53 protein-coding genes, 3 tRNA genes and 1 pseudogene (1 of these 57 only partly in view) are annotated in these 56,994 nt (G+C 59.1%); 27 read left to right on the top strand and 30 right to left on the bottom strand.

Translation table 11 applies throughout. The features are described from left to right. Positions 1–700, top strand: partial view of a tRNA preQ1(34) S-adenosylmethionine ribosyltransferase-isomerase QueA gene (queA, locus tag AX760_RS04590; protein ID WP_071831807.1) — the 3' portion only. It extends 407 nt beyond the left edge of the window; only the last 700 of its 1,107 coding nucleotides appear in the window; its start codon lies off the left edge, out of view; its stop codon occupies positions 698–700. Then, complete coding sequence (tgt, locus tag AX760_RS04585) at positions 697–1,827, top strand: tRNA guanosine(34) transglycosylase Tgt (protein WP_071831806.1); 1,131 nt, start codon at positions 697–699, stop codon at positions 1,825–1,827. The genes queA and tgt overlap by 4 nt, the downstream gene beginning before the upstream one ends. A 1-nt stretch (position 1,828) precedes the next feature. Here the strand turns inward: tgt and AX760_RS04580 are convergent, their stop codons facing one another. Then, on the bottom strand, positions 1,829–2,248 hold the full coding sequence (locus AX760_RS04580; RefSeq protein WP_071831805.1) for a DUF4864 domain-containing protein: 420 nt from the start codon (positions 2,246–2,248) through the stop codon (positions 1,829–1,831). A gap of 209 nt (positions 2,249–2,457) precedes the next feature. Beyond that, positions 2,458–3,747 (bottom strand): NAD(P)/FAD-dependent oxidoreductase, encoded by a 1,290-nt coding sequence (locus tag AX760_RS04575; protein ID WP_071831804.1) that lies wholly within the window; start codon positions 3,745–3,747, stop codon positions 2,458–2,460. 286 nt (positions 3,748–4,033) lie between these two features. Here AX760_RS04575 and AX760_RS04570 point away from each other — a divergent pair, with 286 nt between their 5' ends. Next, positions 4,034–4,969: a phosphoribosylaminoimidazolesuccinocarboxamide synthase gene (locus tag AX760_RS04570; protein WP_071831862.1), complete on the top strand. Its 936-nt coding sequence runs from the start codon at positions 4,034–4,036 to the stop codon at positions 4,967–4,969. 18 nt (positions 4,970–4,987) lie between these two features. On the opposite strand, the gene AX760_RS04565 is transcribed toward AX760_RS04570, so the two are convergent. The 7 genes from AX760_RS04565 to AX760_RS04535 all read right to left on the bottom strand — a co-directional run bounded on the left by AX760_RS04565 (position 4,988) and on the right by AX760_RS04535 (position 12,358). Continuing rightward, positions 4,988–5,803 (bottom strand): MBL fold metallo-hydrolase, encoded by an 816-nt coding sequence (locus AX760_RS04565; RefSeq protein ID WP_087149164.1) that lies wholly within the window; start codon positions 5,801–5,803, stop codon positions 4,988–4,990. A gap of 2 nt (positions 5,804–5,805) precedes the next feature. Then, the gene (locus tag AX760_RS04560; RefSeq protein WP_071831802.1) at positions 5,806–6,585 is read right to left on the bottom strand and encodes a TatD family hydrolase; all 780 of its coding nucleotides are present in this window, start codon (positions 6,583–6,585) and stop codon (positions 5,806–5,808) included. Between the two features lie 10 nt (positions 6,586–6,595). Continuing rightward, positions 6,596–8,146 (bottom strand): methionine--tRNA ligase, encoded by a 1,551-nt coding sequence (gene metG, locus AX760_RS04555; RefSeq protein ID WP_071831801.1) that lies wholly within the window; start codon positions 8,144–8,146, stop codon positions 6,596–6,598. Positions 8,147–8,245: 99 nt separating this feature from the next. After that, positions 8,246–9,283 carry a DNA polymerase III subunit delta' gene (locus tag AX760_RS04550; RefSeq protein ID WP_071831800.1) on the bottom strand — a complete coding sequence of 346 codons (1,038 nt, stop codon included), beginning with the start codon at positions 9,281–9,283 and terminating at the stop codon, positions 8,246–8,248. Further along, the gene (gene tmk / locus AX760_RS04545) at positions 9,280–10,002 is read right to left on the bottom strand and encodes a dTMP kinase (protein ID WP_071831799.1); all 723 of its coding nucleotides are present in this window, start codon (positions 10,000–10,002) and stop codon (positions 9,280–9,282) included. The genes AX760_RS04550 and tmk overlap by 4 nt, the downstream gene beginning before the upstream one ends. An 81-nt stretch (positions 10,003–10,083) precedes the next feature. After that, on the bottom strand, positions 10,084–11,238 hold the full coding sequence (locus AX760_RS04540) for a D-alanyl-D-alanine carboxypeptidase family protein (RefSeq protein WP_071831798.1): 1,155 nt from the start codon (positions 11,236–11,238) through the stop codon (positions 10,084–10,086). A gap of 73 nt (positions 11,239–11,311) precedes the next feature. Continuing rightward, positions 11,312–12,358, bottom strand: coding sequence for a septal ring lytic transglycosylase RlpA family protein (locus AX760_RS04535; RefSeq protein WP_071831861.1), 1,047 nt, complete (start codon positions 12,356–12,358; stop codon positions 11,312–11,314). A 301-nt stretch (positions 12,359–12,659) separates the two neighbouring features. Between AX760_RS04535 and AX760_RS04530 the strand changes: the two genes are divergently transcribed. Continuing rightward, positions 12,660–12,749 (top strand) — tRNA-Ser (locus AX760_RS04530). Between the two features lie 134 nt (positions 12,750–12,883). Further along, positions 12,884–13,129, top strand: a complete 246-nt coding sequence (locus AX760_RS04525; protein ID WP_071831797.1) for a hypothetical protein — start codon at positions 12,884–12,886, stop codon at positions 13,127–13,129. 7 nt (positions 13,130–13,136) lie between these two features. Here the strand turns inward: AX760_RS04525 and AX760_RS04520 are convergent, their stop codons facing one another. Further along, on the bottom strand, positions 13,137–13,886 hold the full coding sequence (locus tag AX760_RS04520; RefSeq protein ID WP_071831796.1) for a thermonuclease family protein: 750 nt from the start codon (positions 13,884–13,886) through the stop codon (positions 13,137–13,139). A gap of 271 nt (positions 13,887–14,157) precedes the next feature. On the opposite strand from AX760_RS04520, the gene AX760_RS04515 reads away from it, so the two are divergent. Then, complete coding sequence (locus AX760_RS04515) at positions 14,158–14,400, top strand: DUF982 domain-containing protein (RefSeq protein WP_071831795.1); 243 nt, start codon at positions 14,158–14,160, stop codon at positions 14,398–14,400. A 370-nt stretch (positions 14,401–14,770) separates the two neighbouring features. On the opposite strand, the gene AX760_RS04510 is transcribed toward AX760_RS04515, so the two are convergent. Both AX760_RS04510 and AX760_RS04505 read right to left on the bottom strand, forming a co-directional pair. After that, the gene (locus tag AX760_RS04510; protein ID WP_071831794.1) at positions 14,771–15,118 is read right to left on the bottom strand and encodes a hypothetical protein; all 348 of its coding nucleotides are present in this window, start codon (positions 15,116–15,118) and stop codon (positions 14,771–14,773) included. Further along, complete coding sequence (locus AX760_RS04505) at positions 15,115–15,462, bottom strand: hypothetical protein (RefSeq protein ID WP_071831793.1); 348 nt, start codon at positions 15,460–15,462, stop codon at positions 15,115–15,117. Before AX760_RS04505 ends, AX760_RS04510 begins: the two co-directional genes overlap by 4 nt. A 325-nt stretch (positions 15,463–15,787) precedes the next feature. Here AX760_RS04505 and AX760_RS04500 point away from each other — a divergent pair, with 325 nt between their 5' ends. Both AX760_RS04500 and AX760_RS04495 read left to right on the top strand, forming a co-directional pair. After that, positions 15,788–16,780 (top strand): DUF2806 domain-containing protein, encoded by a 993-nt coding sequence (locus AX760_RS04500; RefSeq protein WP_071831792.1) that lies wholly within the window; start codon positions 15,788–15,790, stop codon positions 16,778–16,780. A gap of 52 nt (positions 16,781–16,832) precedes the next feature. After that, positions 16,833–17,573: an HNH endonuclease gene (locus AX760_RS04495; protein ID WP_071831791.1), complete on the top strand. Its 741-nt coding sequence runs from the start codon at positions 16,833–16,835 to the stop codon at positions 17,571–17,573. 485 nt (positions 17,574–18,058) lie between these two features. Here the strand turns inward: AX760_RS04495 and AX760_RS04485 are convergent, their stop codons facing one another. The 4 genes from AX760_RS04485 to AX760_RS04470 form a co-directional block, all read right to left on the bottom strand. Next, the gene (locus AX760_RS04485; RefSeq protein ID WP_175552014.1) at positions 18,059–18,493 is read right to left on the bottom strand and encodes a regulatory protein GemA; all 435 of its coding nucleotides are present in this window, start codon (positions 18,491–18,493) and stop codon (positions 18,059–18,061) included. Between the two features lies 1 nt (position 18,494). Next, entirely contained in the window at positions 18,495–19,289 is a 795-nt protein-coding gene (locus AX760_RS27055; protein WP_071831789.1) for a hypothetical protein, read from the bottom strand. Positions 19,290–19,382: 93 nt separating this feature from the next. Beyond that, a complete protein-coding gene (locus AX760_RS04475) occupies positions 19,383–20,186 on the bottom strand; it encodes an AAA family ATPase (RefSeq protein ID WP_083531064.1) in 804 nt (267 codons plus the stop codon). Next, positions 20,186–22,207, bottom strand: coding sequence for a helix-turn-helix domain-containing protein (locus AX760_RS04470; protein ID WP_071831788.1), 2,022 nt, complete (start codon positions 22,205–22,207; stop codon positions 20,186–20,188). The genes AX760_RS04475 and AX760_RS04470 overlap by 1 nt, the downstream gene beginning before the upstream one ends. A 315-nt stretch (positions 22,208–22,522) precedes the next feature. On the opposite strand from AX760_RS04470, the gene AX760_RS04465 reads away from it, so the two are divergent. Together AX760_RS04465 and lexA are read left to right on the top strand one after the other, a co-directional pair. Beyond that, entirely contained in the window at positions 22,523–23,113 is a 591-nt protein-coding gene (locus AX760_RS04465; RefSeq protein ID WP_071831787.1) for a helix-turn-helix domain-containing protein, read from the top strand. A 330-nt stretch (positions 23,114–23,443) separates the two neighbouring features. After that, positions 23,444–24,181: a transcriptional repressor LexA gene (gene lexA, locus AX760_RS04460; RefSeq protein ID WP_071831786.1), complete on the top strand. Its 738-nt coding sequence runs from the start codon at positions 23,444–23,446 to the stop codon at positions 24,179–24,181. 64 nt (positions 24,182–24,245) lie between these two features. Here the strand turns inward: lexA and AX760_RS04455 are convergent, their stop codons facing one another. Both AX760_RS04455 and AX760_RS04450 read right to left on the bottom strand, forming a co-directional pair. Continuing rightward, the gene (locus AX760_RS04455) at positions 24,246–24,500 is read right to left on the bottom strand and encodes a hypothetical protein (protein ID WP_071831785.1); all 255 of its coding nucleotides are present in this window, start codon (positions 24,498–24,500) and stop codon (positions 24,246–24,248) included. A gap of 200 nt (positions 24,501–24,700) precedes the next feature. Beyond that, complete coding sequence (locus AX760_RS04450) at positions 24,701–26,536, bottom strand: diguanylate cyclase (RefSeq protein WP_245294928.1); 1,836 nt, start codon at positions 26,534–26,536, stop codon at positions 24,701–24,703. Positions 26,537–27,154: 618 nt separating this feature from the next. Between AX760_RS04450 and AX760_RS04445 the strand changes: the two genes are divergently transcribed. After that, positions 27,155–28,711 (top strand): putative bifunctional diguanylate cyclase/phosphodiesterase, encoded by a 1,557-nt coding sequence (locus AX760_RS04445; protein WP_071831783.1) that lies wholly within the window; start codon positions 27,155–27,157, stop codon positions 28,709–28,711. 57 nt (positions 28,712–28,768) lie between these two features. Here the strand turns inward: AX760_RS04445 and AX760_RS04440 are convergent, their stop codons facing one another. Both AX760_RS04440 and AX760_RS04435 read right to left on the bottom strand, forming a co-directional pair. Further along, positions 28,769–30,817 carry a hybrid sensor histidine kinase/response regulator gene (locus tag AX760_RS04440; RefSeq protein WP_071831858.1) on the bottom strand — a complete coding sequence of 683 codons (2,049 nt, stop codon included), beginning with the start codon at positions 30,815–30,817 and terminating at the stop codon, positions 28,769–28,771. Continuing rightward, positions 30,810–32,302: pseudogene (locus tag AX760_RS04435) on the bottom strand (ATPase domain-containing protein). The gene AX760_RS04440 and the pseudogene AX760_RS04435 overlap by 8 nt, the downstream one beginning before the upstream one ends. 317 nt (positions 32,303–32,619) lie before the next feature. Between AX760_RS04435 and AX760_RS04430 the strand changes: the two are divergent. Beyond that, positions 32,620–32,693 (top strand) — tRNA-Cys (locus AX760_RS04430). Between the two features lie 158 nt (positions 32,694–32,851). On the opposite strand, the gene AX760_RS04425 is transcribed toward AX760_RS04430, so the two are convergent. Next, positions 32,852–33,370: an acyl-CoA thioesterase gene (locus AX760_RS04425; protein ID WP_071831782.1), complete on the bottom strand. Its 519-nt coding sequence runs from the start codon at positions 33,368–33,370 to the stop codon at positions 32,852–32,854. 245 nt (positions 33,371–33,615) lie between these two features. Here AX760_RS04425 and AX760_RS04420 point away from each other — a divergent pair, with 245 nt between their 5' ends. After that, positions 33,616–35,799: a putative bifunctional diguanylate cyclase/phosphodiesterase gene (locus tag AX760_RS04420; protein WP_245294925.1), complete on the top strand. Its 2,184-nt coding sequence runs from the start codon at positions 33,616–33,618 to the stop codon at positions 35,797–35,799. Positions 35,800–35,818: 19 nt separating this feature from the next. Here AX760_RS04420 and AX760_RS04415 read toward each other — a convergent pair whose 3' ends face one another. Then, complete coding sequence (locus tag AX760_RS04415) at positions 35,819–36,094, bottom strand: hypothetical protein (RefSeq protein ID WP_071831781.1); 276 nt, start codon at positions 36,092–36,094, stop codon at positions 35,819–35,821. A gap of 148 nt (positions 36,095–36,242) precedes the next feature. On the opposite strand from AX760_RS04415, the gene AX760_RS04410 reads away from it, so the two are divergent. From AX760_RS04410 to AX760_RS04385, 6 genes are all read left to right on the top strand, one after another. After that, a tRNA-Asn gene (locus AX760_RS04410) sits at positions 36,243–36,317 on the top strand. Between the two features lie 163 nt (positions 36,318–36,480). Beyond that, entirely contained in the window at positions 36,481–37,938 is a 1,458-nt protein-coding gene (locus AX760_RS04405) for a cryptochrome/photolyase family protein (RefSeq protein WP_071831856.1), read from the top strand. Next, positions 37,935–39,281 (top strand): NAD(P)/FAD-dependent oxidoreductase, encoded by a 1,347-nt coding sequence (locus AX760_RS04400; RefSeq protein ID WP_071831780.1) that lies wholly within the window; start codon positions 37,935–37,937, stop codon positions 39,279–39,281. Before AX760_RS04405 ends, AX760_RS04400 begins: the two co-directional genes overlap by 4 nt. After that, complete coding sequence (locus AX760_RS04395; protein ID WP_071831779.1) at positions 39,282–40,223, top strand: DUF1365 domain-containing protein; 942 nt, start codon at positions 39,282–39,284, stop codon at positions 40,221–40,223. A gap of 42 nt (positions 40,224–40,265) precedes the next feature. Further along, complete coding sequence (locus AX760_RS04390) at positions 40,266–41,519, top strand: SAM-dependent methyltransferase (protein WP_071831778.1); 1,254 nt, start codon at positions 40,266–40,268, stop codon at positions 41,517–41,519. After that, positions 41,512–42,858, top strand: coding sequence for an MFS transporter (locus AX760_RS04385; RefSeq protein ID WP_071831777.1), 1,347 nt, complete (start codon positions 41,512–41,514; stop codon positions 42,856–42,858). The genes AX760_RS04390 and AX760_RS04385 overlap by 8 nt, the downstream gene beginning before the upstream one ends. Here AX760_RS04385 and AX760_RS04380 read toward each other — a convergent pair. Then, positions 42,843–43,706 carry an SDR family NAD(P)-dependent oxidoreductase gene (locus tag AX760_RS04380; protein ID WP_071831776.1) on the bottom strand — a complete coding sequence of 288 codons (864 nt, stop codon included), beginning with the start codon at positions 43,704–43,706 and terminating at the stop codon, positions 42,843–42,845. The genes AX760_RS04385 and AX760_RS04380 overlap by 16 nt on opposite strands. 67 nt (positions 43,707–43,773) lie before the next feature. Beyond that, positions 43,774–44,424, bottom strand: coding sequence for a ChrR family anti-sigma-E factor (locus AX760_RS04375; RefSeq protein ID WP_071831775.1), 651 nt, complete (start codon positions 44,422–44,424; stop codon positions 43,774–43,776). Positions 44,425–44,744: 320 nt separating this feature from the next. On the opposite strand from AX760_RS04375, the gene AX760_RS04370 reads away from it, so the two are divergent. The 4 genes from AX760_RS04370 to AX760_RS27045 are packed head-to-tail and all read left to right on the top strand — an operon-like array spanning position 44,745 to position 47,981. After that, positions 44,745–45,785 carry a cysteine synthase A gene (locus tag AX760_RS04370; protein WP_071831774.1) on the top strand — a complete coding sequence of 347 codons (1,041 nt, stop codon included), beginning with the start codon at positions 44,745–44,747 and terminating at the stop codon, positions 45,783–45,785. Between the two features lie 7 nt (positions 45,786–45,792). Next, entirely contained in the window at positions 45,793–46,539 is a 747-nt protein-coding gene (locus AX760_RS04365; protein WP_087149167.1) for an alanyl-tRNA editing protein, read from the top strand. Positions 46,540–46,554: 15 nt separating this feature from the next. Continuing rightward, positions 46,555–47,409 (top strand): 3-mercaptopyruvate sulfurtransferase, encoded by an 855-nt coding sequence (gene sseA, locus AX760_RS27050; RefSeq protein WP_071831773.1) that lies wholly within the window; start codon positions 46,555–46,557, stop codon positions 47,407–47,409. A gap of 11 nt (positions 47,410–47,420) precedes the next feature. Beyond that, positions 47,421–47,981, top strand: a complete 561-nt coding sequence (locus AX760_RS27045) for a GNAT family N-acetyltransferase (RefSeq protein ID WP_071831854.1) — start codon at positions 47,421–47,423, stop codon at positions 47,979–47,981. A gap of 97 nt (positions 47,982–48,078) precedes the next feature. Here AX760_RS27045 and ald read toward each other — a convergent pair whose 3' ends face one another. After that, entirely contained in the window at positions 48,079–49,197 is a 1,119-nt protein-coding gene (gene ald / locus AX760_RS04350) for an alanine dehydrogenase (protein ID WP_071831772.1), read from the bottom strand. Between the two features lie 154 nt (positions 49,198–49,351). Here ald and AX760_RS04345 point away from each other — a divergent pair, with 154 nt between their 5' ends. Next, entirely contained in the window at positions 49,352–49,810 is a 459-nt protein-coding gene (locus tag AX760_RS04345; protein ID WP_071831771.1) for an Lrp/AsnC family transcriptional regulator, read from the top strand. 21 nt (positions 49,811–49,831) lie between these two features. Here AX760_RS04345 and AX760_RS04340 read toward each other — a convergent pair whose 3' ends face one another. The 4 genes from AX760_RS04340 to ilvA form a co-directional block, all read right to left on the bottom strand. Then, entirely contained in the window at positions 49,832–51,079 is a 1,248-nt protein-coding gene (locus AX760_RS04340; RefSeq protein ID WP_071831770.1) for a GGDEF domain-containing protein, read from the bottom strand. A gap of 298 nt (positions 51,080–51,377) precedes the next feature. Beyond that, the gene (locus AX760_RS04335) at positions 51,378–51,686 is read right to left on the bottom strand and encodes a hypothetical protein (protein WP_071831769.1); all 309 of its coding nucleotides are present in this window, start codon (positions 51,684–51,686) and stop codon (positions 51,378–51,380) included. A gap of 70 nt (positions 51,687–51,756) precedes the next feature. Continuing rightward, positions 51,757–52,074: an HlyU family transcriptional regulator gene (locus AX760_RS04330; RefSeq protein WP_071831768.1), complete on the bottom strand. Its 318-nt coding sequence runs from the start codon at positions 52,072–52,074 to the stop codon at positions 51,757–51,759. Positions 52,075–52,280: 206 nt separating this feature from the next. Further along, positions 52,281–53,531 carry a threonine ammonia-lyase gene (gene ilvA / locus AX760_RS04325; RefSeq protein ID WP_071831767.1) on the bottom strand — a complete coding sequence of 417 codons (1,251 nt, stop codon included), beginning with the start codon at positions 53,529–53,531 and terminating at the stop codon, positions 52,281–52,283. A gap of 199 nt (positions 53,532–53,730) precedes the next feature. Between ilvA and AX760_RS04320 the strand changes: the two genes are divergently transcribed. Next, a complete protein-coding gene (locus AX760_RS04320; protein ID WP_139276205.1) occupies positions 53,731–54,330 on the top strand; it encodes a hypothetical protein in 600 nt (199 codons plus the stop codon). A gap of 119 nt (positions 54,331–54,449) precedes the next feature. Here the strand turns inward: AX760_RS04320 and AX760_RS04315 are convergent, their stop codons facing one another. Then, positions 54,450–55,220, bottom strand: a complete 771-nt coding sequence (locus tag AX760_RS04315; RefSeq protein ID WP_071831766.1) for a competence/damage-inducible protein A — start codon at positions 55,218–55,220, stop codon at positions 54,450–54,452. Between the two features lie 166 nt (positions 55,221–55,386). Between AX760_RS04315 and wrbA the strand changes: the two genes are divergently transcribed. After that, positions 55,387–55,986, top strand: a complete 600-nt coding sequence (wrbA, locus tag AX760_RS04310; protein WP_071831765.1) for an NAD(P)H:quinone oxidoreductase type IV — start codon at positions 55,387–55,389, stop codon at positions 55,984–55,986. A gap of 260 nt (positions 55,987–56,246) precedes the next feature. Then, the gene (locus AX760_RS04305; RefSeq protein ID WP_071831764.1) at positions 56,247–56,489 is read left to right on the top strand and encodes a DUF2188 domain-containing protein; all 243 of its coding nucleotides are present in this window, start codon (positions 56,247–56,249) and stop codon (positions 56,487–56,489) included. Positions 56,490–56,994 lie beyond the last annotated feature (505 nt).

Below are 56,994 nucleotides of genomic sequence, written 5' to 3'. Positions count from 1 at the left end.
CGAGGCGGGCGAGGTGACCCTGCGCTTTGATCTCTCGGGCCCTGCGCTGGATGAAGCCATTCTTGCCGTCGGCCATATTCCACTGCCGCCCTACATCGCCTCCAAGCGTGCCGAGGACGACAAGGACCGCACGGACTACCAAACGGTCTATGCGCGCCAGTCCGGTGCGGTCGCAGCACCCACGGCCGGCCTTCACTTTACCGAGCGGCTGCTGTCAGCTCTGGAGGCGGTCGGCGTCGAACGGCATTTCGTAACGCTGCATGTCGGCGCCGGCACCTTCCTGCCGATGAAGGCCGACGATACCGACGACCACGTGATGCATGAGGAGATCGGTCATGTCAGCCCGGCAACGGCGCAGGCGCTCAACGCCGTGAAGGCGCGCGGCGGGCGCATCGTCTGTGTCGGCACAACCTCGCTGCGCCTGATCGAAAGTGCGGCCGGGGAGGACGGAACGATCCAGCCCTGGTCCGGCCCGACCGGCATCTTCATCACGCCCGGCTACCGCTTTCGCGCTGTCGACCTGCTGATGACCAATTTCCACCTGCCGAAATCGACGTTGTTCATGCTGGTCTCTGCCTTTAGCGGCCTTGAGACCATGCGCGCCGCCTATGCCCATGCCATTGAAAACGGCTACCGCTTCTATTCTTACGGCGATTCCAGCCTGCTTTTCCGGGATAGTCCCAGGATCGAGATATCATGACCGACACGTTTCAATTCAATCTTCTGGCGACCGACGGCAAGGCCCGGCGCGGCACGGTCTCGATGCCGCGTGGCGAGATCCGCACGCCGGCCTTCATGCCGGTCGGAACCGTCGGCACGGTCAAGGCCATGTATCTCGATCAGGTCCGCGATCTCGGCGCCGACATCATCCTCGGCAACACCTATCATTTGATGCTGCGGCCAGGCCCGGAACGGGTCGCGCGTCTCGGTGGCCTGCACGAACTGATCCGCTGGCCCTATCCGATCCTGACCGATAGCGGCGGTTTCCAGGTCATGTCGCTGTCCGGCCTGCGCAAGCTCGACGAGCAGGGCGTCACCTTCAAGTCGCATATTGACGGTTCCTCGCATTACATGTCGCCAGAACGATCGATCGAGATCCAGGGTCTGCTCGACAGCGATATCCAGATGCAGCTCGACGAGTGCGTGCGCCTGCCGGCGACGCCAGACGAGATCGAGCGCGCCATGGAAATGTCGCTGCGCTGGGCCGATCGCTGCAAGACCGCATTTGGCGACCAGCCGGGCAAGGCCATGTTCGGCATCGTCCAGGGCGGCGACGTGCCGGCCTTGCGCGTGCGTTCGGCCGAAGCGCTGGCCGGTCTCAATCTCAAGGGGTACGCGGTTGGCGGCCTTGCTGTCGGCGAGCCGCAGGCGGTGATGCTGGACATGCTCGACATCACGCTACCGGCGCTGCCGCACGACAAGCCGCGTTACCTGATGGGCGTCGGCACGCCGGATGATATGCTGAAATCGGTGGCACGGGGTATCGACATGTTCGACTGCGTCATGCCGACCCGCGCCGGTCGCCATGGCCTGGCCTTTACCCGCCGTGGCCGCGTCAACCTCAAAAATGCCCGCCATGCCGAGGATCGTCGCCCGCTCGACGACCAGTCATCCTGCCCGGCCGCACGCGATTATTCCCGCGCCTATCTGCATCACCTGATCCGCGCCGACGAATCGCTCGGCGGCATGCTGCTGACGTGGAACAATCTTTCCTACTATCAGGACCTGATGAAGGGGATCCGGAACGCGATAGAGCAGGGGCGGTTCCAGTCCTTCATGGAGGAAACCCAGGAGGAATGGGCGAGGGGCGATCTCCAGCCGGTCTGACTCAGATTTCCGGTCCGGGCGCCTGCTGCAGCATCTGTACGCCATTGATCTTGTAGGAACCATCCGGCTGCCGGACGACAGAATAGAGCGCCGTCCAGTCCTTGCCGTCCGGTCCCGAAATGAGCACTTCCTGCACGACCGTATCGCCATCCACCTTGCTGCGACCGAAGGCGAAGTTGCCCGGCCGGTAGACCGGCGTATAACCGCGCTTGACCATCTCGAAAAAGATGTCCTGATCCGGAAACTTGCCCCGGATCTGCGGTGAGGCGAAGGAATAGGCAGCGGCTGCGTCGTCGTTGAGGAAGGCGGCGATCTGATCCTGGATGATCGTCTGCGCCGTATCGACCGGCTCTGCGGCGACAGACATGCCGGCGCCAAGAAGAAAAACTGCAAAGGCTGAGGTAAGCACTGCACGTTTCATCGCACGCTCTCCCGTTTCGCATAGCTGACAACGTATAGCACCTCGAAAAACGCTCACCCGTTGTCTGCTCGATTTGCGTTGAAGTAAAATTTATCTATAGTAATCAATGTATTGCGCCCTCTATTTGAATACGCTCGCGCAACGTCAGTTATCTCCGTATGTTAAATCGGTACGGCAGGAACCGGCATTTGGATCACCCTCTGTTGGGATCACCATCCCATCGCATCGCGCAGTCGTCCCCAGAGCATGGCGGTGTGCACCCCCATCGGCCAGAAGGCGTGAAAACGCATTGGCGTAATCGGACTGATCGGCAGGTCGAACGCCGCATCCTTGCCCTGAACCAGCCGGCTGGCAAGCTGCTGGCCCATGGTCGTCGCCAGTGCCACCCCTCGACCATTGCAGCCGAGATAGAGGAGGACATCCGGTGACGGTTCGTGAACATGCGGCAGATGATCCGGCGTGACGGCCAGTTGCCCGTTCCAGGCATGGCTCCAGCGGATGTCCTTCATTTCGGGCCAGAGCCGCTCGGCATGGCGGATCAGGTAGGACACAGGCGCGGTGTCGCCGGCAAAACTGCGCTGCGGCCCGCGTCCGCCCATCAAGAGCCGGTTCTGGCGATCCAACCGGTAATAGACGGTGATATGGCTGCTTTCATAGAGCACCGGGCGCTGCGGCAGAATCCGGGCCGCCAGCGTATCGGGCAGGGGTTCGCTGGCAACAATGGCGCTATAGACAGGCACGACAGATTGTTTCAGCCCGGGCCAGAGACCGTCGGCATAGGCATTGACGGCAACCAGCAGCTTGTCGGCGGCCAGGCTCGCCCTTGATGTCTTCAGAAGCCATCCGCCTGTATTGCGGGAAACCGACAGGACGCGACTGCCGCTGTGGATCCGGACACCGGCAGCCATGGCAGCGGCGGCAAGCCCGCGGGCATATTTCAGCGGATGCAGGTCGCCGCCACGCGGATCGAAGAGCGCGCCCCTATAATGTGCGGTTCCGGTTGCGGCTTGAATGGCATCCCGGTCAAGCAGGCGCGTCGGCATGAGATGGGCGTGGCACTGGCGGGCGGTCTCGCAGACGGCATCCAGCGCCTTTCCATGGGTCGCAGCACGCAACGTTCCGTTCTGGCGTGCCTCGCAGTCAATGCCCAGACGGCGGATGAGTTCGAAGGTGAAATCGGGTCCGCCATAGGCACGCGTAATCATCCGGGCGCCAAGATCGCCACCGAACAGGGACAGCAACGCGTCCGGATTGAATTTCAGTCCCGGATTGACCTGACCGCCATTGCGCCCCGACGCACCCCAGCCGGGCTCGTTGGCTTCGAGCACCGTCACATCGACGCCCATCTCGGCCAGATGCAATGCCGCCGACAGACCCGCAAAACCGGCGCCAATGATGGCAATAGAGGTCCGCGCATCCGCATCGAAAACCGGCGTCTCGGGCGCCGCCATGGCGGTCTCCGCGTAAAGGCTGTCGGGCAGTGGCTGGGCAGTCCGCATGCGCGTTAATCCAGGATGAGCATTGCTGTCAGTCTGCACAGGAATTGCCATGGGACAAAAGACTTTTTCCCGGTTGAAAGGGAATGGGGTACAGGTTCTGCACTTGGAAATAGAATGTACCTAGCTACAAACAAAGATCACATAAGATAGATTATGGAACAAAATGCTGTCGAGATATCTGGCAATCCGGCGGTTTCTTGACCCCCTCGGCTTGACCTGTGCCGTTTCCACGGCTTAAGCGGATGCAGCCTGAACGCCAAGCGAAAGACCGGACCCGATGAGCGAAATGCGCATTCTTTCAGATGCTTTCATTCCTGAGCTGCCAGGACGCTACAACGGCAAGGTCAGGGAAAATTATGATCTCCCGGATGGTCGCCGGATCATCATCGCCACCGATCGGCTGAGCGCCTTCGACATCATCCTCACCGCCATTCCGTTCAAGGGCCAGGTTCTGACGCAGACCGCCCGCTACTGGTTCGAACAGACGGCCGACATCTGCCCGAACCATGTGCTCGATTATCCGGATCCGAATGTCGTCATCGGCACACGGCTCGATATCCTGCCGGTCGAGGTTGTCGTGCGTGGCTATCTGGCTGGCACGACAAGCACCTCGATCCTGACGAAATACCGCAATGGCGAACGCGCCATGTATGGCACCGTGCTGCCGGACGGCATGAAGGACAACGAAAAGCTGCCAGAGGCAATCATCACGCCGACCAGCAAGGCCTTCGATGGCGGCCATGACGAGCCTTTGTCGGCCGCGGAAATTCTGGCGCAGAATCTTCTGACACAGGAACAGTGGGACACGGTGTCGGCCTATGCGCTGGCGCTGTTTGCGCGTGGTCAGCAGCGTGCCGCCGAGCGCGGCCTGATCCTTGTCGATACGAAATACGAATTCGGTACCGACAAGGATGGGCGCATCGTGCTGGCGGACGAAATCCACACGCCGGATTCGAGCCGTTACTGGATTGAAGACAGCTATGCCGAGAGTTTTACCGGTGGCACCCGCCCGAAAAGCTTCGACAAGGATTTTGTCCGGGCCTGGGTGACCGAGCGCTGCGATCCCTACAAGGACCCGATCCCGCAAATCCCGGCCGATCTGATCGCGCAGACGTCGCGTGTCTATATCGAGGCCTACGAGACCATCACCGGCCAGCGCTTCGAGCCCGACCTGTCCGGCGCCACGGTACTGGACCGTATCCGCGACAATCTGAAACCCTAATTCAGCTGAACTTCAGGTTTACGCGACCACGATCTCGATGCGCATGCCGTCATAGCCTGGCTGCACATGGTCAGGCGTTTCGCCCATCACGGTGTCGTAGTCGAGCGGCACATGCATATGGGTGAGAACGGCGGCTTTTGCCCCGAAACGCTCGATCCAGCCGAGTGCTTGTTCAAGCGACAAATGGCTGGGATGGAACTTGTATTGCAGCGTATCGATGACCAGAACATCCAGCCCGCCGAGCCTGGCAATCGTCTCGTCGGGAAAGTCGCTGACATCGCTGCAATAGGCAAAATCGCCGATGCGGAAGCCGAGCGACTGGATATCGCCGTGGATCTGCCGCAGCGGTTCGATCCGGATCGTGCCGCCGGCGCCGGTGATGGCCATCGGTGACATCGCCGGTTCGATGATATGGGCGACGACGATCGGTGGATAGCCGCTGCCATCTGGCTGCTCGAGACAATAGCGAAAACCGTCGCGGATGCGGCCCATGGTTTCGGCATCCGCCCAGATCGGCGTGCGTTTCCTGTTGTGCAGCACGAACCCGCGAAGATCGTCAATGCCGTGCACATGGTCTGCATGGGAATGGGTGTAGAGAACGGCATCGATATGATCGACCTTCGCGGCGATCATCTGTTCGCGAAAATCCGGGCCGGTATCGACGACGACCGTCGTCTTGCCACCGTCATCGGCAAACTGCTCGATCAGCAGAGCGGCGCGCATGCGACGGTTCTTCGGATTGGCAGGATCGCACGCGCCCCAGTCGCCGGTGATGCGCGGCACGCCCGGGGACGAGCCACAGCCAAGCAGAGTGAAGACGCGCCGCATGACCAAGTTCAGAGCCTCGGCATTTTAGAGAAGATGCGGAATGCATTTTCCGTGGTGATGGCCGCAATATCCGCCGCGCTCATGCCGATTGTCTCGGCCAGCACCTGGGCGGTATGCGCCACAAAGGCGGGCTCGTTGCGCTTGCCGCGAAACGGTTTTGGCGCAAGGTACGGCGCGTCCGTCTCGACGATCATCCGGTCCTGCGGCACGGTCCTTGCAATGGCGCGCAGCTCTTCCGACTTCGGAAAGGTCAGGATGCCGGAAAACGAGATGTAGCCGCCCAGTGCGACGCCGATGCGGGCCAGTTCGGGCCCGGACGAGAAACAGTGCAGCAGGAAAGGGAAGGCCCCCTTCCCTGTTTCCTCGGTCAGCACCGCCGCCATGTCGTCGTCGGCCGAGCGGCTGTGGATGACCAGTGGCAGGCCGGTCTGCCGGGCAGCGTCGATATGCCGCCGAAGACCGATCATCTGCGCGTCGCGCGGCGCATTGTCGTAGAAATAATCGAGACCCGCCTCGCCGATCGCCACGACCTTCGGATGCGTCGAAAGCCGCACGAGATCAGCCGCTTCGATGTCGAGTTCCTCGTCGGCATTGTGCGGATGCGTGCCGACGGAGCAGAAGACGTTGTCATAGGCCTCGGCAATGCCAAGGATCGTATCGAACTTCTTCACACGCGTCGAAATCGTCACCAGTTGCGTGACGCCGGCTGCCATGGCACGCGCAACGATGGCATCCCGCTCGGCCTCGAAGTCCGGAAAATCCAGATGGCAATGGGTATCGATCAGCATCGGTCTGCCTTCACGCTTCCGGTGCAACATAGCGCGGGAAGACCGGTTTCGGTGCTTCGAGCGGCGTGCCCGCTTCAAGCCTGCCGGCCTCGCCAAAATGCGCAAAATCGCGTTTTGTCTCCGGCATGGCGACCAGATCGAGCAGCTTTCCTGCCGATTCCGGCACGAAGGGCTGCAACAGGATGGCAATGCGGCGCACCACTTCGGCCGTGACGTAGAGCACGGTGCCCATGCGGACGGGGTCGGTCTTTTTCAGGGCCCAGGGCGCCTGGCCGGCAAAATAGCGGTCTGCCTCCGAAACCACGGCGATGATCGCGGTCAGCGCCTTGTGGATCATCAGTGCGTTCATGTCCTCGCGCGTCGCGGCCAGAAGTGCATCGGCGGCGGCCAGCATCGCCGTGTCTTCGGCGGTCAACTCGCCACATTCCGGGATCTTGCCATCGCAATTCTTGACGATCATCGACAGCGAGCGGCTGGCGAGATTGCCGATGCCATTGGCCAGATCGGAATTGATGCGGGTCGCGATCGCTTCTTCGCTGTAGCTCCCGTCCTGGCCGAAGGAGACCTCGCGCAGGAAGAAATAGCGGATCGGATCGAGACCAAAATGCCCGACGAGGTCAAAGGGATCGACGACATTGCCGAGCGACTTCGACATCTTCTCACCCTTGTTGAGCAGGAAGCCATGGGCAAAGACGCGCTTGGGCAGCGGCAGTCCGGCCGACATCAGGAAGGCAGGCCAGTAGACCGCGTGGAAACGGATAATGTCCTTGCCGATCATGTGGATATCGGCCGGCCAGAATTTTGCACGCGGCCCCTTTGGATCGGTGAGGTAACCGGTTGCCGTGATGTAATTGGTCAGCGCGTCGACCCAGACATACATGACATGCGCCGGGTCGTTCGGGACCTTGATGCCCCAGTCGAATGTGGTGCGCGACATGGACAGGTCGCGCAGTCCGGATTTGACGAAGGAAATCACCTCATTGCGGCGCTCGGCCGGTCCGATGAAATCGGGATTGTCCTCGTAGTGCTTGAGCAGCCTGTCCTCATAGGCGGAGAGCTTGAAGAAGTAGCTTGCTTCCTCGACCCATTCTACCGGCGTGCCCTGCGGCCCGTAGCGCACACCATCGGCGCGCAGCTCCGTTTCGCTTTCCTGATAATAGGCTTCGTCGCGCACCGAGTACCAGCCGGCATAGCTGTCCTTGTAGAGATCTCCGGCCTCGCTCATGCGGTTCCAGATGGTCTGGACGGCTTCGTGATGGCGCGGCTCGGTGGTGCGGATGAAATCATCGTTCGACGCGTTGAGCAGCACGGCCATCTTCTGGAATTCGCTGGAATTGCGGTCGGCCAGTTCCTGCGGCGTGATGCCTTCCTTGCGTGCGGTCTGCTGCATCTTCTGGCCATGCTCGTCGGTGCCCGTCAGAAACAGGACCTCGCGCCCGTCCAGCCGCTGATAGCGGGCCATGGCATCCGTCGCGATCAGCTCATAGGCATGGCCGATATGCGGCCGGCCGTTCGGATAGGAAATCGCGGTGGTGATGTAGAAGGGGGACGTGTCTGTCATGATCGGCTTTGGCCTTGCGTTCACAATCTCTTGGCTGCGCAGCTATTAGCGCAACTGGCAAGCAAGGGAAACAGCAAGTTCGTCAAGAAATATCGAAGCTCAGGCCGCCTGCGCGCTGCGCAGGTCATCCAGGAGCGACAGGATGGTCTGCTTGCGGTCGAGATTGTAGGCGCCGGCCAGCGTCAGTTTCTCGGTGACCGCCGACGACAGGCGTGCAAACCGATCGGCGCGGGCAAGGTCTCCGGACAAGGCCGCCTGCCGCGCCTGTCCCATGACGTGTTTGCTGGCGAGTTCCGAGAAGAAATCGAAGATCGTCTCGCTGTCCTTGCCGGACAAGGTGTCGGCCAGCTTGTGCATGTCCTTGCGGATAACAGGCCCCTGCCCGGCCAGCACCGCATCGAAGGCGGCGATGATATCGAGCCCGCCATAATTGACGAGCTTCAGCGCCTCCGACACGCTGCCATTGGCGGCAGCAAAGACCTTCTCGGCACTCGCCCCGGCGATCTCGAAGCCGAGACTGGCCATCGCCTGCCGCATCGGACCCGGCCCAAGCGGGCGCAGGGCAAGTGGCAGGCAGCGCGAGCGGATGGTTGGCAACAGTTTTCCCGGCGCATGGGTCAGCACCAGGAACAGTGATCGCTTCGGCGGCTCCTCGAGGATCTTCAGGATCGCATTGGCGGCGTTGCGGTTCAGGTCGTCGGCGGTGTCGATGATCACGATCCGCCAGTTGCCGGTTCCGGATGTCTGCGAGAAGAATTTCCCGGCGCGACGCACTTCGTCGACGGTAATCGCGCTCTTCACGCGGCCGGTCTTTTCATCCGTCGGGCGCGTCAGATGCAGGAGATTGTGCGAGGCGCCCGAGGCGATCTGCCGGCTGACAATGGCATTTGCCTCCGGGTCCAGAAGCATCTCCGGTGCCGTTGCCGGGTCGGGGTGGCTGAGCACATGGTTGGCGAAACGGAAGGCCAGCGTTGCCTTGCCGATGCCTTCCGGTCCCTCGATCAGGATTGCATGATGTCCCTTCCCGGATCGATAGTTCTGCGCCAGAAAATGCTCGGCTTCCGCATGGCCGAACAGGCGCATGTTTTCTGCTGGCGGTACGGCACCGTCGAGAACCCCGTGTTTTTCTGCACTCATTGCGCTGCTTCCGAACCGCGGCCGTTTCCGTCATCACCGTTGCCGTTGCCGCCATGCCGCGAGAGTGCCGCCTCGACAATTGAGAACACCGAAGCCGCGATCGTCTCCTGCTTCTGCGTCGCGTCGATCACATGGCAGCGCTCGGGATCGGCGGCTGCGATGTCGAGAAAGGCCTCGCGCCGCTTTTCATGCGTGTCCAGTTCTTCCTTCTCGAAACGGTCGAGTTCGACTTCTTCTCCGGTTTCACCCGGCGGGACCGCCGCACGTTGCCGCACGCGCTCGAGGCCAACGGCCGCCGGCAGGTCGAAGAGGATCGTGCAGTCCGGCATGACGCCGTTGACTGCCACACGCTCCAACGCTTCGATGAAGTTCGGCTCCAGATTGCCGGTGATGCCCTGGTAGACGCGTGACGAATCCATGAACCTGTCGCAGAGCACGACGGCGCCCTCGGTCAGCGCCGGGCGGATCACCTCTTCGACGTGATCACTGCGGGCGGCAGCAAACAGGATTGCCTCCATGCGGATGCCGAAGGCCTGGGCAGCGCCGGACAGAAGCACGTGACGCGTTGCCTCGGCTCCGGGCGATCCGCCCGGTTCGCGGGTCATCAGCACCTTTCGTCCGCGCTGTCGCAGCGCAGCGGCCAGCAGGCGAATCTGGGTGGATTTCCCTGCCCCCTCGCCGCCTTCGAATGTCACGAACAAACCGCTTCCGACAGCCACTTACAATTTCCGTTCCTGTTGCGATCCGTCAACTCTTTATCCGATTGCGCCTTGCGGCGAAACCTTTGACCGGGCTTTTCCCTAGAGCCAGAAAAACAGCAGTTCCTGCAGCGCATCCAGGGAGCGGCTGGTGAGCGAGCCGGGCTTGACGGCGGCCGCCGTCTCGACGGGGATTTCGCGCAGCAATCGCTCGCCGTTCCAGATCTTCAGGGACCCGACCCTCTGCCCGGAGGCGACTGGCACCCGCAGAGGCCATTGATAGACGACATGGGCGCGGAGGCGCTCTGGATTGTTAACCGGCACCAGCACCTCCACCGGCCCGCTGGTAACCAGCGGCACGCTGGCTTCTGCGCCGCCATAGACGCTCGCTTCGCCGATGATGTCGCCCTTTGCAAACACCGTCTTTTTCTGGAAGGCATTCATCGCCCAGTCGAGGATCTTTCGCGCTTCCTCTGTCCGTTCCTTGTCGCTGGCAAGGCCACCCATGGCGAGGAACACGCGCTTGCCGTCCTTGTGAAGCGAGGTGACGCTCGAAAAACCATAACCTTCGGCAAAACCGGTCCCCAGCCCGTCGACGCCGATATTGGCGGCAATCAGCGGATTGCGATTGCGCTGCCGGATTTTGTTCCACTCGAAATCAGCCTGTGAATAAAGCGGATAGAAATTCGGGTAGCTGCTCTGGATATGGCGGGCAAGTGTCACAAGTTCACGCATCGTCACCGTGTTGCCGGGATCGGGCAGGCCGGTCGGGTTGCTGAAGGAAGAGACGGTCAGTCCAAGGCCCCTCGCCCGCTTCATCATGCGCTCTGCAAACGCGCTTTCGCTGCCGGCCATGCCTTCGGCAAGAATGATGCAGGCATCATTGGCGAGATGCACGACGACCCCCTGGATGAGGTCGCCGACGCGGACGCTCGATTTCAGCGCCGCAAACATCGTTGAGGTGCCCGATGGAGCGCCACCCGTGCGCCAGGCATGTTCGGAAACGGTATAGCTCGTATCAAGGGTCACGTCCGCGCGTGTCAGCGCATCGAACACCACTTCCATGGTCATCAGCTTGGTCAGCGACGCTGGTGGAACAGGCGTATTTTCATCCTTGGAAAACAGCACCGTTCCAGTTTCGGAATCGATGAGGTAGGCCTGCTTCGCCTTGGTCTCGAAAGCGGGCGCCTGCGCGCCGGCGAGCGATGACATCAGGCACAGAAACACTGTCAGCAGGTAATGAGGCCGAGCGCGCATGAAGAACTCCGGTTCTTCCAACGGGATAGCAGGCGTCCGTCGAAGGTTCAACACACGCCGTCTGGTGCAAGACCTATCGCGCGTCGGCCTGCCGCCTGGCGTAGGCCAGGATCGACGCCTCGTTCAGCGGATTGGTTTCGACGAGGATGGCATCGAAGGCTGTTTCCGATACGCTGACGCGGGCTTCGACATAGGCGGCCGCATAGGCCACATTGGCATTGCGCATCGGAATGAATTCCGGGCGATCCGCAGGAACAGGTCCAAGATCCGGCAGCATGACGAAGGCGTCGAGGCCCGGCGTTGCCATCACTGCATTCGGCTCTTCGGCGAGCGCCGTCAGCGGCACGCCGCTGTCGAGATTGGACTTCGCCGGGATGGTCAAAGTCCCGAAATTTCCGTCCATGGACTGGACCTGCTTGCGCAGCGGCTCGTTGGACGCGACCATGACGCCGGTGGCGATCTGTCCCTCGGGGAATGTCGAGGGGCCGCGATCGCCCTTCTTGACGTATGAGGCCATCAGATAGGGCATGTCATTGCCCTCCATCGGCGCGCGGCCAACATACTGGACGCGGACATTGGCGCTGCCTTTGCGCTTCATGTCGAGAAAATCAGCCGTTTTGGAGGACACGTCGATGATCCGGCCATATTCATAGGGGCCGCGATCGTTGACGCGGACAATGACCGACGTGCCGTTTTCGAGATTGGTGACGCGGGCATAGCTCGGCAGCGGAAAGGTCGGGTGGGCGGCCGACAGGTGGTACTTGTCATAGACCTCACCATTGGCTGTCAGGCGACCGTGAAAGGCAGCACCATACCAGGACGACATGCCGGTCTTGTTGTAGCCGAAATCCTCCTTCGGCGTGTACCACTTGCCCTTGACCTTGTAGGGTTTGCCAACCTGGTAGCGCCCGCCGCCCTTGGGAATGTTCTTGCCCTCGGCAACGCGCGGGCTCGCCTTCACGCCATAGACGGATTCAGCGAAATACTCCTTGCTCCGCTTCGGCTTTTCGGCCTTGACGGTTGGGGTCGACTGACAGGCGGTTAATGCTCCGCACAGCAGCGGGATCGCCGCAAATCGCAATCCCATCGAAAGGATGGCCGCACTCTTTTTCGATGTCATGTGTCCCACGTCGTTTTCGTCGATACCCATCCCGGTGAAAGCTGCTCTTGCCCCGCAGCATCGCACCGGTGTCACGTTCCGTAACAGCCCATTAATCATGACAACAACATGGCCGAATTGCGAATGGGTATACTGTGCCGGAATGGGAATTTCGGTTTATGGTTTACGGATGGTTAATGCTTGACGGGCTGACATGCGCTGCGCCGTTTCATCGGACCTGCACGCGCAGGCGAAAATCATGCTTTGTGCTGCAGGCTTACCCTTGCAAAACAGGGGCAGTTCGCGCAATAAGACGCTCGCTGGAAGAGTGTCCGAGTGGTTTAAGGAACCGGTCTTGAAAACCGGCGTGCGGGAGACCGTACCGTGGGTTCGAATCCCACCTCTTCCGCCAGTTCTCATTTTGGTATTGATATCGCTCGATTTCACCTGGCATTCGTCAGCGGTTGTCGGTGGTGAAATATCTTTTCGCCGGGATGCCTCCCGGATGCTTTTAAAAAGCAGTAACGTTCCCAGTGCGGAGAAACCATGGCTTTCGACCCTATCAAGGCGTTCACCCACTACAACGAAGCAGAATGCTCCGTGCAGTTCTGGGTGGCCGATGCACCGGCTTCGGTTTTTGCCTCGCTGGAAGAAGCGGTTGCCTTTGCCCGCGACAATGGTGCTGGCTGGAAGGATGTCGAGATCACCGTGCATATGCCGCGCGAGGACATCGTCTACGCGACCGGCAAGGTCAGGACGCTGATCGAGGCGCTGCGCAAACAGCCGCGATAAGCGGCCTTCAGCTCTGGCGACACCAGGGCCAACGTTTGCCGTCACGTTTCTGGACGATACCTTCCGCCGCCATCTGTTCGCCGAGCGATTGTCCGTTGCGGATCACGCGCCGCGCAGTCCCGCGGTCTGTGTCTCCGCTTCCCTGTGGTGATGCGGCCAACGTGAAGTCCCCAGCGCTGAGAAGAATGCGCAGGCGTTCCTTCGCATCATGGGCAAGCAAACGCTCCGAATCGCAGCGTGCCTGCCGTGCCTTCGGAGCCTCGATATCGGCGACCCGTATCTTCTCGCCCTTGAACACGAACGTATCGCCATCGATCACGCAATTGTCGGCACGCGACGGACTGCAATAGAAGAACTTGCCGGCCGGGCTGGCCATGGTCGATGGTCCGACATGCTGCACCGTGGCGTCCTCGACCCGATCCGCCGGCACGGGCACTTCTGCAATGCCAATCTTTGGAATGCCAATCTTTGGAATGACAGTCTCCGGGGCCACACGGGAGGGCTTAGAAAGCGTTGTCGGCTGCTTGGAGACGGATGCGGTCCTCGCCTGTACATCAGGCTTGCGCGCCGGCTCCTGGCTGGCGATTTGGCTTTTTTTTCCGCTGTCCGTCCATGCCTCGATCCGTTGGCGGTTGTCATAGATTGTAATACCGCCGACGACGACCACTGCAGCCAGATACCATGGCCACATGCGGCCCTGTGACGGTGCCTTGCGGGGGCGTCGCGCCCGCCGTTTTGGTTTCGATGTTCTTGTCATGTTGCCCGTTCCGATTCGCGGTGCATTATCCGCGTCGTGGGTTTAACGAAACGTTGCTGGCCGAAATGCATCCCGGAATATGCCGGCAGGGCGAACAAGCAGCCCGCGTCCGTGCAGATATCGCCAACCCTTTACAGACGACGCGAACCGCGCCAGACTGCAACCTGCATGGTTGTTGTCGCCTGCCGCTGTTGGAGGAATGGCGGTTTTGCGGGAACCTTGGTGGCCGTTGCGCCGTTACTGACCGCCGGAAACAACTGGGAGGAAATCGATGCGCCAGATGAAATGGAATGAGCCGATCGAAATTGGCTTCGTGCAGGGCAACACATTTACCGTTAGCGGCCCGTCAGACGCATTGAATTGCCTGGCGAATCTTTGGCCCGAGCTCCGCGGTCCACATTATGTCGCGGCGCGCAGCATCTGCCGGGCGGCGATCGATGGTCGCAAATCTGCGGAAGAAGCCCGTGCCGTCTTCATATCCGCAACGCGCGAGGCGCGATTGAAGGCGCATTGACGGCTGCCCCTTCTCGCTTCGGTACCCTGCCCGCAGAACAAAACACCTGCTGACACAGTCGCCCATAATCCAGGCCGAGCGCGGACCGATTCGACTTTGTCGTTTTGTCGGGACATGATTTAAGATCAGTGCAAAGCCCGGAAGCCGATATCGGTTCTCATCGGAAACGCGTCACTGCGAAAACGGTCGCGTTTTTCTGCAGGGCAGACGACCCAATTGCGTCCGATGCAGCTTGGTTTTCGCGCATTCGAAACTGTAACTGTTATAAATAATCCGGAATACCGGGCTCTATGCTGGATTAAATGCAGGATTATCCGGGATATTTCAGGATCATCCGAGCCGTTTCAGGATGATTTGAGAGCGCGAAAATTCAACGTGCAAGACCTGCGCGCCTCACATCCTGCATGAAGCGGAAAATGCCAGATCGCGATGGCGCACGGTCGCCAAATTTAACAACCGTGGCAGATCGGATTTGATCCGTGGACATTTTCTCTGCGCACTCAACGATAAAATCGGCAAGATCAGGCTCAAGGGCGATCTTGCTACGGGAAATCGTCCGATAGGTGGACAGGCTTTTTCGTTGATGGCTCGCTTCCGCTGCTTTTTTCAATGCCAGATATTCGGATGCAGGAACCGTTACAAGGTCATCGGCGAAGGCGAGCTTCCCGCAGGTCGAACATAGTTCAATGACGGCGCGGTGTTGCGCCGCGCTGCTCATGCGGCTTCCAGTCGCGCCAGTGCCGCTTTGACGCGCAACGACTGCCAATAGCGGCCAATGGCACTGATCGAAGGCGTCATATTAGCGCCAAATGCGATCTCACACTCTTCATGAGCTTGCGATAGGGATTGACTGTTGACGCGGTCAGCAAAAAAGCTTGCGATAGCAGGGTGTCGCTCGATGAATCCCCTCGCCCGACGCTCTAGCTTAAGACGGCCCAGGCCCGCCTTTTCAAGCTTATCCTGCGCTTTCAACAGTTCGACATATTGAGATAGGGGAATGATGGCGAATTTGATGCCAGCAATCGTTTTCAAGGCAGGCTCGACAGAGGACTTTTTTGCCAATGTGGTATGTTCCGCGTTGATGACATCCCACCACTATAACGCAAATTTTTGTGAAACGAAAGCAGAACGAACCTGCTGTCCATATCCCAGCATACGACAGCTTGCCGATTGCCTACGGAGGGCGCTGGGGCCTCGGCAATTGGCACACCAATCCTTCCCGGCAGGAAACGGCAACAAATCGCTTTGAGTACGGCGCGGGAGCCTCAGCGACAAATCCCTGACATGATAAATCACGGTGAAAGTTTCGGCAAGGTGATCGATCTACTGGCTGACAATTCAGGGAACCGCTAACATCTTTCCTTGATGATTTTGAAGGGGAGAATCAATGCCGGACGAGAACGCGGTTGAAAAAACTAGCTCGACAGGAGCCATCGACCTTTTCGGTATTGCCGGTTTCTCTGAGTATTTGGCAAACCCAATTATTCGAGGTGTGGGGAAGGCTTTAGAACCCCTTTGGGACAGGGTACACAATGCTGCGAAAAGGGCGGATTTCTCCGCTTGGGATGAGGCGCTGAAGTTGCGAGGGTATCATCCCGAGACTGTCCAACTGACACTTGGCCAGAGAGCAGATGTCCAAATTTTGGCAAAGTCCATTCAACGACAAGATAATAGCGAGGCTATCGCGGCAGCGGCCATAGATTATGCCAGGCACGAATTTGACCCCGGCGATACACTGGAAATCCCAATTCTGGATACATCGTGGATCGACAAATTTTGGTCGCTTGCGCAAGACGTCTCGGACGCCGAAACCCAAATCTTTTGGGGAAACGTCCTAGCAAGGGCCTCATTTGGACAGGGGCAACTTAGTCCAAGAGCATTAACCCTGCTTACGACGCTGGTAGGTGACGAAGCGCGAGCGATAGAGCGACTCGCGCCGATGGTCATCAGATTGGAAAACTTTCAAGGGCATTGGGACGTCGGCTTGATGACGAGCTTGCGAGTACCCTATCCACTTGAAGCAGGATCGAAGCTCGCGGCATTTAAAACCAAGCCCCGCGAATTGATCGGCGGTTTCGAGCACGATCTTTTTTCCTCAATTGGCCTGTATCTGGAGGAAGGTTACGCGCACGACTTCATCCAAGCGCCTTTTCCCGACCGGGATAATCTGATCGAATTCTCGATTGGTGCGACAAGATTTTCTATCAATGGAAGCTTTCGTACCGATGAGTTTGGAAATTTGCCACTCGGCAGTGGCACGGGAATTTCTCCGCTGGGCAACGAGATTTTCGGTCTGGTCAAAGCAGAAGCAGACCCGGCTTACGTCGAGATGCTGACGGAATGGTGCAATTTGCAGGGTTGCGAATTGAAGAAGCTCTGAACGGTCTTCAATGACGCTGAAATTGTTACGACCAATTTATTGAAGGCAGGCTATGACGACAGTTTTGCTAGAGGATGTTGGAGAAACAGTGCGTCTGGCCATGACGCCGGAGCTTGCACGTGACATTGAGGATTGGCATATCCGGAAATGCCAGACTCATCCCGACACAACATGGCGTCGGCTCATCACATCCAACGGTGCCACACAAATCCGCCGCCAGTGTTGCACCTGCGGCTATCTGTTGGGAGGGCCGCGCAAGAAAGTACCAGAGGACGATGGCCTCCCGCTTGTCGTAGACGGCGCATATGACATGTACGAAACAGCGCGAGAGCGCGAGTTGAATGACATTCGACAGGTGCATGCAAGGAAACAATTCGAACGCGATAACTCATGGTTTCGTGATTACGACGACTACCTCAAAAGTGAAGCTTGGAAGGCAAAGAGGCGGCTGATTTTCGCAAGGTCGGGCGGCAAGTGCGAAGGTTGCGGCATCGCCAGCGCTACACAGGTCCATCATCTGACTTATGCTCACGCGAAACAGGAGTTCCTGTTTGAACTGGTTGCCGTATGCGATGCCTGTCACGACCGCCTTCATGGCGATAGGCAGGCAAATGCCAACGGCGAAGCGGAAGTCGATACCAGTTGGGGCGAACATCCGTGCAATGGCTGTCGATTTACGTCCGACTCGGACGGACAGCCGTGGTGCTTCATTGCCGATGAACCAGTGAAGATCGCTTTGGCGATTGGCGGGAATTGCGGTCCCGACCGAAGCCTGTTTGAACATTTAAAGTGAAGTCGCGTCGGACTGATCTCGCGAAGAGCAGTCATAGAAAAGCTCGCCAGCCTGCAAGAGCCGCGCTTTCGCGGTCGCATTGACGAGACGGATGGTGAGACTTAAAATTCCGCTCGCGTCGAGCTCGTTTAGCGAGGTCGTATAGAAGTTTTGAACAAGCCATGTTTCCTTAGACAAGTCATTTGCCGCGCTGGCCGCCTCAGCGTAGTCCGCCCATAAGGTGTCCAAAAGTGCAAACTGCGCTTTGCTCGCAGGCGCCCGTGGAATGCAGCCGCGAGGCTTTCTAGCCTGTTTGCAGTCTTTGATTGCGACGGTGCTAATGTCAGCTGGTTGTCGCGTCTGTACCATGGCCCAGGGAGCTCCAACAATTGTAATTTATGCGTTCGCCAAAACGGGCCGTAGACGCGGTTCGTGTAGCGTTTGGCGACGGCGATGGCGCGGAGTGTGAATAAGCGCGCCCACGGCCTTCAAAACCACTTCAATTTTCATTTCACTTGCCGGGCAACCATCGCTTTTAGCGCTGAAATCGCCTTAGCCGCTTTTCTGTCATTGACAAACCGGAGCGCCGACACCTTGTGAAATCGGTTCAACCATTTGTTCAACTCCATGTCGCCGGCATCGTCTTTGCCGGAAAACTGTCGCCAGAGCCTGCGGATAAGATCGACTTGGGCCGGTGTCGCCATGGCAGGGCGAGCGCCGAACGTTCGCTTTGTCCAGTTCGACCGGAATCCGAGCGCTGTCATGTATTTCATGACATTTTGGAAACCGAAGGCCTCAAGATCGCTGGCACTCTCACATCCACCATACCGGGCGAGGATCGCCCGGTCGTCTTCCTCGGTTAGGCCAAGTTCCCGCTTGGCAACGTGCAGGAGTGCAATTTGCTTGTTTGAGATCGGAATGATAGTTTTCGGACGCGCCATGTCAGTTGCCTCTCGTTCCCGCAAACCCACTTTTTCGTAAAAGGCGGATGGCATGAATGAGGGAAATCGTCCGGCGTGTGTCGCCAATCCGGGTTTCGAGTGTAAGCAGTTCGTCAGTGAGCGCCGCATCAGACATGGATTGCAGATCGTCGGCCGTGGGCGCTTGGAGCGCCTTTTCAAGGCGTTCCGTCAGTTCTAGCAGACGATCCGTTTCTTGTTTCGGCCAAGCAACCTTTGCACCGCGAGAGTAGGACATACGCTCAAGCAGAGCCGAGATTTGCCATGTGAGACGGCCTTCCTCGGCAAGGCGGTCCAACCCGGACATATCCTCCACCGGTATGCAAGGTATGAGCGAAAGGAAGTCCTGCGTGGCCTGATCGCGGATGCGGCGCTTCTGCCGATCATCCAGAACCTCGGCAATCAGGTAGGCTTCCTGCATGAAGCGAAATGAGACTTTCAGCGCCTCTGCCGAGCGAGCGAGAACGGCATCGGGATCAGCACGGTTATGGGCCAGGCGCTGACTGGCGACCTTTACCGCTGTGATTTCATCCCAAACCAGTTCGATTGCTTCACGCAAATCCTGCTCAAAGGTCTCAAAGCTGCGAAACAGGTGCGTATGCCCGTCGATCCGCTCACAGTCGCGCTCAACAGGCTCTTTGAAGCCGCCAATATACGGGCCATTGTGTCCGAGCCGGTTCGGCAAAGGACGGAGATTGAGGATATCCTGCGGGTCGCCGCGTGAATCGTTGTCACGAAAAATGGTGCGACCGTGGGCGTCGTTGTGGGGATGCGTCATGCTCAAACTTCCTTTGGACATTGCTCCGCAATACGCCACACAGATGCGCGGAGAGGGTTGATTTACAGGCTTTGGCAGTTGGCCGAAGGGCGATCAGGCGTCTTCGGGGTTCAGTAGCTTCATGGCTCCAGTCCTTGCGGTCAGGGTGCTGAGAGCGTTCTGCAGATGGATAAGGCGAATGCCGACGGCATGGCCGGTCTCTGGTCCGCTCATGCGGCGAGCCGTTTCAAGCAGTTGCACGAGGTCACGAAAGTTGGTGCGAGTGCCGTAGGCCGATAGAGCCGCGTAAGCATCCTTGCCCTCGACGTTGAACGCCGCGCCGATCAACTCGCAATCGCAAATGCTTGGGCCAGGAAGATGCCGCTGCATCCCTATCCGGCTTTCGATCTGCGCCCATGTTGCTGCGTCACGACGGGTAGTTGCCAAACGCTCCGCATTTCCGGCGATTACGAGACCAAGGCTGCATTTCTCCTGAACCCGTAAAAGCTCACGGAGGGCTGTTGCTTCAAGGGTCTGAACTTCATCGACAACCAGAAAGTGCGGTACGTCAACGAAGCAGCCAGCCTCGCTGCAATAGCGATTGATTGGCATGAAGCACCGATAAACGTCGTCCGAAAGGTCAGATATGTACTTGTGGTCATCTGCAATTCCGAGCGTGCCGAGCAGCATTTGAAACATGCCTTTCGTTGATCGGCTTTGCGCGGAAACCTCGCAGTAACCGCCACCCATATCTTGTGCGATATGCCAGAGAGCCGAGCTTTTTCCGGTGCCAGGTCGACCGATCAGGTGCACCGGAAAGCCCATATCGAGGCTGAATTTCGAGGCCATGCGGGCGATCTTGACCGTATCGGTCTCAACGATCCTCGCGGGAATGTTGGCCGGGCGTTTCTGTCTCATTAACGTTTGCCTCCGATGGCGAAGATTTCGTTTAGCTTAGCGATAGCGTCATTGTTGGCGTTCCGAAGCTCATCATCCTGATGTTGCCGGGAAGTTTTGCTGACCGGCACGGGCGGCAAGGCCAGCCTGCCCGATCCGACCCGATTGACGGAAATCATCGCGTCTGGCTGGTTAGGTACTACCGGCGCTGCATTCCGGCCGAACGCGATCAGTTCCGCACCGACATCGACATCGGCGACAGACCGGTCCATCTCGCGCAATTTCGACTTCCGCACCTTGTCGCGCCGAGCGCTTTCCTGTGCACCACGCGGGTCGAGAACGTGATATTCCCGATCCGCGACAGCGACCCCAATGGTGTTGCCGTTTGCGTCTGTGACGAGCAGTTCGCCAAAGCTATGGAACTTCGGAATATGCACCAAGACGGTGCGGCCAAAGTATTCCAGCAAGCCATCGCATGTCCAACGCATGCCCTTGACGCTGAAGCCGTGCTTTTCGACAACGCGCGTTTCCGGCTGAGTGAATACCGTTAGCAAGTCATGCGGGTTGAGAAGAGTAGCCTTCCATCCAGCATCGACATATGCTTTGAATGTGAGTGCGGGTGATTTACCCTTTAGACCGCCCTTCTGCGGGATGTTTTCGTAGGCTGTGAGAAGGCCGAAAACTTCCTCGCAGACGGCGTCAAATCCTTCCGCATATGGCTTGTGTAGTTTGCCAAGCTGCGGTCGTTTCGGGTTTATAGCATCGTCGTCACGCCAGCCTTGAATGTGGCGGAAATACTGCTGGTTCATCTGGCGAAACCAGCCTTCGACGTGCTTTGCAGCGGCGTTGTAGGCTTTTGCCCGCAATACGCGTCCCAGACCTTCGCGGCCCTCGTATGGGACAACGGTGCTGCCGAGCTTGAGAGCGTCCTCAAGCATGTCGGCAAAGCGGTATTCGGAGCCGTTGTCGGCATAAAGGTACTGCGGCATACCGAACGCCGCATGCTCGCACATGTTCACGAAAGCCTGAATGACATCGGCGTTGCGTACACCACCTCTTTCATCAAACTGGATGATTTCGCAGAATACGCGGGCCGTTGCGATATCATAGAATGCAAGCAGCTTGGCAGTGGAATAGGTGCCGTCGTCGCGACCGACATGAACGTTGATGTGGTGCACGTCCATGACGACGATTTCCATCGGCTGCAAGCCCGCGATAGTGCGTTGGATACGCGGCTTGTTGTCCTCGCTGGCTTTCCGGTCGAACCGGTGCCGATAAACCGCCTTGAACCCGGCTTCAGCCTCAACGAAGCTACGAGGGATGACAAAAACACTGTCATCCATTGATGCAATCGGAGCCAGGTCTTTGTGCGCTATCGTCAGCCGCTTGAGCTCTTGTCCTGCGAGGATGAGCAGGATTTTTAGGGTCGTGCCCATTTTGATCTTGGCGCGAACGAATTGTTTCATGCTCTCTTCGACCGCGTCTTTTGTCGCGTCGTTAAAGCCAACAGAGTTGCACCATGCGCGGCTGATGATGACCTTCTTTTCGCCCTTGTCGCTTCGAACCCTTTGCGCAAGGCCGTGGATACCTTCACACTCATAGGTTTTGATCCAGTCGTACAGCGTGGTGCGTGTCAGCTTTCGCTGGTGCCCGGTCCAGTCCAGGCGCGTTGCGCCGTGTAGCCGCTCGATCTCGATTTTCCGGTCGCCGCTGCCCTTTGGATGCGACAGCGCTGCCTTGATGACCTCATGCTTCCATGCACGCTCGAACTGCGCATCGCTGCCGAAACGAAGGCTCGAAACGGCTTCATCAGCGATTTGAATAGCCTTTAAACGGTCTTGGATGTCGACTGGAAGGCTGGAAACCTTGATCTGATATTGAATGCCAGAGCGACCACCGCGACCATGTGCTGTTCGGATTTCGAGAACATGTCCGCGCCACGCCTCGGCTCTGCCATCAACAATACTTTTTATCGATTTTTCAATGGCTTGACGAGAAACTGACGCTAGATTTGCAAGTGAACGAACGTCAATATAGTTCATATGGCGCTCGGGGAATTTGCGGTTTCGGCTGCCGATTCAGTGAGCCCTGCCGCGACGGCGGTCGTCTGCCTTAGCGCGTATGCCTTCGGGCCATTCCTTTCAAATTTCAGACATTTCTCAACGTACTGACGGGTGAGACCTTGCGTGGTGCACCAAGAGTTTAAAGTGGTGCCGGACCGTACGAAACCCGACCTCACCTCATTATAGAAGGCGCTCTTTACCGAAGGCGAAGACATCGATATAAATTCCCATATGGGTGAGTGTTGAACCCAATATGCACTCATATGAGCGTTTACACAAGAGGCGAGCACCCTAATGAGTGATTTTGCAAGCAGGCTGCGCTTTGCCGTGACCAATTATGCAGAGGGATCAATCACTTATAAGTCTTTCGCTAGCCTGATAGATATGCCTTACAGGACCTTGCAGAACTATCTGAGTGGGGACAGGTCGCCAAATATAGAAGCTCTTCAAAAGTTTCATAAGAATGGAATAAATATCAACTGGCTGGTGACAGGCGAAGGTACCCCTTACTTAAACTCTGAACTAGATCGAAATATTACTGATAAACTGTTTCTCGTTTTCTCAAATGATTTCCTTGAATACGCTTTCTCCGAAAAAAGCCTATTCGAACGAGAAGACAAATATCGTCTGCTTTCATTTGTAATGGCCAATAATTATCTCGGTATCGGTCAACTGATACATCAACTGTTGGATGACCATGGGCTACACGCGACTTTACTTGAACTCGAACGTGACCTAGCCAACGGCGAACTTCGCGGGCTTTTCGATCCTGTACCGAAAAATAGTAGAGAGCTATGGAAAGCTACTCAAGAGCTCAAAGCTGACAGACTGAGCAAGGCCATAGCCCCATTCCCGATATCGCCCAATGACGAGGTTGGCGAATAGGTTGGCCAATCGACAGGAAAGCCCTATCTGGCCTTTGCGAGGTTGGCCAATATATGGTTGGATATCAACAGCTTGGCATTTATGCTGGAACACATGTTATCGTCGTACCCAATCAATGGATAGAGTCGCCTCTTTTCTGCTGAATAATGTAACAATATCAGTATCAAATAGGTGATTTCATTCCGGAATAGCTATGTTTTTTGCCAACCTCAAATTCCGGATTAGCTTTTGCGCCTCCAAAACACCACCGTCCTTTAGGCACTTGCAGAACACATATGGAACAGATAGTGTTCGTTCTTGATTTGTTTCATGACTCTGGAGTGTGTCGCCATGCTGACCCGTAAGCAACAGGAACTGCTTCTGTTCATTCATGAACGGATGAAAGAATCCGGCGTGCCGCCGTCCTTCGACGAAATGAAGGATGCGCTCGATCTTGCGTCAAAGTCCGGCATTCATCGGCTGATCACGGCTCTGGAAGAGCGAGGCTTCATTCGCCGTCTGCCCAACAGAGCCCGCGCGCTCGAAGTCATCAAATTGCCGGAGGCCTATTCTCTCAGCCTGCAGCCCAAGCGCGGTTTTTCCCCAAGCGTCATTCAGGGCAGCCTTGGCCAGACAGGGCCCGGCAAGACTGCAGCGTCAGCCACCGGTGGCAAGTCGACGTCTTCAGGCAATGGCGAGACCAATTCGGTGTCCGTGCCGATGATGGGGCGGATCGCGGCCGGTGTTCCCATTTCAGCCATCCAGAACAACACCCACGATATTTCGGTGCCGATGGAAATGATCGGATCCGGCGATCACTATGCGCTTGAGGTCAAGGGCGACTCGATGATCGAAGCCGGTATCCTGGATGGCGATACGGTGATCATAAAAAATACCAGCAGCGCCAATCCAGGTGAAATCGTGGTGGCGCTGGTGGATGATGAAGAAGCCACGTTGAAGCGCTTCCGCCGCAAGGGCGCTTCTATTGCGCTCGAGGCCGCGAACCCGGCCTATGAAACACGGATCTTTGGCCCCGACCGTGTTAAAATACAGGGCAAGCTGGTCGGCTTGATCAGGCGCTATCACTAGCCGGAGACAGTTTTTGGCAGGACACGCTTCTTGCCAAGGCAGGTTTCCGCAACGCACCTCCTGGCTACAGGCTTGCAAGCCTTCCGAGCAGTGTATTCAGCTCGATTGACAGCGGAATGTTGGTCTCGAACACCGCTCGAAGCCCGGCCTGATCCTTCAGGTCGGATTGGTACCACGCGATGAGACCGGCAGCCACCTGTCTTGCCTCTTCGCCCGCGATGTCGACGCCGTTTTCCTCGCACCACGCCTCCAGAAATCGGCGCAGCATGTCGAGGTCCGATGACGAGAGAGCCGTTTGCGAGAGTATCGATATCGGCATTGGCCCCTTCTCTCTGTTCGGTCACAGCAAGTGGTGCTGAATCAGACGTCATCTACGTCTTGGATGTCCCTGCCCAAGACAGGCTGGTAATCAACCTACGCGCTTGAACTTGTTCCGGGCTTTTGCCGTTGCCGCAGAATCGACCTCTGTTCTGAAAACCACGCTAAGTCGGAAATGTTCCATGCGCAGGTGTCGGCGGCTCATGCCGACCGTTTACCGTCCGACGATATCGACGGCAGAAAGGCGTCAGGATCGACGGACCGGACACAATCACGTCCGGCAGCCTTTGCTGCATACAATGCCTCGTCTGCCGACCGGAGCAAAATCTTGGTTTCGCAAGCCCCGCCGCAACCAGCAGCCGCAGTGCCGATGCTGACGGTAACGATGCCTTTTTCACTGCCTTTATGCACAATCTCCAGTCTGCGGACCTGCGCGCACAGAAAATTTGCAACAGACGCCGCCTGGTCGGCGCCGCAACCCGGTATGATGACCGCGATCTCCTCGCCGCCATATCTGGCGACAACACTGTCTGGATAGTCTTTCATGGACGCGGCAATGCAGTCGGAGACCGTCTTCAGACAGGCGTCGCCTGCCGGATGGCCATAGGTGTCGTTAAAGGCCTTGAACTTGTCGACATCAATCATCAACAGTCCCGGGCCGGGCGTGCCCACGGCCATGCGCGAAACATGACTTGCCAGATGCACATCGAACGACCGACGATTGAGCAAGCCCGTAAGACCGTCCGTGTGGGCCATGATCTCCAATCGTTCATTCAACGTTCGAAGTTCTGCCTCGGCTCGTTTTGCCAGTGTAATGTCGGAAAACACGACGAGGCTGCCGCCGTCCTCCATTGCGCGTGTTCGGGCTTCGATCCAGCGACCATCTGCGAGGCGAATCTGGTTGTCTCCGGACAGAAGGAAGACGTCGGCGGCCTGGTCGATCACATCATCGATTTTACCGGCGAATGGCATATCTTCACCGCGTTCGATCGCCGTCCGCAGGATTGTTCGCAGGGATGTCCCCGCAACCCGGATGTCGGCCGTGAGCGGAAACATTTCGGCATAGCGGCTGTTGCTGAAAACTTGGCGCCCCTCTGCATCAAACATGGCCAAACCGTCGGCCATGCTATCAAGCGCATTGTTGAGATGCTGCTGCGTGCGCGACAACTCGTTCTCGAGCCGCTTCCGATCCGTGATCTCGCGATTGTGGGTGATGAGGCCGATCACGGCGCCGTCGTCATCGGTGAACGGCGCCTTCAGAGTGGAGAGCCATGCGTCCGTGCCGTCGGAGCGCGTGAAGCGTTGCTCGATCGTGGCCGGATGTCCTTCGCTCAACACTTTTGCTTCGTCCGCCCTGAAGATGGCCGCGGCTTCGGGCTGGTAGAAATCGAAGTCGGTTTTTCCAATGAGATCGGCCGATCGTGTCGCCCCCATCAGATCGGCGGTGGCCGGATTGGCGGCAATGAAACGTCCCTCGAGATCCTTCGCATTCAGACAATCCGGAAGTGCTTCGATGATCGCACGGTAGATGCGGTTGAGGTTGGTTGCCTCCTGGCGCTTGAGTTCCAGCGACAGCGCGAGGCTTGATACGACGGCAGATACGAAAAGCAGCAAGGCGAAAGGCGCGACGACGGTCGGCATCACCACGTGCCAGCTCTCAAGCGGAACCATCACGAAAAAGCCGGCCGTACCGCTGAATACAACAGCGAGAGCAACAACGACGATCGCCTTTCCGTCAGGAATACCACGGATGTATCTCTGGGCGATCAATCCGCTCGCAGTTGCCATAACAATCAGCGGTATGGCCACCCAGGAACCTGTGCCGCCGCTGGTGACGCGCCAGACAATCGCCGCGACGAACGGGCTGATGGCCGCGACTGGACCGCCGAAAAGCCCGGCTATGGCAAGAAACGTGTAACGAAGGTCAAGAAGAACACCCGTGTGAAACCGAAACGGCAGCGACATAGCGCAGAGCGTGCCGATCGCCATGATGAGACCAAACAGGGCCGAAACGTAGCGCGGCAAATAGCGGGTCACATGACGATTTCCGAATGTCCACAAGGATGTTGAGATCGCAACAATCGCAAGGTTGGCCAGCAATTCGTTCCAGGGGAGCATGCGTCTTCGCCTTAGGCTTTCGATGTCAGTGCCGTAACTATACCTCCTTCCTCTGAATGAGTGGTTGACGCCTTTAGCCTTTTCTCCCTGTCAAAGGTGTCGCAAGCCGGTCAATTCTGTTCGACTGTGGAAGGAAGCCGCGTTCCGCTTGTCGAAACCGGATTGTAAAACCCGTTATAGATCAAAAGTAGCGCGACGCAGAAAAATGCGACGAGAATGAAAAGTAAAACCTTCTGGCCTGTCATGTGTGTATCCTTTTCAGCGAAACCCGCCCGCCAGCCGATGGTTCCAGCAGTCTTGACAGAGGCTCTGCAAGCCTTGGTCCGCGTCTTCCGAAAACGATTTCGGCAATTTTAACCTTCATGTCCCAAGATGAAACCTGAAGGTTGCAGAAAACCGCACCACACAGGCCGCCGAGCGGCGTTGAGCGATACTGTCGCGTGAGTATTTCAAGCCGCCAAAAGTGGCAAAACCGGTTGCAAAGCGCGCTTCAAACCGATTTGGAAGCGGTTGAATACGATATTTAGGAGGTTGGGAGTGCCGGCATTTTTTGAAACTCGAGCTGGTCGACAGCTGCTCGCAGTCCTCGCTGGCGCGCTGGCTCTGTGGGGGCTGCTTTACGCTTTTCGGGTCAATGTGATGACGACGTTCCGCGCCTATTCGAGTGACCGGATCGATGCGATCTTCCTCGCCATCATCATCGCCGGATTCGCAAGTTTTCTCTATTCGATGTTGCGCATTGTCGATCTGCGCAAGGAAATGCAGCGGCAGCAGGAACAGGGGCGCCGCGCGTTGTGGACGGCGACGCATGATCACCTGACACGCCTTCCGAACCGGTATGCCTTCGAGCGATTTGAAACTGTCTCGGATCCCTTCGCCGAAGACGCGGAGCATGCGCCGATGGCCACCATCTTCTCCATCGATCTTGATGGATTCAAGAAGGTCAACGATCTCCTGGGTCACCAGGGCGGCGATCTGCTGCTGCAGGAAGTGGCCAAGCGGCTATCGGCATTCAGCGCGGAAAACTGCGTGTTTCGCTTTGGTGGCGACGAATTCATCGTCATTGCACGCGACCTCCTGCCCTCAAGGGACGCACGGTTTGCAGAACTGATCGTCCACTCCCTGACGCGTCCGATCAAGATCGACGCGCTCTGGTGCCAGGTCGGCGCCAGCATTGGCTATGCCCGGTGGCCCGAGCATGGCGCCGGCATCAAGGATGTCTGCCATAAATCGGATGTCGCCCTCTATGAGGCCAAGGCGCTCGGCGCAAATACGGCGCTTTTGTTTCGCGAAGAGATGCAGTTGAAGGTCTCGGAACGTGCAAAGCTCGAAGAACGCTTGCGGGCGGCCATCGAAACAGGCCAGATCCGCCCCTTTTACCAGCCGCTTGTCGATCTGCGAACCGGTGATGTTTGCGGCTTTGAAGCTCTGGCGCGCTGGACGCTGGATGACGGTACCAGTATCTCGCCACAGGTGTTCATCGCCATCGCGGAAGAGACCGGCCTGATCACGCCGCTGTTCCAGCAATTGCTGCGGCAAGCCTGCAGCGATGCCAAGCAATGGCCCCACCATGTCTGCCTGTCCTTCAACGTATCGGCAGTGCAGATGGAGGATCGCCTGCTTGCCACCCGCCTGTTGGAGATCGTCGAGGAGGCGGGTTTTGCACCGCAGCGTCTGGAGATCGAGATCACCGAAAATGCGCTGATCAAGGATCCGACGCTTGCAGCCGCAATCATCGACGACCTGCATGCGGCCGGCATCCTCGTCGCGCTGGACGATTTCGGCACCGGATATTCAAGCCTGTCCCAACTCGCGCGCTATGCGTTCGACAAGATCAAGATCGACCAGAGTTTTGTCCGCTCGCTCGGCCAGGGCGGTAGCCGGCACGACAAAATCGTTCAAGCCCTGCTCAATCTGAGCCGCGGGCTCGAGGTCAAGACAACGGTCGAGGGCATCGAAGAGCATCACCAGTTGGCGTATTTCCTCAACGAAGGCTGCGATATCGGACAGGGCTATCTGTTCGGCAAGGCGATGCCCTTCGAGGAGACACTGCCCTTCCTTGAGCACCGGCTTGCCACGCTTAAAATGGCCTGACTTCACACTTTGAGATTTGGACGACTGGCTCTGGTCCAGCGCGCGGCAGAGCTCTCGTCAGTGCCGGGCCGAAACGACTTTCGTGATCTCCGCCTCAAGCTGGGCCTGGCTATAGGGCTTTGAAAGTCGCGGCAGGTCGATGCCGGCGCCCGGCGGAAGGTCGGCATAGCCGGAAGCGATCATGATCGGCAGTTGCGGCAACAGGGCTCTGGCTGCGCGGGCAAGCTCCGCGCCCGTCATGCCGGGCATGGAATAGTCGGTAATCACCAGATCGAACTCCTCGCCTTTCTCCAGCAATTCCAGGGCAGCCATGCCCGAATTTGCTTCGGTGACCAGATGCCCGAGATCCTCCAGCATGTCGACGGAGCTCATGGCGATCAGCGCATCGTCATCCACCATCAGGATGCGCAAGGGCGCCTGCTCGCCGGTTCCGCTGTTCGGCGCGACCGTTACGCCCTGCTCTGCCTGACGCAAGGTCGATGGCAGCCACAACTCTGCCTTCGTGCCTTCGCCCACAGTGCTCGTCAATTTCAGGCCACCATTCAACTGCACGGCCAGCCCGTGGATCATGGAAAGACCAAGCCCGGTCCCCTTTCCCACTTCCTTTGTCGAGAAAAACGGATCGATTGCCTTCGAAAGTGTCTGCTTGCTCATGCCGTGACCGGTGTCTTCCACGGAGAGAACGACATAACCACCTGCGGCAAGATCCTTCTGGGTCAGCGCCAGGGTTTCGTGTCTGAGCGATACGGAGACAGCGCCACCATCGGGCATGGCATCGCGGGCATTGACGGCAAGATTGAGCAGCGCCAGTTCGACCTGGTTGCCGTCCACCAGCGTCAGCGGCAGGGTATCCGGAAGCGCCATTGCCACGCGAACGTTCGGACCGACGGACCGTGCAAGCAGGTCGCTCATGCCGGCGACCAGTGTTTTGAGGTCGACGGGTTCGACCTTGAGATCCTGCCTGCGCGCAAAGGCCAGGAGGCGCTGAGTCAGCGAAGCGCCTCGTTTTGCACCCTGCATGGCGCCCTCCACGAGCCGCAGGGTTTTGGGGTCGCCGGCGCAATGCTTGGCCAGCAGCTCCAGGTTCCCGAGCACGGCCATCAGCAGGTTGTTGAAATCATGGGCAACGCCGCCGGTCAGCTGGCCGATGGCTTCCATTTTCTGCGACTGGCGCAGCTGCTCTTCGGCACGCTCCCTCTGGGCGACCTGATCGACAAGCGTGGCGTTCGAAGCCTTGAGTTCCGCGGTTCTCAGGGCGACCCGCTCCTCCAGAGTATCGTTCAGCCGCTTCAGTTCCTCCTCCCATAGCTTTCGGGTGGTGATGTCGGAGGAGACGCCGACAAGCTTCTCGACCATCGTATTTCGCTGCCGGTAGAGCTGGGCGCGAATGTCCACCCAGTGGACGGTGCGATCCGGCCAGACGATACGATATTCGATCGCGTAGTCCCTGCCCGTTTCGAGTGTATGGCGCACCGCCATCTGCATGCGGTCCAGGTCGTCAGGGTGCACGGCGCCAAGCAGGGCGTCATAGCCGAAGGGCTCGCTGGCCCTGCGGCCAAAAATCGATTTGCAGGTATCGGATGCCGTCAGGCTCATCCGCGCGATATCCAGTTCCCATGCGCCGAGATGCCCCGCCTGCAGGGCGGTCTGGAGACGTCCCTCACCTTCGCGCAACGTATCCAGCAGCGACCGGGCTTCCAGCTGCCGCAAGCGTCCCCTCAACGCCGAGCGGGCCACACTGATGAACGTCGTTGCATGGAACGGCCGCTCGATGAACGTGACATTGCCGAGAATTTCCGACAGTCTAGCTGCACTGGGATTGCGCTCGGCATCGCCGCCGCGGCGGGTCAGCACGACAAATGGCAGATCCGACCATGCCGGTTGTTCTGCAACCCAGTCGGCCAGTGCCTTCAGGTTGCTCGATCTGATCGTCTCCTCGGTGACTACGGCAAGGGCAGTCCCGTCGTCCAGCGCTGCTGCAAACGCGACAATGTTGGCGACTGCGCGCGATTGTATGCCGGTCTCGGACAAAAGGCTGGTCGCGATCTCGGCGTCCCGCCCGTCCGGCGTGAAGATGATGGCGATGGGGTTGACGGAACTAGGAATTGGTTTCGCCCCCCGTGGCCGGCGTGCGGTGGTGCCCCGAGCCGACGAATGTCGGAACGCCCCGCAAAACGCCCTGAAATTCGGAGAGCGGTTCACCGAGCTCAAGCCCACGCTCGGTGATCTTGTATTCGCGAATCGTATCCTCGTGTCGGCCCGTGCGCTTCTTGATCACCGAAACGGCCCTGCGGACATTGCCTGCCGCTTCGAAATAGCGGAGCAGGACGACGGTGTCGGCGAGATAAGTGACGTCGACGGGTGATTTCATATCGCCGACGAGACCATGCTGGGCCACGGTCAGAAACGTGTTGACGCCTTGGCGGTTGAGATACTGCAGCAATTCGTGCATGTGCAGGATCAGCGCGTTCTCCTCCGGCATCGATGCCTGATAGCCGTTGATGCTGTCGATGATGACGGTCTGTGCGCCGGCACTGCTGACCAGGTTGCGAATTCGCCGGGAGACAGTTCGGCTGCATCGAGTTGCTCAATGTGAAGATGTCCGGACGCACTCAGGGCTTCCAGGTCAATGCCGATCCCCTTCATGCGGCCGAACAGCAGCCCGAGTTCCTCGTCGAAAACGAACACGGCGACCTTTTCACCCCTGCCTGCGGCCGCCGCCGCAAATTGAAGCGCAAACGTGCTCTTGCCTGTGCCGGCCGGCCCGATCAGTAGCGTACTGGAGCCGCGCTCGAGCCCACCGCCCAGCAACTTGTCGAGACTGTCGACTCCGCTGGTCAGACGCTCGCGCACGAAGCTGGTGCGATGCTCGCTCGCCACGAGCCGTGGAAACACCAGAACGCCACCGGTCTTGATCGAAAAATCATGATACCCGCCCCGAAAAGACTGACCGCGGTACTTGATGACCCGCAGTCTCCGCCGTTCCGAGCCATAATTCGGGGCGAGTTCGTCAAGATGGACGACGCCATGCACGACGCTGTGCACGGTCTTGTCACGAACATCGGCCGTCAGGTCATCGAGCAGAAGAACGGTGGATCCCTGACGGGCAAAATAATGCTTCAGTGCCAGGATCTGCCGGCGATAACGCAGCGAACTTTGGGCGAGCAGCCGAATTTCGGACAGGCTGTCGAGAACGATCCGATCCGGCTTGAAGCGATCGACGGCGTCGAGGATGATGCGCGTCGTTTCACCCAGTTCAAGGTCGGACGAATAGAGCAGACTTTGCTGCTGGTTGGGATCGAGCAGGCTTTCGGGCGGCGCCAGCTCGAACACCTCGATATTGTCTGTCAGCGTGAAGCCATGGGACAGAGCCCCGTCCCGAAGCTCGGACGCGGTTTCCGACAGGGTGATGTAGAGGCAGCGTTCGCCAAGCTTTGCCCCTTCGATCAGAAACTGCAGCGCGATCGTCGTCTTGCCCGTGCCGGGGTTCCCTTCAAGAAGAAAGACATGCCCACGGGACAAGCCGCCCAAAAGAATGTCGTCGAGCCCCAAGACCCCTGTCCTCGCGTGAACGTTTGGTCCTGCGATCATCCAAAACTCCTCGTCTTCAACAGTTTCGAGAACTAGGTCCGAGCGTCGGGAAGTCAACGCCGTCGTTGCCGGCGGTCAGCCGGCAGCCGATGCCAGCAGCCACTGTCCAACCTCTGCGCGCGTTCCAGCGATGGTCGATCGGCGCCCACCCTGCGGAGCGGAACGGAGCCCCGCAGACACATCTGTCGGTCGCGTCATCGGGGCGATGGCGAGCCTTCATCAGGACGAAAAAAGGGCCTCATTCAGAATGAGAGGTCTTGCGCTGGGCCTGGATTCGGTCTAAACGCCCGGCACCGCTGCACTATCCAGCGTGTTGAGGCCTCGTGGCGGAGTGGTGACGCAGAGGACTGCAAATCCTTGCACCCCGGTTCAATTCCGGGCGAGGCCTCCAATATTTTCCCACAGAGATCCAGCATTTGAGTGGTGGTCACGGGCGGCTTGAAAAGCTGCAGTGACACTGACCATGTCGTCTTGCCATCAATGGTTTTCGCCACCTGTATTGCCCTCTCAAGGGGAAACCGGGAGCAAACGCACAGCGCGCCACAGCACTCACCGCTCAGCAGCAGAACTCGTTGCGAGAAACCGGGCTTCGAATTCGACGCGCAGGGCCCTTCGGATTTCTGCGGCCCTTTGGCGCCGCTTGCGCAGGTCTGATGTCGGTTCATAGGGGGGGACGGCCGTCGGGCGGCCGTTCACATCGACGGCGACCATCGTGAAATAGCAGGAATTGGTGTGGCGGCGCTGGCCTGTGCGGATGTTTTCGGCCTCCACCCGAATGCCGATTTCCATCGATGTGCGTCCGGCATAATTGATTGACGCCCGGAATGTCACCAGTTCTCCGACGTGGATCGCCTGTCGAAAAACCACCTGATCGACCGAAAGCGTCACGGCATATTCCTGCGAATAGCGGCAGGCGCAGGAAAACGCCACGCGATCCAGAAGATTAAGCAAAGCGCCGCCATGCACCTTGCCGCTGAAATTGGCCATGTCGGGGGTCATCAGCACCACCATTTCAAGCTCGCTCGTATCGTGCGCTGGTTGCGCCGGCGTGTCTTTCGTTTCATCCATGGTTCATCCTTCCTGTTTTGCGCGCGCCCGCACAGCGCAAAATCGTCCTGCGATCCTAGGTGGGACCATTGGGGAAGTCACCGGCACAATCACGGATCCTGGTCGAATGCGGCGTGTTTCATTAACGATGCCTTATGGACGTTGATCTAGGATTATCGTGCAGCGCTTCCGCGGGCATGATGCCTCACTGCAGTTCAGGGATTTGGCTTCCCCGATCATGCCATCACGATCTGCGGAGAATTTCAGTGCGACACAGCCAGCAGCCATCAAGCCGTCTCAATCAGTGGTCGGTCGCCCTTGTTGCGATCGTCTTCATTCTCGTGACCGCCGTACTGGCCGGTCTGGTGGCACGGTCGATCGATATCATCACGACGACGTCCAATGCGATCGATGATGATCGTGCACGCCATGCTGCTGGTGGTGCGCTCCAGTCATTGCGCAAGCAACTGGCGGCAACGGTCCGCGACAATGCCTACTGGGACGACGCCTATCGTCAGGTAAACCTGGACACGCGGTTGGACTGGCTAATCGATAACTGGGCGTCCACGACCGCAGATTACCCGCTTTACGACACTGCCTTAGTCATCGATTCCACTAATAAGCCGGTGATCGCCTATCGGAATGGCGAAGCCATACAGGCGCCCCTTTCGGATTTTTTTGGCAAGGCGTTTGACGGAATGCTGGCGCAAGCCCGCAAATCGGATTACGGCACCGACGTTCCCGTTCATTTCATTCGTTCCGATGCCGGCGTTGCGCTGATCGGCGCTGCGGTTATCACGCCAAGCGCAACGGATGAAAGTGCCCGTCCCGAAAATCACTACGTGCTTGCCTTTGCCAAACACGTGACACCTGATGTCGTCGCGGAGATCTCGGGCAGTTTCAACATCGCGCAACTGAGCCTGGATCCGGGGCCGCTGCAAACGAAGCTGTCCGCCCCCCTACAGGATGTCGACGGGAACACCGTTGCCTATATCAACTGGCCATCGCAGACACCTGGAACAAAAAGTTATCGGGAGGTCGAATCGACCATCAATGCGGCCGCTGTGATTTTCGTGATCTTTCTTCTTTCAATCGGCGCCGTCGGGCTCTTTACCATCAACAGCCTGAAGACCAGCGGGATGCGGTCGCGACACCGCGCCTCCCATGACGCCTTGACAGGCTTGCTCAATCGCTCCGGACTTCTCGAAACCATGGCTGCAATCCGGAAGATGCACGGCAGCGGCAATGCCTCGCTGCGCCTGCACTTCATCGATCTCGACGGCTTCAAGGGTGTCAACGATGCCTGGGGGCACGGCGTTGGTGACGAGCTGATCGTGGCCGTTGCCGGTCGTTTGCGCGATGCACTGTCGGCCGATGCGATGATCGCCCGTCTCGGCGGGGACGAGTTCGCGGTCGTAACCGTCGAGACCTCGGACGCCCAGGCTGCACGCAGCATCGGACAGCAGATCCAGGCCGCGCTGGAGCGGGTCTTCGAAATCGGCGGCCGCACCATCGGTATCGGCGCCAGCATCGGCGTAGCCCTTTCGCGGGCCGGCACGATTGAAAGCGACGAACTCATCCGGCGCGCGGACATAGCGCTCTATCGCGCCAAGGATCTGGGCCGTGGTATTACCGTCGAGTTCGAAGAGAGTTTCGATGTCGATACCCGGCGGCTGGCAAAGCTTGAGGATGCATTGCGCAAAACGCTGTCGAACGAAGGTATCGATGTTGCATTCCAGCCGCTGATTCAGGCTGGAACAGGCACAATGTGTGGCGTCGAGGCGTTGGCAAGGTGGACGTCGGGCGAAGGCGTCCGATTCGGCCCCGATGTCTTCATTCCCCTTGCAGAGCGCTCGGGCCTGATCGATATTCTGGGTTTGCAGGTCCTGACCAAATCTCTCGAGGCCGCAAGACAGTGGCCGGGCATCGGCCTTTCGGTAAACGTCTCGCCGGTACAGCTGAAGAACCCGAACTTCACGCAAAGTGTTGTCGATGCGCTGAAGGCCGCAGATTTCGATCCGCAACGGCTCTGCATCGAAGTGACGGAAGGTCTGCTGATATCCGACCCGGAACAGGCTCAACGAGCCATCGAAGGATTAAAGGCCGCAGGCATCAAGATCGCGCTGGACGATTTCGGATCGGGGTTTGCCAGCATCGGTACCTTGCGGCGCTTTGGCTTCGACCGCATGAAAGTCGATCGCTCGCTGATCGTCGCACTGGATCATGACGAAAATGCTGGCGCTATTCTCCAGGCAACGATTGCCCTTGCCAACGCCCTGCAAATTCCAGTGACGGCCGAAGGCATCGAGACGGAACAGCAGGCGCTTGCGGTCAAGCTATCGGGATGTGACGAACTGCAAGGCTATCTTTTCAGCAAGCCGATTTCCGCAGAAGCGCTCAACGCCCTTTATTTCGAGGGAAATACAGCAAAAAGCGAACGGCGCGCATAGTCGTCGCGCCGACCGCCCATCAGGACGTGTTCCATTTGCGTGCCCACCAGACCGCGATACGCCGTCTCAACCGGCGCACGACGGCGAAGTCCTGCGACAGAACGATCAGGCCGAGCGGCACCATCCAGAATCCGAGCACCGGCAGAAAGCCGAGGAGGCCACCCAGAATCAGCGCACAGCCGATCAGCACCCGGAACATTCGTGATTGCGGCAGCCGAAATCGGAATTTTCCCAGCACGATTTCCTGCGTGCGCCTGTCGACGCCAAAATAGGTCTTCTTTTCCGTTGAGGCCATTGTTCTCCGCCTGTCTGTGTTTGCAGCAAATGGTGCGTTCTCCACAGTCTGGCAAGGATTGTGCAGTTTTTTTGAAAAACCGCTTGGCAAATCGGAAAAGCATTTGTATTAGCAGCCTCACTTCTGCAGCACGCAAGTGTGCAGATGGTCCCTGGTAGCTCAGCGGTAGAGCATTCGACTGTTAATCGACAGGTCGCCGGTTCGAATCCGGCCCGGGGAGCCAGTTTCTGAAAAGAGCCATATTCGCAGGCCGCGGATGTGGCTCTTTTTGCATCTGCTGGCTGCCCGCAAAATGATGAAATAAAATAGGTTTTCGGCGAAACCTTTGATCCGCCCCGACCGTAAACGCGTAGACGAAAAAAACGCCAACACGCATGCGGACGACGATGCCCAACGATACTGCTGCCAACGATGGTCCTGTTCTGGTCTGGTTCCGCAAGGATCTGCGGCTGGACGACAATCATGCGCTGAGCGCGGCCGTGGCAACCGGCAGGGCGGTGATCCCGCTCTACATCCGCGAACCCGATGCGGCCGGCACAGGTCCGCTCGGCGCGGCGCAGGCCTGGTGGCTGCACCATTCGCTGCAGGCGCTCGAAGCGTCCCTGGTGGCGCTTGGCAGCAGACTTTTGCTCGCCTCGGGGCAGGCAAAGGACATCCTGTCAAAAATTGTGATCGATACAGGCGCCGGAGCAGTGTTCTGGAACCGGCGCTATGATCCGAAAGGGACTGCGATCGACGAGCCGCTGATGTCTGGACTGCGCAACGACGGCGTTCTTGTGCGCAGTTTCGCGGGTCAACTGCTGCACGAGCCCTCCCGCCTGAAAACCGGAACCGGTGGTCCCTACCGCGTTTACACGCCGTTCTGGCGTGCCCTGGAAAGCACGGGCGAACCGGATGCGCCGATCGATGCTCCGGAAACCGTGCCGGCGCCGGATCGCTGGCCACAATCGGAATTGCTGAAGGACTGGCAGCTCCTGCCTGTGAAGCCGGACTGGGCAAAGACCTTCTCGGAGGTCTGGACGCCCGGCGAAGCGTCGGCTCTTCAGCGGCTTTCCGACTTCGCCGAGGACGGTCTTTCCGGCTACAAACACAACCGCGACCGGCCCGGTGTCGACGGAACATCCCTGCTCTCGCCGCATCTGGCGCTCGGTGAAATTTCGCCGGCACGCATCTGGCACGCTACGCGCGGGCGCAGCGATGCACCGGCCGAGGACGTGACGACATTCCGCAAGGAAGTCGTCTGGCGCGATTTCTCCTATCACCTGCTGTTCCACAACCCGACCTTGCCGACCGAAAATCTCAACCGCAAATATGATGATTTTCCCTGGACTTTCGATGCCGCGGCATTCGGACGCTGGACGAAGGGCATGACGGGCTATCCGATCGTCGATGCCGGCATGCGCCAGCTCTGGCGCCATGGCTACATGCACAACCGCGTCCGGATGATCGCCGCGTCCTTCCTGATCAAGGATCTGCTGATCGACTGGCGCCGGGGCGAAGCCTGGTTTGCCGAAACACTCGTCGATGCCGATCCAGCATCAAACGCGGCCAGCTGGCAATGGGTGGCCGGCAGCGGCGCCGATGCCTCCCCCTTCTTCCGGGTTTTCAATCCGATCTTGCAGGGCGAGAAATTCGATCCTGAAGGCGGATATATCCGAAGGTTCGTGCCCGAACTGGCGCGCATGCCCGAAAAATATATCCACCGGCCCTTCGAAGCGCCGTCGGCTGTTCTGAAGGCCGCAAACGTGGCGCTCGGTTCGGACTATCCAGCCCCTATCGTCAATCACGCCATGGCCCGCGACCGCGCGCTGGCGGCCTACAATACCATCAAGGATGCCGCATGACCGTTTCGCATTCCCTTGCCCCGCATTATGCCGGCCCTCGACGCCTGAACATTGCCGTCGTCGGCTCAGGTGTATCCGGCAGTTCTGCCGCCTGGGCGCTGCATCCTGCGCATGATGTCACCCTCTACGAGAAGGCTGAGCGCGCTGGCGGTCACACGGCAACGGTCGATATCGATTATGACGGGACGCCGATTTCGGTCGATACGGGGTTTATTGTTTACAACGAACCCAATTATCCGAACCTGACCGCGCTGTTCGCGGAACTGGACGTCGAAACGCACAAGAGCGACATGAGCTTCGCGCTCTCCCTCGACAATGGCTGGCTTGAATGGAGCGGCGACAGTCTCGCGACCCTGTTTGCCCAGAAACGCAACCTCATACGCCCGTCTTTTCTGCTGATGCTGCGGGAAATCCTGCGCTTCAACAAGATCTGCCTGCAGGATCGTCGCGCCGGTCGTCTGGCGGCCCTGTCGATCGGCGACTACCTCAATTGGCGTGGTTTCTCCCCGGGCTTCACCAACAACTATCTCGTGCCGATGGCTGCCGCCATCTGGTCGACTCCGGCCCGCAAGATGCTGGAGTTTCCGGCCGAGCATTTTGTCAATTTCTTCGACAATCACCGGCTGATCTATTCGACGCCGCACCCGTGGCGCACGGTCTCGGGCGGCAGCCGGACCTATCTGGAAAAACTGCTGGCACCGCTGGGCGACCGGCTTCGTCTTGGTTGCGGCGTGCAATCCATTCGCCGTGAAGGCGGCAAGGTCGTCATCGTCGACACACGGGGCGAGACCGCCGTCTATGACAAGGTTATCCTGGCTGCCCATAGCGACCAGGCGCTTGCCATGCTGGCCGATGCCAGCGCCGACGAGCGGGCATTGCTGTCCTCGGTTCCCTACCAGCCGAACCGGGTCGTGCTTCATCGCGACGCAGGCCTGATGCCGAAGCGGCGCAAGGTCTGGGCGTCGTGGAACTATCTGCGCTCCAGCCGTCCGGGCGGCGAACAGGACGTGGCCGTCAGCTACTGGATGAACCGGCTTCAGGGCATCGATGCGGCCTGCCCGCTGTTCGTGACGCTCAATCCCGAGCGCGACCCGGCGCCGGGGACGGTTTTTGCCGAATTTTCCTATGATCACCCGCAGTTCGATACCGGCTCGATGCAGGCGCAGCAGCGGCTGAAAATGATCCAGGGTGACAACAATACGTTTTTCGCAGGCGCCTGGACAGGCTATGGTTTCCACGAGGATGGACTGTCGTCCGGCCTGGCTGCAGCCGAAGCGCTCGGCGGTATCATCCCGTGGCGTCAACCGGCGCCGGTGGATGCCTTTGCGGAAGCGGCTGAATAGATGCAACTGAGACCTGCACACGGCGCCGACAGGCAAGCCAACGGTCCGCCCTCCGGCGAGGCTGCGGTTCTTTACGCGGGTCAGGTCATGCATCAGCGCATGAAGCCGATGGGGCATCGTTTCAACTACAGTGTGTTTTCGCTGCTGATCGATCTCGACAGGCTTGATGATGCCGGTCACATGAGCGGAGTTTTTTCGGTCAACCGCTTCAATCTCCTGTCCTTTCACGAGAAGGATCATACGGGTCTGAAGGGGTGTTCGCTGCGCAGCTATGCCGATGCGCTTCTGGAAACGGCCGGTCTCTCTGCGCCGCCTGCCCGCATTCTGCTTGCCTGTTATCCGCGCATTCTCGGTCGCGTTTTCAATCCGCTCGCTGTCTACTACGCCTATGACGCAGAGGGCGCTGTGATTGCAATGATTTACGAGGTGCGCAATACCTTCGGCGAGCGCCACACCTATGTGTGCCCCGTTGCTTCAGGACAGGCTAGCGCGGCCGGGATCCGCCAGCAATGCGACAAGCTGTTCTACGTCTCACCCTTCATGCCGATGGCGATGCGCTATCATTTTCGTATGTTGCCGCCCGGTGCGGAAATCCGCTGGCGGATCCTGGAAACGGATGCGGATGGGCCGCTTCTGGCAGCCACGTTCTCCGGCAAGCGTCGCCCATTGAATACACGGGGAATTTTACGGCTTGTCGCGCAAATTCCGCATCTTACAATCAAGATCGTTGCGGGGATCCATTGGCAGGCCCTGAAACTTTGGATCAAGGGCGCGCGTTATGTCCCGCGACCTGCAGCACCGGAACCGGTGAGTGTCTGGAAGAATGACAGACGCGCGCCGCTGGACGACAGCGACACGCCAAAAGGCCTGCAGGATCTTGGCCGTTCCCTGCGGCATCCGCGCTACACCGGTGACACCCTCCTTGGTGACCCGGCGGAATGAGTTTAATTTGCGCCACGAGCAATGATTGCTGAGGACCGTTGTATGAGCACAGCAGACACGTGTTATTCCGAGCCGAAGGATGCCGAGCGGCTTTCGGCAGACAATATTTCGCGCATCATCAAAGGCTTGCCCGCAAAGGCGCAGATGGTGCTGCGGGGGCTTGTGCACATGCAGAGCGGTTCGCTGAAGCTGACCCTGCCGGACGGGCGGACCGTGCTGATCAAGGGCAAGGTGCACGGACCTTCGGCCAGCATCACGCTGCACAACTGGAACCTTCCGCAGCGCGCCCTCACCGGTGGCACGATCGCGGTGGCGGAGAGCTACATGGACGGCGACTGGGACAGCCCGGATGTCGGGGCTTTCCTTGAACTGTTTCTTGTCAATGCCGAGGTGGGCCGGAATTTTGCCAATGGTGCGCGTGGTTTCTTCCTTTTGGTCGAAAAATTCCGCCACTGGATGAACGCCAATACGAAGTCGGGCTCGAAACGCAATATCTCCGCCCATTACGACCTCGGCAATGCCTTCTACCGCGAGTGGCTTGATCCGAGCATGACCTACTCGTCGGCCTTGTTCGCGACGGGCGCCAATGATCTTCAGTCGGCCCAGCGGGCGAAATACAAGGCGCTGGCCGAGGCCGCCGGCATTCGCGCGAGCGATCATGTGCTCGAAATCGGCTGTGGCTGGGGCGGTTTTGCCGAATATGCCGCAAGCGAGATCGGCTGCAGGGTTACGGGCCTCACCATCAGCCGCGAGCAGCTGGATTTTGCGACGGAGCGGATGCAGAAGGCCGGTCTTTCCGACAAGGTCGATATCAAGTTCCAGGATTATCGCGACGAGACCGGCCAGTACGACCGGATCGTGTCCATCGAGATGTTCGAAGCGGTCGGCGAAAAATACTGGCCAACCTATTTTTCGCAAGTCCAGCGCTGCCTGAAACCCGGTGGCAAGGCCGGCTTGCAGATCATCACGATCAAGCCGGAATCCTATCAGGAATACCGGGACAATCCGGATTTCATCCAGAAATACGTTTTTCCCGGCGGCATGTTGCCGACACGCGAGCATCTCGTTGATCTCGGCCGCAAGGTCGGACTGAAGATGAGTGCCGACTTCGGCTTCGGCCTCGACTATGCCCGCACGCTGGCGGAGTGGCGCGAGCGCTTCTGGTCCGTCTGGGACCGGATCGAACCGCTCGGCTTCGACAACAGGTTCAAGCGGCTCTGGGAATTCTACCTGTTCTATTGCGAGGCCGGGTTCCGCGCCCGCAACATCGACGTCAGACAGGTCGTCTATGAATAGACCGCATGACGGCAATGGCCCCGGTGGCCGCATCAGCCGCCCGGTCCTTTTTGCCTATGCCCTGCCGGCCGCGCCGCTGGCAGCGCTGGGCCTGCCGCTTTATGCCCTGGTGCCGACCTATTATACCGAAACGCTCGGCCTTCCGATCGCTGCCGTCGGCTGGGTGCTGCTGGTGATCCGCCTGTTCGATGCCCTGACCGATCCGTTGACGGGCTATGTCGCGGACCGCATCCAGCCGAGCTTCGGCCGTCGCCGGCTGCTGTTCCTGCTGTCGCTTCCTGTCGCGTCTCTGTCGGCCCTGATGTTGTACTGGCCGCCGGCCGATGCGGGGCTCGGCTGGCTTGCCGTCTGGGGCATGGCGATTTCGCTCGCCTTTACGCTGGCAACCGTTCCCTATGCCGCCTGGGGGGCAGAACTGGTGTCCGACTATCACGGGCGCACGGCGCTGACTGCGGTCCGAGAGGCGTTGACCCTGGTTGGTACGCTGATCGCCATCGTCCTGCCGTTTGCGATCGGATTCGAGGAAAAGGGATTTTCCGGACTGGCAGCCCTTGGCGTCACCGTCGCCGTCCTGCTTCTCGTTTTCGGCAGCATGGCCGTCTTCATCGTGCCTGAGCCGCGCGACGCAACGGTCAAGCGGCTCGCACTCGGTGAGGCACTGGCTCTGCTGGGCCAGAACCGGCCCTTCCTGCGGCTGATCGCGGCCTTCTTCCTCAACGGATTTGCCAATGGTATTCCTGCGACGCTGTTTCTCTACTTTGTGTCCGCACGCCTAGAATTGCCGGAGATGCGCGGGCCGCTTCTGTTTCTGTATTTCCTTTGCGGCATTGCCGGCGTGCCGCTGGCCACGCTCGTCGCGCGTCGTCTCGGCAAGCATCGCGCCTGGTGCTTTGCCATGCTCCTCGCTTGCCTGATCTTTGCTGTGGCACCCTTCCTTCCGGCCGGTGCGCTGGTGCCGTTCGCGCTGGTCTGCGCGGCAACAGGGCTTCTGCTGGGTTTCGATCTGGCATTGCCGCCATCGATCCAGGCGGATGTCATCGACGCGGATACAGCGTCGTCAGGCGACCAACGCAGTGGCTTCTATTTCGCGGCCTGGGGGCTGGCGACCAAGCTTTCGCTGGCCGTCGGAGCAGGCCTGGTACTGCCGCTCCTCGCCTTCGTCGGCTTCGATCCAGCGCCGCAGGCGGTCAATGCGGCAGGCTCGCTGCTGGCTCTGGCGGTGATCTATGCGTGGATCCCCGTCGCACTGAAGCTGGCAGCCGTTGCACTGATGTGGAATTTCCCGATCGACGAAACCATGCAGGCGCAGTTGCGGACACGCATTCAGTCTTCGGACTGACCCTTATCGGATTTGTCCACGCCAGGACCATGGGTCTGCAACGGGCGTTTTTTCCAACCCGTGGCGCGGTTGATCAGCCAGAAATAGGCGGGATAGGGCAAGAGACGCAGCAATTTCAGGGCATAGGTGAAGCGTTTCGGAAAGGTGATCTCGAAAGCCTTCGATGTCAGCCCGTCGGCAATCCGGTCGGCCGCTTCGGCGGGGCTGATGAGAGCGGGCATGGCGAAGGCGTTCTGCGCCGTTGCCGGTGTTTCGACAAAGCCCGGATTGATGATCTGGATGCGGATGCCGATCTTGTCGAGGTCGAATTTCAGGCTTTCCGCCATGTTGATCAATGCGGCCTTGGTCGCGCCGTAGGCAGCACTTGTCGGCAGTCCCGCATAGCCCGTGACCGACGAGACCAGGGCCACCTGCCCGCCTTTTCCATTTGCCTTCATGTGCCGGATCGCTGGCAAAAGACAGTTCACGACGCCGTGCAGGTTCACGGCAAAGGTCTTTTCGAAATCGTCGCGTTGCAAGTCCTCGCCATGCACTGGCAGATAGACGCCGGCATTCAGGACGACGAGGCAAAGCTGTCCGTGATCATATTCGATGGCCGAGAGGATACGCTCCATGTCGCGCGGGTCCGTCACGTCGCCATCGAGCACGATGATCCGCCCGGACGCCGTTCCGCGCGTCTGGCCCTGCGCCTCGTGCTGCAGGGCGACCAGCTTGTCGTGATCGCGCGCCGTTGCGACGACTGCATATCCGTCCCTTACGAGCCGCAGCGCGAGAGCCCGTCCAATGCCGGAACTTGCGCCGGTTACCCAGGCGAGCCCATGGTCCGGGCGTGCGATATAGTCGCTCATGGAACGTCCTTGCTGTTTTGCTTGGCTGCTGCCGGAAAGACGCCTCAACGCAGGCATTGTTCCGCTGTTAGCCGATCAGGTCGCCGATCATTTGCCGCAAAGAGCCGGTGAGCTTCAGCGGCGCGTCGACGACGGCAAATCCGATGCAGGGGCGATCGTTCTCGGCGATCGGCCGGTGATCGACGCTGTCATCCGCAACCGAGATATCGCCCGGTCCATAACGGCCGCGCGCGTCCTGGAAAGCACCATCGAGGACCAGCGAAAACTCGCAGCCCTTGTGGGTGTGTGCCGGCACGGCACGTCCGGGGCGTATCCAGAAAAAACTCACTTCAAAGCCGTCGAAATCACCGACGATATACTCCTTGAAACCCGGCAGCTTGGTTTTCCAGGGAATATCCTCGGCTTCAAAACCGACAAAGTCGCGCAAAGACGGCGGCAAAAGCGCATTTTTCGGCCGCGCCGGTCGCTCTGCCCGCTGGCTCGTATCGACCTTCGAAAGAAAGATCTCCTCCAGACGGCTTTCCCTTGACGCCATAGGGGCGGGCTCTATCTTTTCCAGGAGATCACCGGCGAGTGTTTCGAAGGCAAGAAGCTTCGGGCGGTTGACGGCCTGGATCTCGAGATGCGCGGCAACCAGAACGCGCGCGGGTTCCGGAAGGATCCCGGCCGCGTAATGCGCGATCAGCGCATCCACCGTGTTCAAATCATCGCCTGCCATGGGCTGCAAATCCTGTTTCCTGCGGTCTCGTCTCAGCCGCTGCCTGCTTGCGTTGTCCTACGACTTTGCGCAAGACTTGGATCACACCGGTGAAGAAACCTGCGCTTCATCCCGTTGTGGTCAATTTTTATCTGCGGAGCCGTTCTGTTAAAACACTATTTCTTGTCTTGTATGGTCGGCAAGCCGAAAACACGGCAATCTAACGCTGTTCGTCGATCAGGGTGGGCAAAGTGCTCGCGCCCGGCTCTTCGATCGACAGACAGATCTGCCCTGGGGCGACATCCGGCCGGTCCAGCAGCCACAAACACGAGGTTTCTTCCATGTCCGTTCTGCCAAGCGTTCTCGATGCCATCGGCAACACGCCGTTGATTCGTCTCAAGGGCGCGTCGGAGGTCTCGGGCTGCACGATTCTCGGCAAGGCCGAATTCCTCAATCCGGGCCAGTCGGTCAAGGATCGTGCGGCACTTTCGATCATACGCCACGCGGAAAAGACCGGTGCGCTGCAGCCCGGCGGCGTGATTGTCGAGGGAACGGCCGGCAATACCGGTATCGGCCTCGCGCTCGTTGCGCAGGCGCTGGGGTATCGCACCGTGATCGTCATTCCGGAAACCCAGAGCCAGGAAAAGAAGGATGCGTTGCGTCTGCTCGGCGCGGAACTCGTCGAGGTTCCGGCGGTCCCCTACCGCAATCCGAACAACTACGTGAAGCTTTCCGGCCGACTCGCCGCGCAACTGGCGAAGACGGAACCGAAGGGGGCGATCTGGGCAAACCAGTTCGACAATATTGCCAATCGCGAAGCCCATGTCGAAACCACGGCACCGGAGATCTGGCGCGATACCGACGGCAAGGTCGATGGCTTCATCTGCGCCGTCGGTTCCGGCGGCACGCTTGCCGGTGTTTCTGATGGCCTGAAGGCGCGCAACCCGAATATCAAGATCGGCCTTGCGGATCCCGATGGTGCGGCACTTCACAACTTCTACAGCGCCGGCGAACTCAAATCCTCCGGTGGATCGATCACCGAGGGCATCGGCCAGGGGCGGATCACCGCCAACCTTGAAGGCTTCACCCCGGACTTTTCCTACCAGATCCCCGACAGCGAAGCGATCCCGTTGGTCTTCGACCTGATCGAGAACGAGGGCATCTGCGTGGGTGGCTCCTCGGGCATCAATATCGCCGGCGCCATTCGCCTCGCAAAAGATCTGGGACCCGGACATACCATCGTGACGATCCTCTGTGATTATGGTAACCGCTATCAGTCAAAACTGTTCAACCCGGCATTCCTGACGTCCAAGGGCCTGCCGGTTCCGGCCTGGTTGAGCAGAACGTCCGATATTTCCGTGCCCTACGAACCCGCTGGATAGCATGACCATGACACTGCCGACGATTGCCCTGTTCCGTAATGATTTTTATCTCTCGACAACGGAAGCAATCGTCACGGCAGTTATCGCGGATGGCGGCATCGTCCTCGACCAGACCTGCTTCTACGCGACGTCCGGTGGCCAACCGGGCGATAGCGGATTTTTAGAGCGCGCCGACGGCAGCCGAATCGAGATCGCAAGCACGCGGCACGGCGATACCAAGGACGTCATCCTCCATGTCCCGGCCGATGCGCAGCCTGTCCCCGACATCGGCGAAAAGCTCGTCCTGCACGTCGATTGGACCCGCCGCTACCGCCTGATGCGCATGCACACCGCCTGCCATCTTCTGTCTGTCGTCTGTCCCTACCCGATCACCGGGGCTGCCGTTGGCGAAGAAGAAAGCCGTGTCGATTTCGACATGGGTGAGACAATCGACAAGGATAGCGTCACCGCCGATATGATGAGCCTGGTGAATGCCAACCATCCTGTCTACCTGCAATGGATCACCGATGCCGAGTTGATGGCCAATCCAGGCATCGTCAAATCCAAGAACGTCCGCCCACCGGTCGGCCTTGGCCGGGTCAGTCTCGTCTGCATCGGCGAAAACGCCGCGATCGACAGCCAGCCCTGCGGCGGCACCCATGTGTCCGAAACACAGGAAGTCGGCGAAATCTTCATTGCCAGGATCGAGAAGAAGGGCAAGGAGAACCGCCGCTTCCGCATCCGGTTCGGCAAGCCCGAAACCGCCGTCCTCTGACTGGAGATTTGCAGCATGCCCGACACCACCAGCGCCTTCGTCGTTTCGCCCGATTGGCTGGAGCAGCGGCTGGATGATCCAGCTGTCAAGATCGTCGATGCCTCCTGGTACCTTCCGGCACAAAACCGCGATCCGAGGGCGGAATATGCCATGGCTCACATTCCCGGCGCCGTGTTCTTCGACCAGGACACGATCGCCGATCTGACGAGCGGCCTGCCGCACACCCTGCCCGCGCCTGATATTTTTGCCCAGGCCGTTGGTGCCCTCGGCATCAGCGATACGGACACGATCGTCGTCTATGATGGCCCTGGCATCTTTACTGCTCCCCGCGTCTGGTGGAGCCTGCGCACCATGGGGGCAAAAAATGTCTTCGTCCTCGATGGCGGCATGGATGGCTGGAATTCAGAAGGCCGGCCGGTCACCACCGAGGTTCCCGCGCCTGCTCCGGCAACATTCACACCCGTGTTCGATCCCGCAGCCGTGACCGGATTTCAGGAAATGTCGGCGATCATCGCATCCGGAGATCGGCAGATTGCCGATGCGCGTGGTGTCGGACGATTTACCGGCGACGAAGCCGAACCGCGCGCCGGCATGCGCTCCGGGCATATGCCGGGTGCCAGGAGCCTGCCGTTAGGGGTGTTTTCAAAGGGCGGGAAACTCAAGTCTCTGGAAGAGTTGCGCAGCACGATCGAGGCCGCCGGCATTGATCTCTCCAGGCCTGTGGTTACGACCTGCGGCTCCGGCGTGACGGCGGCTATCATCTCGCTGGCGCTGCAATCGCTTGGCCATACAAACAATACGCTTTACGATGGCTCCTGGTCGGAATGGGGTAGCAAACCCGATACGGCTGTCGTTACCGGGAAAGAATGATCGAAATGGCTATGCGCAAGACACCGGAACCCATCGCGGTCCACATTACCGAACTGGAAATGACGGCACCGCCCAAGCAGAGCCTGCCTGTGCCGATCAATATCCAGACCGCGATCATGCGGGTGCCCGAAATCCCGCTGCCCTTCTACCGCTTTCTGTATCTGCAGGTTGGCCGGCGCTGGAATTGGGTCGATCGCCTCCGGCTCGACGACGAAGCCCTGAGCAAGGTTTTGCACGATAAGCGCAATTCCGTCTCCGTGATCTCTGTTAATGGCGCTCCGGCCGGCTTTTTCGAGCTGCTGCATCTGGACGAGGATACGGTTGAACTGTCGCATTTCGGCATGTTCGAGCACGCGCTTGGACTGGGTCTCGGAAAATGGTTCCTGTTGCAGACCCTGTACGCAGCCTGGAGCTACAATCCCCAGGTCGTCAAGGTCTCGACCAACAACCTCGACCACCCCCGCGCGCTGCAACTCTACCAGCGCTTCGGCTTCTCGCCCGTCTCGACCCGCGATGAGATGCTGACCCCGCTTAGCGACAAGGAAATGACGGCCCTCTCCCGTCTGTTCTGATGGTCTGAACCGGAAACGACCCCGCAGTCGCATCAACAGAGAAAAGGCGCCGCGTCACGCGGACGCGGGCGCCTTCCGGTGTGGTCGTCTTGCAGACCTACGCGACGTTCAGCACCGCTTCCGGTGCGTGGCTTTCATAGCCGAGCGCATCTGCCACGGCACGGTTGGTCACGCGGCCGCGGTGGACGTTGAGGCCGGCGCGCAGGTGCCGATCCTCGGCGATCGCCTTGAGCCCCCTGTCGGCAAGCTGCAGCCCATAGTAGAGCGTGGCATTGTTCAGGGCCTGCGCCGATGTCACGGGCACGGCACCCGGCATGTTGGCGACGCAATAATGCACCACGCCATCGACTTCATAGGTCGGATCCGAATGGGTCGTTGCATGCGAGGTTTCGAAACATCCGCCCTGGTCGATGGCGACGTCGACGATGACGGCGCCTTTTTTCATGCCGGACAGCATTTCGCGGGTCACCAGCTTGGGCGCCGCAGCACCGGGGATGAGCACGGCGCCAATCACCAGATCAGCCGAGAACACCTCTTCTTCAAGCGCGTCGATCGTTGAAAAACGCGTATGGACGCGTCCGCCAAAAAGCTCGTCGAGCTGGCGCAGGCGCGGGATGGAGCGGTCGAGAATGGTGACGTCGGCACCGAGGCCAACGGCCATGCGGGCGGAATGCAGCCCGACGACGCCGCCACCGAGAATGGTGACCTTCGCCGGCAGGACGCCCGGTACGCCGCCCAGCAGGATACCGCGGCCGCCATTGGCTTTCTGGAGTGCGGTCGCGCCCGCCTGGATCGCCAGCCGTCCAGCGACTTCCGACATCGGTGCCAGCAGCGGCAGCCCGCCGCGATCATCCGTCACGGTCTCATAGGCAATCGCGGTCACGCCCGATCCCAGCAGGCCCTTGGTCTGCTCCGGGTCCGGCGCAAGATGAAGATAGGTATAGAGGATCTGGCCATCGCGCAGCTGCGCCCATTCCGAAGGCTGCGGCTCCTTGACCTTGACGATCATGTCGGACCGGTCGAACACGTCCTTGGCGGTCGCGACAATCTTCGCGCCGGCGCCACGATAGGCGTCGTCCTCGGCGCCGATCCCCGCCCCCGCCTTGGTCTCGACAATAACCTCATGGCCGTGCGCCACATATTCGCGCACCGCGCCCGGGGTCAGGCCAACACGATATTCATGGTTTTTGATTTCCTTCGGACAACCGATACGCATACGCGTTCCTCTCTTCTTGGGCAGATGCCCCTTTCCTCGACACTGCTAGCCAACCAGAAACAGCGTGGCATGTCCTTGCAAAGGCAGAGTTGAAAAACGATCTTTTTCGAATAATGTTGCGCACAAATGAAAATTTTCGAAGGAAACGCGATCCATGGCGGTAGACACAATCGATGCTGCAATTTTAAGGATTCTGCAGCAGAACGGACGCATCGCCAATGCCGAGCTTGCCGAGAAGATCGGCCTGTCCGCATCCGCCTGTTCTCGGCGTGTCGACATCCTTGAAAAGACCGGCGTCATCAGCGGTTATCACGCGCGATTGTCGCACAAGGCGCTCGACTACCGTATCATGGTCGTGGTGCACATTTCGCTGTCCGGCCAGTTTGCAAAGACGCTCACCGAGTTCGAGGCGGCGGTCAAGCTCTGCCCCAATGTGCTGGTCTGCTACCTCATGTCCGGAGAATACGACTATATCCTGCGTGTCGCGGCTAAAGATCTGGAGGACTATGAGCGCATCCATCGCGACTGGCTGTCGGCCCTGCCGCATGTGGTGAAGATCAATTCCAGTTTTTCGCTGCGCGAGATCATCGATCGCCCGAACGTCGGCGTCTGAGCGCACGTTCAGGCCAGCACGTCAGGAAATGCTGCTTTCCACCCGGTTGCGCCCCTTGTCCTTGGCGCGATAGAGCATGCTGTCCGCGCGCGACAGCAGGTCCTTGAGCGTGGCGCCATCCTGGGGTGTCGATGCAATCCCGATGCTGATGGTGACGACGGCATTGTCGCACGTGCGGACGCTTGCCTCGACACTTGCCCGGATGCCTTCGGCGTGCGCCAGAGCCAATGCGGCATTCATGGTCTCGCTGACGATCACGAATTCCTCGCCGCCATATCGGAACAGATGGTCGGCGGCAGTGAGACGGGCCTGCATGGCGGCGACGGTCGCCTTCAGGACGCGATCTCCCTCCGGGTGGCCCAGCCGGTCGTTGACGGCCTTGAAGTGATCGGCGTCGATGATCATCACACTCGTCGGCGTGCCGGCGGCAACGGCATTGCGGATCAGCCGCATACCGTCGTGTTCAAGACGGCCACGATCCAGCGTCCCCGTCAGGCTGTCGCGTCCGGAGCGCGACAGGAGGTCCTCGTAGCGTTCGCGAAATGTCAGATCATTGAAAATATCGCCGATCGGACGGCGGGATACTGCAAGTGCCGTATGGTTGGACAAATGCAGATAGGCACCGAGCAGCACCGCGTAGAAAGCGGCCGCTCCCATCTTTGCCAGCCAACCGCCCCAGAAAACATCTGCCGGCGCGCCGTTCAGGGCATGCAGCGCGATATAGAAGCCGGCCTGGTCGAAGGTCAGCACGGCGGCGCCGCAGAGAAAAAACCGCAGCGTCAGGAATCGCCGCAGGCGCCGCCCGAAGCGTTCGTAGAGCAGGATAATCAGAATCGAATCGAGATAGAGCAGCAGCGTGCCCCAAACCATCAGCCAGCCCATCTCGTCGATGAAGGCGAGATCGGCGATGCGCCCCGGGACGATCGACACAGTGACATGCTGCTGCAGGATCAGTCCAAGCGCGACGGTCAGAAAATTGCCAACCAGCAGGCCGTAGATCGGCTGGCGCACCGTCGCTGCATCCTCCTTGACGTAGAGAAGCAGGATCATCATCAGCTTGCCGGAAAACAGTACGGCGGAACCGGGCGAGATCACCCCGAAAGGCAATTGTACGTAGAACACGGCGGCCAGATAGGTCTCTATGAAGTGCATCACACCGAGTGCTGCGATGAACACACCGAGCCCCAGCCTGTGTCGCAGGTGGAGAAGTGTGATCATGATCGTCACATAGACGAGCGCTTCACCGAGAAACAAAAAAACATTGGCCATGGCACGCGTCACTTTGATTGCATGGGACCGAGTCGTAAACGACAAATTTAAAGAAGACTTTAGGATGCGTATCCCGAGATCTGCGGAGCCTCTGCTCTCGTTCGCAAGCGGGGCCGGATGCTCCATCGTTGGCCCGACAAGACGGTCGTCGACCCTGGCGTTGACGAGCCGGAGTGGCTGCCCGCCGCCCAGGTCGAGCATCGCTCCATCCCAGCCACTGTACTGCGAGAAGGCCGCATGACGATAACACTGGATTGAACCTAATCCGATATCTTCATATGTTTTGACAAGATATTGATTAAATGAAATTAATTTTAGAAGACATGGTAAAATCCGCACCGGCGGCGGCGGGAGTTTTTCGGATATCGGTCCCAAGAAGATTGTCTTCGTCGCACCGGATACGAACCGCGACCCGAGCGTCCTCGACATTGTAGCCGAAGGCACCATCAACCCTTCGGCCGACGCCAACCGGACGTTTTCGCCGCCTGTCGGAACCACCATTCTCTTCGACAGCAGCCAGAAGGCCAAGGCCTATGCCGGGTCCGCCAAGGGCGTCATGATTGTGAAGGCCAAGCGACGGCATCGGCGGGTTTGCGGGCTTCCGCATTGCCCTCTCAGGGCGCTGAAAACAGAGACGGCGGCCCTGCGGCCGCCGTTCTCAAACTCCTGGAAAAACGTCAGACCTGACGGGTCGGTGCGTCGTCTGCAAACAGCGATGAACCGTGCTGGTCGATGATCTGGCGGGCCTTGCGAAAGGCGGCGTCTGTCGCATCCTGCTCGGAACTGAACACGTCGGCGCGGATGAAGGAGCGCGCGCGCATCTGCCCGTCGATTTCCTTCTCGATGATACCGCCCAGCCGATACTGTGACGCCTCCCGCTTCGGTGCGGCCGTAATCCGGCAATCTGCATAGGTCTCGGTCTTGCCGGGAAGCGTCTCCGCATCCTTTGCCGCACCACCGGACAAGCCGAACAATTTTGAGAAAAACGAAGCCATGTTCGATGACTTACCATGACGAATGGCTGTCTCCAAGACCCGTTGTCCAAAACAGCCACCATGAAATCCAATAGACCGGAACGTCGGAGAACGTGCGTTTTCAGGCATTTACCGAAGTCTAAGGGAGGGTCCATCAGAGATCAGATTCAAGATTTCGATCTTGCATTTTACATTAAAATATTGTCACAAACACTTGATATTATTACCTAAATAACAAGGTTAGACAAAATTTCATTGTCGGTAATGTCCTGGTAGCGGATTCCGGCAGCATCGAAGGCGGCCTTTAGGCGGGGAAAGTTTTCCGGGCGGCGTGTCTCGATGCCGATCAGGATCGAGCCGAAATTGCGCGCCGATTTCTTCAGATATTCGAAGCGGGCAATGTCGTCCTCCTCGCCGAGCATGTTGAGGAAATCCTTGAGCGCGCCCGGTCGCTGGGCCATGCGCAGGATGAAGTATTTCTTCAGACCCAAATGCCGCATCGCCCGTTCCTTCACGTCCGGCAGGCGGTCGAAATCGAAATTGCCGCCGGACACCACAGCCACGACGGTCTTGCCCTCCAGCCGTTCCCGTCCCAGCGTCTCCAGCGCGGTGATCGACAGGGCGCCGGCAGGCTCCAGCACAACACCTTCGACGTTCAGCATGTCGGTGATCGTCACGCAGATGGCGTTCTCCGGCAAAAGCATGACCTGTTCTGCCGAAAAGCGTCGCAAGGCTGCAAAATTCAGTGTTCCGATCCGGGCGACGGCAGCACCATCGACGAAGTTGTCGACCTGGTCGAGCGTCACCTGCATGCCTTCTTCGAGGCTGCGCTTGAGGCTTGGCGCGCCGGCCGGTTCACAAAACAGGAACGCCTCGGAGCTGACGGTGCCATCGAGGAAGCCGGTGACCCCGGCCGACAGCCCGCCTCCACCGACCGGGAGGACAACAAGATCAGGCACAACGCCGTCCGGTAGTTGTTCCAGAATTTCGGCGGCAACCGTTGCCTGGCCCTCGATGATATCGGCATGATCAAATGGCGGAACCATGAAACCATCAATATCTTCAACGTGTTCCTGCGCTGCTTTATAGCATTGGTCGAAGAAGTCACCGAACAGCTTGATGGTGATGAACGGGCCACCGAACATGCGCGTCTTGTCGATTTTCTGCTGCGGTGTCGTCACCGGCATGAACACCACCCCCGGCACGCCGAAATGGCGGCAGACGAAAGCGAAGCCCTGTGCATGGTTTCCGGCCGACGCGCAGACGAAGGTCTTGCCCGTCCCGCCGGAAGCGATCACCTTGCGGAAGAAGTTGAAGGCCCCACGGATCTTGTAGGAGCGCACCGGCGAGAGGTCCTCGCGCTTCAGGTAGATCGAGGCGTTGTTGCGCGTGCTCAGATGCTCGTTGAGCTGCAGCGGCGTTGCTGGAAAAAGGCTACGCAGCGCCTCGGCAGCGGTCTCGACGTCCTGGCGGGTCATGGTCGTCTGTCTTCCATCGATGTTCGGTTGGGGCCCTATGACACATCAACGCTGCAGATGCCACTGGTGAGAATTATAAGGTGATAAGTTTACTCGTCTTATAGGCGCGATAGCCCGGCGTCCAACGCGTCGTTCACCTTGACTTGCCCGTGTAAATGCAGAACTCTTTCCAGAGGTTTGGCGAGTATGGGGGATGGTCATGATGCGAGGGTTTCGAGGCGCGGCAGCGAGCGCCATCTTGGCGGCAAGCGCGATTTTTGCTCAGGCCGGGATGGCGTCGGCCGGCCCTCTGGCGGAGGCGGCGGCCAAGGCCGAAGGACTTGCCGCGAGCGGCGATGCGATCGGTGCCCATGACGTCCTGCGCCAGGCGATCAGCGATTTCTCCGAATCCCTGCCCTTCTCGCTCGGCAAGGCGGTTTTCGTGAAATCCGATCCGGCCGGCTATGCAATGTACGAGCCGAAGGAGGAGCCGGTTTTCAAGGCCGGGGAATCGCTGATTTCCTATGTCGAGCCGATTGGCCTGAGCTGGAAGCAGTCGGCTGTGCAAGGCAAGATCGAGACACATTTTACCGTCGATTTCGATATCCTGAATCCGGCCGGCGATGTACTTGCCGGCCAGAAGGCGTTTGGCGATTTCACCTTCACCGGCTTTTTCCGCAATCAGGAAATCTATTCGACACTGACCATCGATGTCAGCGACGCACCGGCCGGCGACTATATCCTGCGTTTCCATTTCAACGACGTGAACAGCGGCAAGCGCACGAGCATCGATCAACCGTTCAAGATCGCTGAAAACTAGCGACCTGTCTTGGCCCGCGGTGCCACGATCGTGGTCGATCGATCAGGCGAGGATGACCGGTTCGATCAGGACCGCAAGCTCTGCGCCTGCGGCCCTGGCGACCGTTAGGATGTCATTTGCTAGTCGGCCGCAGGAAACTGTCCAGCCTTGGCAGCGGTGATATCCGCCATCATCGCAACCACGGCGGCCTCGGCTGCAGCCAGCACCGTCTCGTCGCGGGCCCGGATGACGATGTCTGTCGAGAAATTCCGCCCGTCGAATTTCGGGTAGGAGCCGATGCTGGTCTCCGGATGGGCTTTTTGCACCAGCGTCAGCGGCCCACCAATGTCGCCTTCGCCGAAGGGGGAAAGTACGGAGCGGGAGAGCACGGCCGTGCCGGTTTTCAGTTCCGGCAGGATCGCGTTCAGCATGGCCTGGAACACCTGCGGTACGCCGGCCATGACGTGCACATTGCCGATGATGAAACCCGGTGCGGTCGAGACGGCGTTCGGGATGTGGCGCGAACCGTTCGGCATGCGCGCCATGCGCCGGCGGGCCTCCGTGAACTCCATGCCGCGCCGCTCGTACATCGCCGCCAGAAGCACCATCGCCTCCGGATCATGCACGCATTCGACGCCGAAGGCGCGCGACACCGCATCCGCCGTGATATCGTCATGCGTCGGGCCGATGCCGCCGGAGGTGAAGACATAGTCATACTGCCCGCGCAGGGCGTTGACGGCGGCAACGATGGCTGCTTCGTCGTCGGAGACGATGCGCACCTCTTTCAGGTCGATCGCCGCCAGCGTCAGCACGTCGGCGAGGTGCCCGATGTTTTTGTCCTTCGTTCGGCCGGACAGAAGTTCATCGCCAATGGCAAGCATGGCAGCGGTGACGATCGTATTTTCTATCATGGGAAATCCTGTGCGTGGCTGGGATCGTTCAACGTAAATGCGTCACTGTCAATTTCTGTCGAACAGTCTGTCGCCCCGTTCGCTTCTGGTCGTTGGCTATCAAACTGTTAGTTCCTAAGCGCAGGGGCAATCAAGTGGAATTGCCGAACGTCAAAAGGAGATCACGATGGCCAAGGTACTGGTTCTCTATTATTCGGCATATGGGCATATCGAAACCATGGCCTATGCCGTGGCGGAAGGTGCAAAGTCGGCAGGCGCAGACGTGACAGTGAAGCGCGTCCCTGAACTCGTGCCTGAAGATGTAGCAAAGGCGCAGCATTTCAAGCTCGACCAGTCCGCGCCGATCGCAACGCCTTCGGAACTCGCCGAATACGACGCCATCATCTTTGGTGCCGGCACCCGCTACGGCACGGTTGCCTCGCAGATGCGCAGCTTCGTCGACCAGACCGGCGGCCTGTGGATGAGCGGCGCGCTTGTCGGCAAGGTCGGGTCGGTGTTCACCTCGTCCGCGACCCAGCACGGCGGCCAGGAATCCACCATCCTCGGCTTCATCCCGACACTCATGCACCACGGCATGGTCGTTGTCGGCCTGCCCTATGCCTTCCAGGGCCAGATGGGCGTCGAGGAAGTCAAGGGTGGTTCACCCTACGGTGCCTCGACGATTACCGGTGGCGACGGCGCGCGCCAGCCGTCCGAGATCGAGCTCGAAGCCGCCCGCTATCAGGGTGCCCATGTCGCCAAGATCGCGGCCAAGCTTTCGGCTTGACCCCGCAGGGTTTTGCCATTGGAACAGGATTTGAGGGCGACCAAACGGTCGCCCTTCGTCGTTTATGGCGCTTCGGTCGGCGCATTGCAGATGCTGTGGATGAACAGCAGATGGCCGGCACCGCCCGTTTCATGCTAGAATGATCCGCAGGGCGACGCGAACCTTCGAAACGACACGATCGCTCGGGAACCAGATGGCATCACCTCCGTTTATCTGGGCAGGGTTGGTCCGCAGCAACGGACGGCCGAAGGGAGAAACCTATGTCGAGAATTGTCTACATGATCGTCCCGCACGATGGCGGCTGGGCCTACAAGCTTGCCGATGTATTTTCCGAAAGCTTTCCCACCCGGGACATGGCCCTTGCGGCCGCAAAGGCGGCTGCCGCTGAACAGCAGGTCGGTGGCGACGATGAGGAGATCAGCTTTCAGGATCAGAGCGGTGCCTGGCATTTCGAGCACGCCGACGGCGGTGATCGCCCCGAGGCCGTCGTCGACGACAAGTAGCGTCGGGTTTTCGCGCTACCTACCCCAGCATCAAACTGTGCCAGACCGTGCCACACTGGGCAAACTGTGTCGGCAAGGGCGAAACACGTCTTGACCAAAGGCTTGGAACTTGTTGAAAGACAAGCCAAGCGGACGTGGCGAAACTGGTAGACGCAAGAGACTTAAAATCTCTGAGGAACGCCGGAAACATCGGCTTTCCCGCTGCAAAACAACCTCCTATTTCTAACCGAAAACAGTAGAACAAAACGAGATTTGCAAAACATTTCGCGCATGGTTGACGGTCCGAACCCACGATACAAATGGCGCGTGACATGGCCCGACCCCGGCGATGCGGACAGTCATAAGACTGATTTTCAAGGCTGGGATGGTGAAACGCCGGGTAGTGCATCAGTCTGAAATCTTCTTTTTGTAAGTTTTCGGGCGACCCGGCCTCGGCGCGCGTTCGTCCATGATCGCGATAATCTCTTCCATATCCCAAACATGATCAGTTAGGTTGGCTTCCATT

This window comes from Pararhizobium antarcticum, from assembly GCF_001885585.1.
Taxonomy (GTDB): Bacteria; Pseudomonadota; Alphaproteobacteria; order Rhizobiales; family Rhizobiaceae; genus Pararhizobium; species Pararhizobium antarcticum.
The sequence above is the reverse complement of the archived record's forward strand: the minus strand, read 5'-3'. Positions and strand labels throughout refer to the sequence as shown.

Coding starts and splice junctions, on each gene's coding strand:
- tgt (WP_071831806.1), top strand. CDS start 697: ATGACCGACACGTTTCAATTCAATCTTCTGGCGACCGACGGCAAGGCC.
- AX760_RS04580 (WP_071831805.1), bottom strand. CDS start 2,248: ATGAAACGTGCAGTGCTTACCTCAGCCTTTGCAGTTTTTCTTCTTGGC.
- AX760_RS04575 (WP_071831804.1), bottom strand. CDS start 3,747: ATGCGGACTGCCCAGCCACTGCCCGACAGCCTTTACGCGGAGACCGCC.
- AX760_RS04570 (WP_071831862.1), top strand. CDS start 4,034: ATGCGCATTCTTTCAGATGCTTTCATTCCTGAGCTGCCAGGACGCTAC.
- AX760_RS04560 (WP_071831802.1), bottom strand. CDS start 6,585: ATGCTGATCGATACCCATTGCCATCTGGATTTTCCGGACTTCGAGGCC.
- metG (WP_071831801.1), bottom strand. CDS start 8,146: ATGACAGACACGTCCCCCTTCTACATCACCACCGCGATTTCCTATCCG.
- AX760_RS04550 (WP_071831800.1), bottom strand. CDS start 9,283: ATGAGTGCAGAAAAACACGGGGTTCTCGACGGTGCCGTACCGCCAGCA.
- AX760_RS04540 (WP_071831798.1), bottom strand. CDS start 11,238: ATGCGCGCTCGGCCTCATTACCTGCTGACAGTGTTTCTGTGCCTGATG.
- AX760_RS04535 (WP_071831861.1), bottom strand. CDS start 12,358: ATGACATCGAAAAAGAGTGCGGCCATCCTTTCGATGGGATTGCGATTT.
- AX760_RS04525 (WP_071831797.1), top strand. CDS start 12,884: ATGGCTTTCGACCCTATCAAGGCGTTCACCCACTACAACGAAGCAGAA.
- AX760_RS04520 (WP_071831796.1), bottom strand. CDS start 13,886: ATGACAAGAACATCGAAACCAAAACGGCGGGCGCGACGCCCCCGCAAG.
- AX760_RS04515 (WP_071831795.1), top strand. CDS start 14,158: ATGCGCCAGATGAAATGGAATGAGCCGATCGAAATTGGCTTCGTGCAG.
- AX760_RS04510 (WP_071831794.1), bottom strand. CDS start 15,118: ATGAGCAGCGCGGCGCAACACCGCGCCGTCATTGAACTATGTTCGACC.
- AX760_RS04500 (WP_071831792.1), top strand. CDS start 15,788: ATGCCGGACGAGAACGCGGTTGAAAAAACTAGCTCGACAGGAGCCATC.
- AX760_RS04495 (WP_071831791.1), top strand. CDS start 16,833: ATGACGACAGTTTTGCTAGAGGATGTTGGAGAAACAGTGCGTCTGGCC.
- AX760_RS04485 (WP_175552014.1), bottom strand. CDS start 18,493: ATGGCGCGTCCGAAAACTATCATTCCGATCTCAAACAAGCAAATTGCA.
- AX760_RS27055 (WP_071831789.1), bottom strand. CDS start 19,289: ATGACGCATCCCCACAACGACGCCCACGGTCGCACCATTTTTCGTGAC.
- AX760_RS04475 (WP_083531064.1), bottom strand. CDS start 20,186: ATGAGACAGAAACGCCCGGCCAACATTCCCGCGAGGATCGTTGAGACC.
- AX760_RS04470 (WP_071831788.1), bottom strand. CDS start 22,207: ATGAACTATATTGACGTTCGTTCACTTGCAAATCTAGCGTCAGTTTCT.
- AX760_RS04465 (WP_071831787.1), top strand. CDS start 22,523: ATGAGTGATTTTGCAAGCAGGCTGCGCTTTGCCGTGACCAATTATGCA.
- lexA (WP_071831786.1), top strand. CDS start 23,444: ATGCTGACCCGTAAGCAACAGGAACTGCTTCTGTTCATTCATGAACGG.
- AX760_RS04455 (WP_071831785.1), bottom strand. CDS start 24,500: ATGCCGATATCGATACTCTCGCAAACGGCTCTCTCGTCATCGGACCTC.
- AX760_RS04425 (WP_071831782.1), bottom strand. CDS start 33,370: ATGGATGAAACGAAAGACACGCCGGCGCAACCAGCGCACGATACGAGC.
- AX760_RS04415 (WP_071831781.1), bottom strand. CDS start 36,094: ATGGCCTCAACGGAAAAGAAGACCTATTTTGGCGTCGACAGGCGCACG.
- AX760_RS04405 (WP_071831856.1), top strand. CDS start 36,481: ATGCCCAACGATACTGCTGCCAACGATGGTCCTGTTCTGGTCTGGTTC.
- AX760_RS04400 (WP_071831780.1), top strand. CDS start 37,935: ATGACCGTTTCGCATTCCCTTGCCCCGCATTATGCCGGCCCTCGACGC.
- AX760_RS04395 (WP_071831779.1), top strand. CDS start 39,282: ATGCAACTGAGACCTGCACACGGCGCCGACAGGCAAGCCAACGGTCCG.
- AX760_RS04390 (WP_071831778.1), top strand. CDS start 40,266: ATGAGCACAGCAGACACGTGTTATTCCGAGCCGAAGGATGCCGAGCGG.
- AX760_RS04385 (WP_071831777.1), top strand. CDS start 41,512: ATGAATAGACCGCATGACGGCAATGGCCCCGGTGGCCGCATCAGCCGC.
- AX760_RS04380 (WP_071831776.1), bottom strand. CDS start 43,706: ATGAGCGACTATATCGCACGCCCGGACCATGGGCTCGCCTGGGTAACC.
- AX760_RS04375 (WP_071831775.1), bottom strand. CDS start 44,424: ATGGCAGGCGATGATTTGAACACGGTGGATGCGCTGATCGCGCATTAC.
- AX760_RS04370 (WP_071831774.1), top strand. CDS start 44,745: ATGTCCGTTCTGCCAAGCGTTCTCGATGCCATCGGCAACACGCCGTTG.
- AX760_RS04365 (WP_087149167.1), top strand. CDS start 45,793: ATGACACTGCCGACGATTGCCCTGTTCCGTAATGATTTTTATCTCTCG.
- sseA (WP_071831773.1), top strand. CDS start 46,555: ATGCCCGACACCACCAGCGCCTTCGTCGTTTCGCCCGATTGGCTGGAG.
- AX760_RS27045 (WP_071831854.1), top strand. CDS start 47,421: ATGCGCAAGACACCGGAACCCATCGCGGTCCACATTACCGAACTGGAA.
- ald (WP_071831772.1), bottom strand. CDS start 49,197: ATGCGTATCGGTTGTCCGAAGGAAATCAAAAACCATGAATATCGTGTT.
- AX760_RS04345 (WP_071831771.1), top strand. CDS start 49,352: ATGGCGGTAGACACAATCGATGCTGCAATTTTAAGGATTCTGCAGCAG.
- AX760_RS04340 (WP_071831770.1), bottom strand. CDS start 51,079: ATGGCCAATGTTTTTTTGTTTCTCGGTGAAGCGCTCGTCTATGTGACG.
- AX760_RS04335 (WP_071831769.1), bottom strand. CDS start 51,686: ATGCGGAAGCCCGCAAACCCGCCGATGCCGTCGCTTGGCCTTCACAAT.
- AX760_RS04330 (WP_071831768.1), bottom strand. CDS start 52,074: ATGGCTTCGTTTTTCTCAAAATTGTTCGGCTTGTCCGGTGGTGCGGCA.
- ilvA (WP_071831767.1), bottom strand. CDS start 53,531: ATGACCCGCCAGGACGTCGAGACCGCTGCCGAGGCGCTGCGTAGCCTT.
- AX760_RS04320 (WP_139276205.1), top strand. CDS start 53,731: ATGATGCGAGGGTTTCGAGGCGCGGCAGCGAGCGCCATCTTGGCGGCA.
- AX760_RS04315 (WP_071831766.1), bottom strand. CDS start 55,220: ATGATAGAAAATACGATCGTCACCGCTGCCATGCTTGCCATTGGCGAT.
- wrbA (WP_071831765.1), top strand. CDS start 55,387: ATGGCCAAGGTACTGGTTCTCTATTATTCGGCATATGGGCATATCGAA.
- AX760_RS04305 (WP_071831764.1), top strand. CDS start 56,247: ATGTCGAGAATTGTCTACATGATCGTCCCGCACGATGGCGGCTGGGCC.